Below are 57671 nucleotides of genomic sequence, written 5' to 3'. Positions count from 1 at the left end.
GCCGCCGCCCTTCCCGCTCCACCCGGATCAGCCCGGCCTCCACCAGTTCACGCACATGGTGGGATACCGTGGGGGCACCGATATTGAGACGCTGCATGAAGTCCCCGAAGGCACAACCCGCCGGCACTTTCGCCAGATCCGCATGACCATGGGCCCGGCAATGCTCCAGAATCACCTGGTAGATTCGCAAGCGGTTAGGATTGGACAGGGCCCGAAAGGCCGCTGCCAACTGCTCCGCCGAGCTCTCCGATATGTCTTTCCGTGCCAAAACCGGCACCTCCCCACAAAACAGTTTGACGGGTATAAAACTAACTTATAGTTTGACCATCATCAAACTATATAGCTGCTGACCTGCACAGGTCGCTGGAGGACAATCGTGAGCCACGCGGACACTCTCGGGCAATCACTGGCCCTGCCCTGCGGAATAACGCTGAAGAATCGCTTCGCCAAATCTGCCATGAGCGAAGCGCTGGGCACCATCGATAATCATGTCACCCCGGCGCTGGAGCGGCTCTACGGTCGCTGGGCCCAGGGCGGCACCGGGCTGCTGATTACCGGCAACATCATGGTCGACCGCAACCACACCGGCGAGCCCCGTAATGTGGTACTGGAAGATGAACGCGATATGACCCTGCTGAAACGCTGGGCCGACGCCGGTAAAAGCCAGGGCAACGATATCTGGGTACAACTCAACCACCCGGGCAAACAGATCCCGCGCATGCTGGCCAGCGGTGACACCCTGGCGCCCTCCGCCGTCCCCTTCGGCAAGGAACTCAAAAGCGCCTTCAAGACGCCGCGTGCGCTCAGCGAAGACGAAATCTTCGACATCATCCGCCGTTTCGCTACCAGCTCCGCGCTGGCGAAGAAGGCCGGCTTCACCGGCGTGCAGATTCATGGCGCCCATGGCTACCTGGTCAGCCAGTTCCTGTCCGGCCACCATAACCGTCGCACTGACAAATGGGGCGGCTCCCTGGAAAACCGCATGCGTTTCCCGCTGGAAATCTATCGCGCCATCCGCGACGCCGTTGGCCCGGATTACCCGGTAAGCATCAAACTCAACTCTGCAGATTTCCAGCGTGGCGGTTTCACCGAAGAAGAATCCATGACCGTGGCGGAAACGCTGGCCAATGAAGGCCTGGATCTACTGGAGATTTCCGGGGGTAACTACGAAAACCCGGCCATGGCCGGCGCCAGGGGCGTACGCGAAAGCACGGTTAAACGGGAAGCCTATTTCCTGGATTACGCCCAGGCGATTCGCAAGCGGGTCTCCACGCCACTGATGGTCACCGGCGGCTTCCGCTCCGCCCAGGCCATGGCGCAGGCCGTGGAAAGCGGTGCCACCGACCTGGTCGGCATTGCCCGCCCCCTGGCCGTGGAACCGGATCTGGCCAACCGCATTCTCGCCGGCCAGGAAGGGGTCATCAGCCGGGTCACACCGCGCAAGACCGGCATCAAGATGATCGACGAAATGGCCATGATGGAAGTCTCCTGGTTTTCCCGGCAGCTGCATCGCATGGGCAAGGGGCAGGACCCGAAACCGGATGAGAGCGTCCTGCTGTCGTTGTTCAAGGTGATCACCGAGATGGGGATTGGCAGCTTCAAGACCCGGCGGTTGCGGGCAAACAGCTGAGAAGCAATTAATAGTTAACAGTGAATAGTTAATAGCGAAAAACAAAAAAAGCCCTTGCCGAGATTTGCCGGCAAGGGCTTTTTTGTAGAAGCGGCATTCCTTAAAGGGCGGCGGCTACCTCGGCGCCCTGGCGGATTGCACGTTTGGCGTCTAGCTCTGCGGCCAGGTCGGCGCCACCGATCAGGTGGAAGTTTTTCGCTTCTTCCTGATACAGCTCGCGCAGGGATTCCTGACCGGCACAGATCACCACGTGATCCACATCCAGCACCCGGCTTTCCTCGCCGATCTTGATATGCAGGCCGGCGTCATCGATTTTCTCGTAGCTGCAGCCTTTCAGCATGTCCACGTTGCGCGATTTCAGGGTGGCGCGGTGTACCCAGCCGGAGGTCTTGCCCAGGTCCTTGCCCAGCGGGGTCGGCTTGCGTTGCAGCAGCGTGATCTGCCGGGCGGGCTTTTCCACCTCCGGCTCCACCAGGCCACCGGGTGCATCGCTATCCATGTCCACGCCCCATTCCTTCATCCACTCCGGCAAAGGTTGCTCGCCGTCACGGGGGTGTTCAGCCAGGAATTCAGACACATCAAAACCGATACCGCCGGCACCGATTACCGCCACTTTTTCACCTACCTGGGCCTTGCCACGCAGTACATCCACATAGGACAGCACCTTGGGGTGATCAATGCCGGGAATACCCGGCGTGCGCGGCAGCACACCCGTAGCGATAACGATTTCATCAAAACCCTGGGCCTGCAGGTCTGCCACTGCCACCCGGGTATTGAGTTTCAGCGTCACGCCGGTGTTTTCGATACGCTTGTTGAAATAACGAATAGTGTTGTGGAATTCTTCCTTGCCCGGCACCACCTTGGCCATGTTGAACTGGCCACCGATCTCGCCGGCCTGATCAAACAGGGTCACATCGTGGCCCCGCTCTGCCGCCACAGTGGCACAGGACAGGCCCGCCGGGCCGGCGCCGACCACCGCCACCTTCTTCGGCTTGGCAGTGCGCAGATAAAGCAGTTCGGTTTCGTGACAGGCACGGGGATTAACCAGACAGGACGCCCGCTTGAGCTGGAAGGTGTGATCCAGACAGGCCTGGTTACAGGCGATGCAGGTGTTGATCTCGTCGGCCTTGCCCTGCTCGGTCTTTTTCACGAAGTCCGGGTCCGCCAGCAACTGACGGGCCATGGACACGGCATCCGCCTGACCGCTCTTGAGAATCTCTTCTGCTACATCCGGATCGTTGATGCGGTTGGAGGCCACCACCGGAATGGATACCACCTCTTTGACCTGACGGGTGGCTTCGGCAAAGGCTGCCCTGGGGACAGAGGTCACGATGGTAGGCACACGGGCCTCGTGCCAACCGATACCCGAATTCAGCAGGCTGCTACCGGCCGCTTCCAGGGCCTTGGCCAATTCCAGCACTTCTTCACGGGTGGAGCCTTCTGGCACCAGATCGATCACCGACATGCGAAACATGATGATGAAATCGTCGCCACAACGCTTGCGGGTTTCGCGAACGATTTCCACCGGAAAGCGACGACGGTTCTCGGCATTGCCGCCGTATTTGTCCTTTCGCTTGTTGGTACGCGGCGCGGTGAACTGGTTAATCAGATAACCTTCGGAACCCATGATTTCCACACCGTCATAGCCGGCTTTCTTGGCCAGGTAAGCGGTGTGGGCAAAATCCTTTACCGTCTGCTCCACTTCCTTGGTGGACATGGCCTTGGGCTTGAACGGGTTGATCGGGCTCTTGATCGCCGAGGCGGAACGGGAGAACGGGTGGTAGCTATAGCGGCCAGCATGAAGCACCTGCAGGGCAATCTTGCCCCCTTCCCGGTGCACCGCATCGGTGACCTTGCGGTGATTCATCACATCAAAGCGGCTGTTGAACAGCCCGGAAAACGGGTAGAACCACCCTTTCTTGTTCGGGTTGAAGCCACCGGTAACGATCAAGCCAACACCACCACGGGCACGCTCGGCAAAGTAAGCCGCGAGCTTGGGAAATTGCCAGAAACGGTCTTCCAGACCGGTGTGCATGGACCCCATGATCACCCGGTTCTTGAGCTGGGTATGGCCCAGATCCAGGGGGGAAAGCAGGTTGGAATAGCGGTCGGCTGTCATGGTGTGTGCTCCGTATCGTCACCAGAGATGGCTACGCGTTAATTATCTGGACGGCGTCAAGTTAATGGCTTATTTTGACACTGTCAAGATTATTGCTGAAACTACCCTGGCAAGTTACAAGTTGAAAGTGTCAACGCGGCATCTGTGTGGCAATAATCTGCACCACCCTTCCCGCGCCCAAACCAGCTTGTTCGCGTAACCGGCGGCTCGTCTGCTGCCTGCTTTGCAGCGCGTTGTAACTTGCCACTTTCAACTTGCAACTGGATTTACCATGTCACGACCCGCGCGCTATCACCACGGTGACCTGCATTCCACCCTGCTCCGGGAGGCCAACCGGCTGCTGGACGAAGACGGGATTGACGGCCTGTCCCTGCGCAAGCTGGCGGAACGGGCCGGCGTCTCTCGTACCGCACCCTACCACCATTTCCGTGACAAGAATGTCCTGCTCTGCGCCCTGGCGACCCAGGCGTTCAGCCAACTGGATGAAATGATCGGGCGGCAATTACAGGGGGAAGGTTCGAAAGAACGGATTCAGCACTTTGTCCGCGAGTATCTTCGCTTTGCCACCGAGCACCCGGAACAGTACGAGCTGATGTTCGGGCGCACCATCTGGAAAAGTGGGGAACCCACCGAGGAACTGAAGGCGGTGGCCTACCGCAGCTTCCGTAACTATGCCGAACGGCTGGGGAGCCAGCTGCAGGGCCGACTTCCTGCCGATACTGATCCCCTGCGTGTGGCTCAGGCCAGTTGGGCCACCGTCCATGGCCTGTGCCGCCTGCTGATCGATGGTATCTACGTGAACCGGGAAGACATAGAGGCCGTCAGCGAACAGTCAGTAGCGCTGATCATGGCCGCCCTGGCCCCTTCAACATGATCGGCTAACGACTTTGTTGCAGAAATGTCCGTAGCGCCGCCATATAGCGATCAAAGGCTTCGAACTGGGGTACATGGCCAATACCCTCCAGTTCCACCAGGGTGGCATCGGGTATGCGCTGCACGGTTTTCTGGCCCAGCTGGTCGTAGCGGCCCAGAGTCTCACGAATTTCCTCGGGAGCCCGGTTTCGTCCCAGGGCAGTACGATCACGGGTACCTATAACAAGCAGCGTGGGCACCGTAAGGCGGTCAAAATCCTGCACCACTGGTTGGCTGAAAATCATCTCGTAGTGCAACGCCGAATTCCAGGCAATACGGGGGTAATCCGGGCCACGCATCCAGCCCTGTTGCAGGGTCAGCAGCGGGTCATAGGCCTCCTTCCACTGACCATCAAAATAGCTGGCGGTCATATAGGCTTTGACCGTCTCCGGGGTCTTGTTCAACTCCCCCTGATACCAGGCCTCCACGGACTGCCACGGCACCTGCTTGTGCTGCCAGTCTTCCAGGCCGATGGGATTGACCAGCACCAGTGAGCGAGTGCGCTCAGGAAACATCAAGGCGAAGCGGGTGGCCAGCATGCCACCCATGGAGTGCCCCACTACAGTGACATCATCCACCTTCAGGCTATCCAGCAACCGTCGGGTCTGATCTGCCAGCATCTGAAAGGAATACTGTAGATGGTCCGGCTTGGAGGACTTGCCGAAACCGATCTGGTCCGGCACCACCACGCGGTAGCCATCGGCCAGCAATTCGGTGATGGTTCGCTCCCAGTAGGCGCCGGAAAAATTCTTGCCGTGTAACAACAGAACCGTCTGCCCGTTACTCTGTTTCGGCGCCACATCCATGTAGGCCATGTCCAGCGATTGGCGTTGTGCATCAATGGCCAGAACCTGTACCGGAAACGGGTACTCATACTGCTCAAGGCGGGCATCCAGAGCCAACTCATCGGCCCATAGCGACCCTGACAACGTAATGCTCAGCGCACCGATCAACCACACAAACAATCGCTTCATCCCTTCTCTCCCGCATAGTGTTCACAGTATGTGAACTTGGGAGGGGCAAGGAGTTCCTGGCACCCTGCTACTCAGCACGGACCACTCACGCCCATTGCCGGCAATGAACAGGCATAAAAAAACCGGCCCGAAGGCCGGTTTTCTAGGTCATGCCAGCGATTACTTCTCGAGAATCGCTACCACGCCCTGGCCGCCAGCAGCACACACAGAGATCAGTGCACGGCCGGAGCCTTTTTCGTTCAGCAGCTTGGCGGCGTTGGCGATGATACGGCCACCGGTGGCAGCGAACGGGTGACCGGCTGCCAGAGAGGAGCCCTTCACGTTCAACTTGCTGCGATCGATGCTGCCCAGCGCTTTCTTGCGGCCCAGTTTTTCCTTGCAGAAGGTCTCGTCTTCCCAGGCTTTCAGGGTAGACAGTACCTGGGACGCGAAGGCTTCGTGGATTTCGTAGAAATCGAAGTCCTGCAGGGTCAGGTCCAGCTTGTCCAGCATGCTCGGTACGGCGTAGGCCGGTGCCATCAGCAGGCCTTCTTTCTTGCCGATGAAGTCCACGGCAGCAGCTTCGCCGATGGTCAGGTAGGCCAGTACCGGCAGGCCACGCTCTTTGGCCCACTCTTCGGTGGCCAGCAGTACCGTGGAGGCACCGTCGGTCAGCGGGGTGGAGTTGGCCGGGGTCATGGTGCCGTCCGGGCCGCCGAAGCAAGGCTTCAGGGTAGCCAGTTTTTCCAGGGTGGAATCACCGCGCATGTTGTTGTCGCGTTCCAGACCCTTGAAAGGAGTGATCAGGTCATCCTGCCAGCCATCTTCATAGGACTTGGCCAGGTTCTGGTGGGATTTCCATGCCAGCTCGTCCTGGTCTTCGCGGGCAATGCCCCACTCTTTGGCGGTCAGCGCCTGGTGCTCACCCATGGACAGGCCGGTGCGCGGCTCGCCGTTCTTGGGGATGTCGGGCATCAGGGATTTCGGGTTGAGCAGCTTCAGGCCCAGCTTGGCGCGCTCGCCGTTGGTCTTGGCACGGTTGAGAGCCATGAAGACCTTGCGGGCGTCTTCGTTCACACCCAGAGGCGCGTCAGAGGTGGTGTCGACACCGCCAGCGATAGCGCAATCGATTTGCCCCAGGGCGATCTTGTTGGCCACCAGGATGGCCGCTTCCAGGCCGGTACCGCAGGCTTGCTGCAGGTCATAGGCCGGGGTTTCCGGAGCCAGCTTGGAACCCAGTACGGATTCACGCACCAGGTTGAAGTCGCGGGCGTGCTTCATCACAGCACCGGCAGCCACTTCGTCGATTTTCTCGCCGTGCAGCTTGAAACGATCCACCAGACCGTCGATGGCAGCAGTCAGCATGTCCTGGTTGCTGGTATCGATATAAGCGGAGTTGGAACGGGCAAACGGGATACGGTTACCGCCGATAATGGCAACCTTACGTACGGCTTTACCTGCCAGCATAGTCATGTCCTCTAAAGATGGCGGTGAGCAACGACAGCGTGAAAACGCTACAGTATTCACTCGAATGGGCGCAGTCTACCCGCAACCGGCACGGCCTCATTGGCTCAAACGCCTGTTTGACTACCGGCGCCGGTCAATACACCTGCCACATTGCAGTGATTCAATACGCGCCAGTGTGCGACAGGGCTGATCCTCATGCCCTACGAAAGAAGTCTGATTTTGACGCTTCATTCCGCGGCACCACTTTAAACCCGCTCTGGTTGCACTAATGTAGCCAGACACATTCATCTTCTGATGGCAAAGGACAGGATCATGAGCGATACCTATCAGGCGATTGCCAATTCCTCTATGGGCAAGGCGCTGTTTGGCGCAATCAACCTCCCTATTCCGGTCATTCTCGAGCGCTGGCAGCCGGGCCAGGCTTCCTTCATCAAGGGCCGCGTGCTGGTGGGTGCCGCCAACGGTTCCACCGGTATCGATACCGTCCTGGCAACGCTGAAAGATGCGCCCGAAGCACAGGTAGCGGTACTGGCCAACACCGGCAACGCCACCGAGCTGCAGAAGAAAGCCGGCAAGCTGGGCGTGAGCGCGGACAACTACACCGCCAACCGCGAAGACGATGCCAAGTTCAAGGGCCTGGTATTCGATGCCACCGGCATCCAGAACCCGGACGAGCTGAAAGCCCTGTGGGAATTCTTCCACCCGGTGATCCGCAAGCTGGAAAAATGTGCTCGTGTGGTAGTCATCGGCCGCACGCCGGAAAAACAGACTGGCGCCGCCCGTGTGGCCCAGCGTGCCCTGGAAGGTTTCACCCGCTCCGTGGGCAAGGAAATCAAGAAAGGCGCCACCGCCCAGCTGGTGTATGTGGACGAAGGCGCAGAAGCGCAACTGGCGTCCCCCCTGCACTTCTTCCTGTCACCGAAATCTGCCTACGTATCCGGCCAGGTGGTTCGCGCCACCGAAGCGGGCTTCAAGGCTGCCAAGTTCGACTGGGACAAGCCACTGGCCGGCAAGAAGGCCCTGGTCACCGGTGGCTCCCGTGGTATCGGTGCCGCCATCGCCGAAGTACTGGCCCGTGACGGCGCCACCGTGACCGTGCTGGATATCCCGCCCATGGCCGACGACCTGAACCAGGTGGCCGAGCAGATCGGTGGCGATACCCTGGAACTGGACATCACCGCAGACGACGCCCCGGCCACCATCGCCGCCAAGGCCAAGGACATCGGCGGCTACGACGTGGTCGTGCACAATGCTGGTGTCACCCGCGACAAGATGCTGGGCAACATGCCGGAGAAATTCTGGGACATGGTGCTGAACATCAACATCGCCAGCCAGCTGCGTATCAACGAGAAACTGCTGGCTGACGGCGGCATGGGCAAAGGTGGCCGTATTATCTCCATCAGCTCCATCGCCGGTATCGCCGGTAACCTGGGCCAGACCAACTACGGTGCCTCCAAGGCAGCCGTGATCGGCATGATCGACGCCTACAAGGACGAGTACGCCGAGAAGGGCATCACCATCAATGCCGTGGCGCCGGGCTTCATCGAAACCCAGATGACTGCCGCCATCCCCTTCACCATCCGTGAAGCGGGCCGTCGCATGAACGCCATGAACCAGGGCGGTCAGCCGGTGGACGTGGCCGAAACCATCGCCTTCTTTGCCAGCCCGGCCTCTCAGGGCCTGACCGGTAACGTGGTGCGTGTGTGTGGTCAGATGCTGCTGGGTGCGTAACAGCCGCAAGCTGCAAGCCTCAAGCTGCAACACGGTTTGAGGCTTTCGCCACACGATCGACAAAAGAGCCGCGCCGCAAGGTGCGGCTTTTTTGTTTGTCTCATCGCTTAACGTAGGGTGAATTAGCCGCAGGCGTAATCCACCATCATATTGCGCAGAACGGCAAAGCGCGGTGGATGACGCCTGCGGCTGATCCACCCTACGCAAGACACTGACAGCAACGAAAAAGCCCCACCAGGCTATTACCCGGCAGGGCGTAAAGATCCCGTGCTCTCCCGCAACGAGACGCTACAACATCAGCGCGAGGTTCTCAGGCCGCTTTCGGTAATTTGTCTTCGCTCTTCTTTTTCGCTTTCGCCGCCCCACCGGGCATGTATTGGCGCACATCCCAGAAGAAATAACGCTTGAGTACACTGCTGGCCTCGTCATCCTTCTGACGCCAGCCGTAGGTCTGCGGCTTTTCCTTTTCGATGGCCAGGGTGCCGAAAATCAGCCAGTCATAGATGGCTAGCGTGGACGTCACGTTCTTGGCGGAATTGGGGCCGCGCGAATGGTGATGGTGATGCTGGGTCGGGAAGGTCAGTACATGGGCCAGCGCCCACATGGTTTTGCGTACCCAGGCCCACTTGTGATTATGGAAGTAGAGATCCCAGTTCCAGTTCACATGGGTCTGAGCCGCCCAGATACCCTTGATGGCCGTGCCCACCAGGAACACCTCCACCAGGCCCAGATACAGACACACCAGCTGGAAGGTGTAATTCGGCATAATCAGCCACCAGGCCCAACCATTCACAAAGGTCTGGGTCACCGACAGTTGCCCCTTGTTGTCCTGGCCGCCCGCCAGATGGTGGGGGCGATGGCTCATCTTGTAGAACGCCTGCACCCATTGCAGGAGTCGGTTCTTCGGTCGACGGCTATGGGCGAACAGGTGAAACGCACCATGAATGAATTCTTCAATACAGAAAAAGGCGATCAGCGTCGGCAGAAAATACTGCTCCTCCAGCCAGGCCAGCGAACCGGCACTGCCGGGAAACAGGCCAGATAAGCCCAGGGTGAGCAGCAGCAGCACCAGCGGGCGCTGCACTACCACCATCATCAAGGTAGCCAGGAAGGCGATTTTCCAGTCCTGCCGGGTCTTCTTGCCGTCCCGGGTGCGGCCGGCTACCACTTCCCAGATCGCTGTCAGAATAATGAACGCCGTGACAAAGGCGGTAAGTTGCTGATCCATTGTTATTCTCCGGTTTGAGCGTGTTTTGCGCACACCCCAGAAAATAGACAGTGCGTACTCCTTTTCCTAATTGATATTTGATATAAGTAATATCCATGAAACTGAATTTACGCAGTATCGACCTGAACCTGCTGCCGGTCTTTGATGCCATCATGGAGGCTGGGCAGCTGTCCCGGGCCGCAGACCAGCTGGGGATGAGCCAGCCCGCCATCAGTGCGGCACTGCAGCGCCTGCGCCACACCCTGGACGACGATCTCTTCGTGCGCACCCGCCAGGGCATGGTGCCTACCCCCCGGGCCCGCGAGCTGCACCAGCTGCTTGCCCCCCAGCTGACATCCCTGCGGGACTCGCTGGACCCGGGCAACCGCTTTGATCCAGCCAGCAGCCGACGCCAGTTCCGCCTGCTCAGCCTGGACTACTTCGAGATGGTGCTGCTGCCACCGCTGCTGCAGCGGATCCGCCGTCAGGCACCGGATGTGATGCTGGAGATAGCCCCTGCCGGCGATGGCATGGCCGACGCCCTGCACAAGGCCCATGCCGACCTGGCCGTGGATTCGTTCGTCCCCGAAGACAGCCGGCTGCACCGCAAGGTGCTGCTGGAGGAGACGCTGGTGGTAGTGGCGCGACGGGGACACCCACAGATACAGGGCCGCTGCAGCAAGTCGCGCTTTCTGAAAGCGGAACATGTGGTGCTGCCGGAGCGTAACCGGCGCCTGCCCCTGGACCTGATTCTCAATGCCCCCGGCTGGCAACGACGCGCCGGCGCCCGGGTCACCCAGTTTGCCAGCATGCTCGCCGTCAGCGCCCGTTCGGACATGATTGCCACCGTGCCGGAGCGCCTGGCCCATCAGTACGCCGACGCCCTGGAGCTGCAGGTCCTGCCCTTCCCGGTCACCGTGCCACCGGTGCCCGTTTACATGCTCTGGCCCGCCGCCCTGGACAGAGACCCCGCCCATCGCTGGCTTCGCCAGCAACTGACCGATTCCGCGGCCACTGAACCTGCCCCTTGAATCCCTGTCTGACTATCACCATCTTAGTAGGCATATACGCTAAAACAGGACGCCCCATGGGTTTCGGTCGCATTTTCTTCTTCATCTTCGCTTTTGCCCTGCTGGAAGTACTGGTACTGGCGAAAGTCGCCGGCCTGATCGGCTGGCCCATCACCATCATCGCTACCGTGGTCACTGCCCTGCTGGGTAGCTACCTGTTCCGCCGCCAGGGACTGGAAACCTGGGTGCGATTGAATCAGCGCATGCAACAGGGCGATATGCCCGGCCAGGAAATGGTGGAAGGCATCATGCTGCTGCTCGGCGGCGCCCTGCTGATCACCCCCGGCTTCATCACCGATGCGGTGGGCTTTGCCCTGCTGCTGCCGGGCTCGCGCCGAGCCATGGCTCGCAAGGTCATTGAGAAAGGCACCCTGCAGGGTTTTACCACCATGCAAGGCGGTGGCTTCACCTACACCAGCCACACCGGACAGGGCCCCAACCCGTTCCAGCAGCCACCCCGCCGGAACGACGATGGCAATGTGACCATTGAGGGGGAGTCACGCAGAGAGTGAAAGCAGTTAACAGTGAATAGTTAACAGCGGCGCGGGATCGCTTCGAGGGAGTTCAAATCGCTGGAGGACGCAACCAGAAGTTGGGCGCAGGCTCTAGCGGTCCAGATACCACCAAGCGTGTTCGCGCAACTATTCACTATTAACTGTTAACTATTCACTGCCTTTCACCGCTGCGACACTTTGCCGCATTGGCCGCGCCCCCGATTTTGCCAATAATGCCCCCGCCATAATCAGGGGGTTATATGCGTCGCCGTCTTCTCGCCAGTATTCTGCTCAGCAGTTTTTCCTCATTGCACGCCAACGAACTGGAAACGATTTCCGTCAGCCAGTCCGGCTCCGCGCTGGACAGTGAGCCTGTGGGGCTGAGCATTCAGATCACCGCTGACGAGGTGGCGGACATCAACACTGCCGACAGCGAAGACGTGATCAAGTACCAGCCCAACCTGATGGTACGGAAACGCTTTATCGGCGACCGCAACGGCCTGCTTACCTTCCGCGATATGCACAACTTCCAGACCCCGCGCGCACTGGTTTACAGCGACGGTCTGCTGCTCAGTAATTTTCTCGGTGCCAACTTTGGCACGGCTCCCCGCTGGGATGTGGTACAGCCCCGGGAAATCGACCGGGTGGAGATTCTCTACGGTCCCTACTCTGCCCGTTACAGCGGCAACAGCCTGGGCGGTGTCACCGTGTTCCACACAACGATGCCCAGCCAGCCGATGGCCCATCTCAGTGCCGGTACCTTTTTGCAGGAATTCGACGACTACGGCACCGACGAGTCATATCTGGGCCATCGGCTGAACGCCGTGGTCGGCAATCGCAAAGGGGACTGGAGCCTGCTGCTGGCCGCCAGCCGACTGGAAAACGAAAGCCATCCGCAGAGCTTTGGCCTCACCCGTGGACCCGGCGCCAGTCCCGGCACACCGGTTACCGGCGCTTTCCCCTATTCCCAGGGCGGCTATCTCTACAATGCGGCCAGTGGCAGTGAGGTGACCGAACAGAATCTGAAGCTGAAACTGGGCTACGATCTGACCCGTGACCTGCAGGCCCGCCTCACCCTGGCCTGGCTGGACCGTCGCGATGAAACCCTGAAGCCCCAGACCTACCTGCGCGATGCCAATGGCAGCCTGATCTACAATGGCGATGTGACCATCAATGGTGAGGATTTTGCCGTCACCAGCCAGCGCCTGGGCCTGAGCCAAAGCCAGGATCTGATCACTGGTCTGGAACTGGATGGCAAGCTGGGTAATGGCTGGGACATCCAGACCGGAGTATCCGACTACCGGGTACTGGACGACACCAGCCGTCGCTCCGGCACCGATTTCGCGGTGGCCAAGGCAGGCGGCCCCGGCACCTTCAGTGACGACCAGGGCACCGGCTGGCAGACCTTCGACCTGAATCTGGGCCATCGCCACGACGGCGGCTGGCTGGGGCAGCGAGTGGCCTTCGGTTACCACATCGACCGCTACCGCCTTGACGAGATCAACTACGACACCAACGAGTGGCGCACCACCCAGGGCCGCACCCTGAAAAGCGCCTCCCAGGGCGAAACCCGCACCCAGGCCCTGTTTATCGAAAACCAATGGGCACTCAACGACAAACTGGACCTCACCCTGGGTGGCCGGCAGGAGTGGTGGCAGGCCAGCGACGGTCGCCTGGTCCAGAACGGTGTCTCCGCGGCCTATCCGCAACGCAACGAACAGGCCTTTTCTCCCAAGGCCAGCCTGAGCTATCGGCCCACCGACGACTGGCTCACCAGCCTGTCCCTGGGCAAGGCCCATCGCTTCGCCACCGTGGGTGAACTTTACCAGGGCAGTCTGGATAATAATGGTGACTTCAACGCGGCCTTCGACCCGAACCTGAAAACCGAGGTGGGTCTGAGCAAGAATCTGATGGTGAAGCACTTCTTCCCAGCGGCGACGGTGACCGTGAACCTGTGGGAAAACGATGTGGACGATGCCATCTTCCGGCAGACCAACGTTTTCACCGGGGTGAACAACTTCCAGAATATCGACCGGGTACGCTCACGAGGTATCGAGTTCATCGCCAACTGGCCGGACCTGCTAATGGACGGCCTGACCGTGGACTTCAACGTCTCCTACACCCGCGCCATTATCGAAGACAACGCCGCCCAGCCGGCCTCTGAAGGCAAGCAGTTCCCCCGCGTTCCCCGCTGGCGTGCCAACCTGCTGGCCCGCTACCAGGCCACACAAAAACTGAACCTGAGCAGTGGCCTGCGCTACGCCAGTGATCCCTACGACAGCCTGGATAACAGCGACGGCGATGCGGAAGGCTTCGGCTTTACCGACGACTATCTGGTGCTGGATGTACGCGGGCGCTACCAACTGGATAATCACATCAGCGTGGCGCTGGGCATGGATAATGTCACCGACCATCGCTACTACGTATTCCACCCCTACCCGGGCCGCACCTTGTTTGCCGAAGTTAACTGGGATTACTGATGTCGTATCGAGCACTCGCCTACCTGACGCTGACACTGCTGGCCATGTTGAGCGCAGTGTCAGCGCATTCTGCCCACAGTCACAACACCAACGTGGACTGCGAGAACCGCATTGCCCCCGCCTGCGGCCAGGCTCCGACCCCGGCCTTCGACCGTGATGGCAAGCTCTGGTGGGTCTGGTATCAGCAAGATCATATTCGCGTGCAACAGCAAGGCGGCCAACCGAGGATCGTCAACCCGGAACCGGAAGCGGTAGACGATCAGGGCGAAGACCGCCCGCAAATCGCCTTCGGCCCGGACAACCAGATTTACCTGCTGTGGACCCAAAAACCGGACAAACCCTGGACCGGGCATATCCGTTTCAGTCGCTCCCTGGATGGCGGCAACAGCTTCAGCGAACCGGTGACCATCAACGACGATCGCCGCACCATCGCCCACCGTTTTCCAGCCATGGTCGTCAACGACAACGGCGAACTGTTCCTGGTGTGGGTGGACAAGCGCGACCAACAGAACGCCAAGGTCGCGGGCCAGGACTATGTCGGCGCCGCGCTTTACTACACCCACTCCAAAGACCATGGCGCCAGCTTTGCCCGCAACCTGCGCCTGGCCGCCCATTCCTGCGAATGCTGCCGTCTGGCAATGAGCATCGATGAGCGCGGTCTGCCAGTGATTCTCTATCGGCAGGTGTTCACCGGCGGCATCCGCGACCACGCCCTGATCCGCTTTCAGGATGCCACCACCCCGCAGCCCGTCGAACGGGCCAGCGATGATCAATGGCAACTCAACGGCTGCCCTCATCATGGTCCGGCCCTGGCCATGGACGGCAACCGCCGTCATCAGCTCTGGTTCACCGCTGGGAAAAAACGTCAGGGGCTGTTTTATCAGCGCAGCGATGATGCGCCAATAAAGCTGGGCGGTGCCGCCGCCGCCCACGGCCAGGTGGCGGTGCTGGGCGATACCGTGGCACTGGTGTGGAAGGATCTGGACGATGGGGACCGCAGCTTTATCCGCTTGAAGCTGTCCCGGGATGGCGGTGCGCACTGGGCGGATGTACGCACCCTGCTGCACACCCGAAATGGTTCCGATCACCCCTTGTTGATCAGCAATGGCGAACAGATCTTTCTCGCCTGGCGCACCGACGATGAAGGCAACCAGCTGGTAGCGATTAGCGGAGAACACCAATGAAAAACCGTGCGCTTTGCATAGCGCTGCTGACGGTATCCTGCTTCGCCACGGCACTGGAGCCGCTGCACCGGGGGGACTATCAGCAGGTTCTTGACCAGCAACCACGGCCCTTGCTGGTGGTACTCTGGTCGGTGGACTGCCCGCCCTGTTATGACGAACTGGCCGCGCTGGGCCGCCTTTATCAGGACGGTGAGGCGTTGCCCGTCGTGCTGGTCAACACAGACACCCTGCGCAGCAGCGATGACGTAGCCGCCACCCTGCAGCGACATAATACTGACGCCCTGCCCAACTACCAGTTCGCCGACCCGATCCCCGCCCGCCAGCGCCGGGAAATCGACCCGAACTGGTACGGCGAACTACCGCGCAGCTATCTGATTGAAGAGGACAGCACCCAGGGGCACAGCGGTGCCCTCACCGAAGAGCGCCTGCGGCAGTGGCTGCAAAGCCTGCCTGACGATAAAAGCCAACATAGCTTCTGAAGCTATTAAGCCTATCTTTTCGTAGGAGCGTCGCTCGCGGCGCGATTCTAACGTCGCCAATCGCGCCGCGAGCGACGCTCCTACAGCCTTTCTGACTGCCGGCTTAATAACCGATCGCTGGCAGGGCAAGCGGTTCGCCATGCAAGCATAGCTCCTACATCTTTTACAGCGGCGACACGGCACATTGCGGGTTAGCAAGCCCTCCCCCACCCCTGCTAAACTCCGCGCCTGCAACCCGACCCAGCCCGCCCGGCGGAGGTGCCATGAGCCCGTTACTCAACCCCATCGTCTGGTCCGTGATTCTGCTCATGGGCCTGAGCATTGCGCGCATGAATGTGGTGCTGGCGCTGTTGTGTGCGGCTCTGGTGGCGGGTGTTGGTAGCGGGCTGGATCTGGAAAGTACCCTGGCGGCCTTTGGCGATGGTCTGGGTGGCGGCGCCAATATCGCCCTGAGCTATGCCCTGCTTGGCGCCTTTGCGGTGGCCATCGCCCGCTCCGGCATCACCGAATGGCTGGCCGCACGGATCATCGCCCGGCTGGGCCGTACTCCGGCCCCGCACCAGCTGCGCCTGATTCGCACCCTGCTGCTTACCGTACTGCTTGCCGCCGCCATCATGAGCCAGAACCTGGTGCCCATTCATATCGCCTTTATCCCGATACTGGTGCCACCGTTGCTGGAAGTGATGCACCAATTGCGCCTGGATCGGCGACTCGCCGCCTGCGTTCTCACCTTCGGGCTGATCACGCCCTACATGGTGTTGCCGGTGGGCTTCGGCAGTATTTTTCTGCATACCCAGCTCGGCCCCAGCCTGGCTAAAGCGGGCCTTGAAATACCCAAAGGGGAACTGCCACTGGCCATGTTGCTGCCCGCTGCCGGCATGGTCGTGGGGCTGATTCTGGCGTTTATCCGCTATCGCAAGCCCCGCGACTACCGGCCAGTGGAACTGCCCGGCGAAGAGCAACACGCGCCGCTCTCGCCGCGTAACGCGGTTGTCGCCGCCATCGCCTTGGCCGCAGCCCTGGCACTCCAGCTTTACAGCGACTCTATTATTCTCGGGGCATTGATCGGGTTTCTGGTGTTTACAGCAGGGGGTGTGGTGCCCTGGCGGGAATCCCAGGATGCCTTTACCAAGGGCGTGAAAATGATGTCCCTGATCGGCTTTATCATGATTGCCGCCAACGGCTATGCCGCGGTGGTAGACGCCAGCGGACAGGTGCCAGTGCTGGTGGAAAGCGTGACCAGTGGCCTGCAAAGTCCACCATTGGCAGCAGCACTGTTATTGCTGCTCGGTCTGTTTGTGACGCTGGGGATTGGCTCGTCGTTCTCCACCATCCCCATCATCACCACCCTGTATGTGCCGCTTTGCCTGGCACTGGGTTTCTCCCCGCTGGCCACCGCCGCCCTGGTCGGCAGCGCTGCCGCGCTGGGAGATGCGGGCTCCCCGGCCTCGGACTCCACGCTGGGGCCCACCGCCGGCCTGAATGCCGATGGTCAGCACGACCATATCCGCGACACGGTGATTCCCACTTTTATTCATTACAACCTGCCCCTGATCGCCACAGGTTGGCTGGCCGCCATGGTGCTCTGAATAAAGCGTCCGCTAGCTTGACCGTTGGAGCCTTTTTCACAAGGCTTCAACGAACCAACAAACGCTACAGCTCCGAATTACTTACTCTTCCACATCCGGGCCACCGCCTTGTCACTGCCCAACAGGCCCACCACTTCACACACCAGACCCACCGCCAGGAAAACAGCCACCGGAATCAGCCCGCCATACAGCTTCGCCACCAGCGTTGCCGCCAGGGCCCCGGTGGCAAGCACCAGAAACAAGGTACCGACCACAATCAGAATTTTTCGATGCGAGGGGCGATAGGCATAGCTGTCATCACCAGACTCAAAAGGGGTGAGAATGGGAGAGAAAACTTTGCGCAGAGACTCTTTCACTGGTTAACACCGACTAAACGTTTTGATGGATGCCCCACCACCCGGTGAGGCGAAGAATAACGGCACCCTTGCATGGTGACGCCTGAAAATATTTCTACGATAAATCGCAAAAAGGCGCCACTGGCGCCTTTCTTTTGCTTTCACCTTTCAACTCGCAACGCTCAACGGTTCTCCGCCGCGTCTTCTTCCGCCTTCAACTTGCGGTACTCAATCGGGGTCATGCCGACCCAGCGTTTGAAAGCCCGGTAGAACGTAGACGGTTCCGAGAAGCCGGTGAGATAGACGATTTCATCAATGGATTCTTCGGTACCGGCAAGAAGACGTTTGGCCAAACGGCAACGATAGTCAGCGACCAGCTGGTTGAAGTTAGTGCCGGCATCCGCAAGGCGAGTGCGTAACTGACGGGCCTTGATACCCAGGCGTTCGGCCACTTCTTCCAGATTGGCATGGCCGGATTCCAACAGCTCACCGATCAACCGGTTGACCTGGGCCACCAGGTCCTGCTTTTCCAGCCGCGCCACCTGCTCACTGGCGAGCTGTTCGTGCAGGTGCAGCAGTTCCGGCTCGTGGTGGGCAGACGGCAGATTCATGACCCGGGCATCGAAGTACATACCAATGCTCGGCATGTCGAATTTCACCGGGCAATCGAACAGACGCTCGTATTCCTGTTTGTCCGCATGGCGGGTATGACCAAAATGCACTTCCAGCGGCTCAAAAGCCCCGTCGGTAACAAAGCGGAAAAATTTGATCACGCCCATCATCATGCATTCGTTGAGATGGCTGAGGCGTTTGCTCCAGATCATCTGCTTGAGGAAGACACGATCCCCTTCTTCAAACAATTCCCCTTGGGCGGCATCGGACAGCAGGCGCTGGTAATCCAGAGCTCGCTTGAGGCCTTCGCCAAAGGTGGGGCTGGAGAGGAACAGGTATTCGAGCACCTGGCCCTTATAGACCGGAATATGCTCGCCCAGATGCAGGCCGATGTGTTCATCACCGGACACCTTCTCCAGGGCCTGCCAGAACCATTCCTGGGCGTCATGGGGGGTACGCAGGTCCGGTACCTGAAGGATGGATTTGTCGAGACCGACTTCTGCCAACACGGCATCGGCATCAATACCGGCGTTAATCATGGCCTTATAGGCCATTCGCAACAGCACACCGGAATCTGTCATTTCTGCCATGCGTTCTGCCTTGTCCCCAAATAAAAAAAGCTACTCTCAGATCGACTGAGAGTAGCATAAGGATGGCAGGGCCGGAACCAGCGCAGCACCGGCCCGAACCAGGAGATCAGACCGCTTTGAAGCGATCAGGCAGCCTTGCGGGTTTCTGACTGCGGTTCACGGGTCAGAGACACCACTTTGGCGCGCAGACCATTGAGCGGGCCCTTGCCACTGTCATCCTTGCTCTTGTTGGGCAAAGACAGTTTGAAGATCCGCTTCCAGACACTCAGGGACTGCTTCACGAAAGAGCCGGTGTTGTACGGCAGGCCATGTTTTTCGCAGATGGCACGGACTTCAGGCGCAATGCGGGCGTAACGGTGAGCCGGCAGATCAGGGAACAGGTGATGCTCGATCTGGAAGCTCAGGTTGCCGCTCATCACGTGCATCAGACGGCCGCCTTCAAAGTTGGCAGAGCCCAGCAGCTGGCGCACATACCACTGACCACGGGTCTCGTTCTCGATCACGGACTCGGGGAACTGCTCCACCTCTTCCGGGAAGTGACCGTTATAGATCACCTGGGAAGACCACAAGTTACGCGCCACATTGGCTGCCATATTGCCGGCGAACACGAAGGGGGCGAACGGACCCGCCAGGGCCGGGAACAGCAGGTAGTCCTTGACCAACTGCTTGCGCATCTTCTTCCAGGTCGGCTTGAATTCGGCCTTCACCTCTTCCTTGGTCTTGGTCTTGTAGATCAGGTAGTCCTCCAGCTTGAGGCTCTGTACCGCCACAAAGTGCTGGAAGAAGGTGGCCAGGATGCCTGCCAGGATCGGGTTGAAAATGAAGCGGGGTTCCCACTCCTGGTCTTCCGACATGCGCAGAATGCCGTAACCAATGTCATGGTCCTTGTCGAGCACGTTGGTGAAAGTGTGGTGCTCGAAATTGTGGGTCTGTTTCCAGGCCGTATTGGTGCAGGTGTTATCCCAGTCAAAAACCTTGGAGTTGATGGCCGGGTCACCCATCCAGTCGTACTGGCCGTGCATCACGTTATGGCCGATTTCCATGTTGTCCAGAATCTTGGACGCAGACAGACAGGCCACACCGGCCAGCCATGCCGGCGGCAGGAAACCCGCCATCAGCAGGCCGCGACCGGCGATTTCCAGGCGACGCTGACGCTTGATCAGAGTGCGGATGTAGGTGGCATCTTCTTCGCCCAGGTCCGCCATTTCACGATTACGGATGGCATCCAGTTCCTGGCCAATGGTCTCGAATTGTTCGGCGGTCAAGTTGCTGAAAATACTCATGTGCTTTCTCCTTAAACCCGGTTTGAAGATTCGTCTCGGGACGCTTCGGTTTGGGTGAATCCGTTTAGATGTCGAGGGTCACCGTGCCCACCGGCACGCTGATGCAAATTTGAATGTCTTCTTCACCACTGGTGATCTCACCGGTGCGGATATCGCGCACTTCACCGGCCGTCTTGCGGCAGGTACAGGCGTGGCAGATACCCATGCGGCAACCGGATTCCGGGGTAAGACCGGCGGACTCGGCCTGCTCCAGCAGGGTGGCGCCATTGTTGATGGCCATTTTTTCGCTCTGTACGAAGCGCACTTCGCCTTCAGCGCTGTCGCTTTCGATCTGTGGCGCCGCCAGGGTGAACTGCTCCTTGTGCAGACGCTCTGCCAGGCCGTCCTCTTCCCAGACTTTTTCCACCGCAGCCATCATCGGCGGCGGGCCACAGAGAAAAGTGGTTGCCTGTGCAAATTCCGGCGCAGCGATGTACAGGTGTTCACGGGAAAACAGACCGGAAAGTTCGCCCTGTTCACCCTCGTTATTGAAGCAGCGCACCAGGGTCACGTTGTCATGAGCCCGCGCAATCTCTTCCAGCTCGCTGGCGTAGATCATGTCGGCGGCGCTGTTGGCGTAATGCAAGAAGGTGATCGGGCCGCTGAAGCCCTCGTCACACAGGGTGCGCAGCATGGACATCACCGGGGTGATACCACTGCCGCCACTGATCAGCAGCACCTGCTCAGGACGCTGTGCCGGCAGGGCAAACTCACCGTCAGCCTGGGACAGCAGCACCACATCGCCAACACTCAGCTGTTCACGCAAATGGCGGGAAACAAAGCCGTTGGCGTGCACTTTCGCGGTCAACTCGATGCAGCCGTCAGCGCGGTGCAGGGAGTTGGCCGGTGAATAGCAGCGAGTCTGACGCTTGCCATCAATGGTGACGGAAAGCTGGACAAACTGACCGGGAATAAAGCCTTCCCAGTTATGATTGGGACGCAGGGTCAGGGTCACGCTGTCGTTGGTCAGGTAGCGCACATCTTCAACCTTGGCGCGCACCTCATTAACGGACCACAGCGGATTGAACACTTCCAGATAACGGTCAACACCGTGGGGATAGGAAAGAATATCCGCCACACGGGACTGCAGCAGGCGGGTCAGGCCTTGCTGGAAACGGCTGGAGGTCTGTGTCATTGCGTTCATTGGGTTCATCCCTGTAAGTGAACAGTTGTACGCATTATTCATAGACCCACGATTCAAGTCAACACCTGTACACTTAATTTTGTAAATACCTGCATTATCATGCAGTTACACATGTTTTTTGCGCACCAGTTGCATCACGGCCCCACAACGAGGAGAATTTACAGCGTATTTTCAGGGTCTGTTGGTGTCTTAAGCCTGCCACCACCCCGGCACATTCCTGCCCGGCCAGCCGGAAACAGGTGGAAAAACTGCCGGCCAGGCCTGACCAGCGACCTGAACCCCAATGCAGAGGCGATCGGTAATGACCAAGGAAACCACCAGCAGAGCCCGCAAGCCGAAACGGGGCCAGACCCGTGAGGCTCTGATGGCGGCGGCGCTGGATCTGGTCGTCAAGAAAGCCCCCTTCTCCAGCCTCAGTCTGCGCGAAGTCACCAAGCGTGCCGGCGTGGTACCCACTGCCTTCTACCGGCATTTCCCGGACATGAGCGCCCTGGGCCTGACTCTGCTGGATGAATCTTTCCGCACCCTGCGCCATATGATGCGCCAGGTCCGCCAGGAAGAGCTGCCCAACGAGCGCATGCTGCGCGGCTCCCTGGAGGTGTACTTCAACTATGTCCGCAACAACCGCGCTCACTTCCTGTTCGTCTCCAAGGAACTGGCCGGTGGCACCCCCACCATGCGCAACGCCATTCGCCGGGAAATCCGCATGTTCACCAACGAGCTGGCCATGGACATGGCACGCTTTCCGTTTCTGAATCATGTCAACGCGGAAGACCTGCAGATGATGGCCGGGCTGGTGGTCAACAATGTGACGGCCCTGACCCAGGAAATGCTGGAACTGGAAGAAGACGACGAATTCGGTCAGAACCAGGTGCTCGGCACGGCGGAAAAACAGCTCCGGCTTATCTATTTCGGCGTCGGCTTCTGGAAGTCCAAAGCGGATCAATGATCCCCGGGCTTGCGGCCCTTTCCTCCCGACAGCAAACCTCCATCACAGTTTTCTTTTCGTGTGCTTTAGTCCCTATACAGCTTGTCTGCACGGCCAATAGCGTGCCGGCTACCCTGCTCTATACTCCTTCCGTGTCGTCGTTCCATGATCTTTGCGCCTCTGCCTGTCACAACGCAGGGACATAAAGATCATGGGTCTGAGACCACCACACGACCAACGGGAAAGGATCGAGTAATGAGTGAGGTAAAATTCCGCGAACTGCGAAATGCGCCCCCCATGGTGATCAACTTCGCCAAGGCGGTCCTGCGCGCCACCGTGAAGCCGGGCAGCAACCCCACCCTGCCGGAAATCGGCCTGCGTCTGAACGACGTGGCACTGGATGAAAAACACCTGGCGGCCTACCGCAAGGTGTGTGGCTTTGCCGCCGACGGCAAGCTGCCGGTCACCTACCCGCACATGCACGCCTTTCCGCTGCATATGGCCCTGATCCTCAGCGACGGCTTCCCGTTCCCGGCCATGGGCCTGGTGCACGTGCGCAACAGCATCACCCAGTACCGTCCGATCAGCGAGCGCGAGCAGCTGAACGTGAAGTGTTTCCTTGGCAACCTGACCAAGGTGGAAAAGGGCTACGAGTTCTCCATCTTCACCAGCATCAGCACCGGCGGTGAACGGGTCTGGGAAAGCGAATCGGTGAACTTTTTCCGCAGCGGCGGCGGTGGCAGCAGCAAGAAGAAGGATGCGCCCAAACCGCAACCGGCCACCGATACCGTGGAGTGGAAAGTGCCCGGTGATACCGGCCGTCGCTACGGCGCTGTCTCCGGCGACCGCAACCCGATTCACCTGTATCCGCTGTCCGCCAAGTTGTTCGGCTTCAAACGCCAGATCGCCCACGGCATGTGGTCCAAGGCCCGCTGCCTGGCCGAGCTGCAGAACCAGCTGCCGGAAGAAGCTTTCACCGTGGATGTGCAGTTCAAACTGCCCATGTTTATCCCTGCCACCGTGAAGTTCGAGAACAAAGCCGCTGACGGCGGCAGCGACTTCCGCCTGCTCGCCAAGGACGGCATCAAGCCGCACCTGGCCGGCCAGATCCGCCCGGCGGAGTAAAAACAGCTACACGCGTCAAGCTGCAACGCGGGCAGGGCCGTGCGAATCGCACAGCGCCCTGCCCGCGTTTTTTGTGGGTGGGGACTGTAGGAACGTCGCTGGCGGCGCGATTCGAACCTTGGCGAAGATTGTTGATGTAGGAGCACCTCTTGAGGTGCGAACCGAGCGTAGCGAGGCGGCAAAGATCAAGGTCCGTCCGCCATTCTTTCTGGAACCTGTCGAGTTTTGAGATTCCTGATCGTCCTACGGACGATTCCCGCGCAAGCGCGGTTCGCGCCTCAAGAGGCGCTCCTACAGCGGCTTCGTTGAAATGGCGGGAGCCCGGGAACTTTTTGGCCTTTCTCTATCCAACCAGCGCAGCTTGCAGCTTGCAGCTTGCAGCTTGCAGCTTGCAGCTTGCAGCTTGCAGCTTGCAGCTTGCAGCTTGCAGCTTGCAGCTTGCAGCTTGCAGCTTGCAGCTTGCAGCTTGCAGCTTGCAGCTTGCAGCTTGCAGCTTGTAGCTTGTAGCTTGTAGCTGCACTAAACTCGCTTCCCATGCGCGACGATACCCGTGATTACCTGTCCCTGTTTCTGAACGACACGCCTCTGCTGGACGTGCGTGCCCCTGTGGAATTTGCCAAGGGCGCCTTCCCCGGCACCACCAATATCGCTCTGATCAACGACGACGAGCGCCACCAGATCGGCATCTGTTACAAGCAGCATGGCCAGCAGGCGGCCATTGACCTCGGTAACCAGCTAGTCAGCGGCGAGGAACGGGAACAGCGCATGCAGGCCTGGCAGCAATGGTGGCAGGCCAACCCGAACGGTTATCTGTATTGCTTTCGGGGCGGGCTGCGCAGCCAGACCACCCAGGCCTGGCTACGGGAAGCCGGGATCGATGCGCCGTTGGTTACCGGTGGCTACAAGGCCATGCGCCGCTTCCTGCTCGACGAGATGGAAGCCAGCATTGCCACCCTGCCCTTCGAGATCCTCTGCGGCCGCACCGGTTGCGCCAAGACCCGGGTCATCGAAAGCCAGACCAATGCCGTGGATCTGGAAGGCCTGGCCCATCATCGTGGCTCCTCGTTCGGCCGACGCCCCGGCGGCCAGCCTACCCAGATCGATTTCGACAATGCCCTGGCCATCGCCATGCTCAAGCAGCGGGCGCAGAACCCGGCCCAGGTATTACTGGAAGACGAAAGCAAGCTGATCGGCCGCTGCCACCTGCCCTTTTCCCTGCAGGACAAGATCAAGGCCTGCCCGCGCATCATCATCAACGAGACGCTGGAATCACGGGTGCAGGTGACCCTGGAAGATTATGTGGTGGGGCCGCTGGAAGAATACCGCCAGCACTTCGGCGAAAAACAGGCTCTCCACTATCTGGGGGAAGAGCTACTCGCCGCCATGGACCGCATCCGCCGCCGGCTGGGCGGGCTGCGTCACCAGCAGCTCCGCCAGCAACTGTCCGAAGCCCTGGCCGTTCAGGGCATCAGCGGAGACACCGTGCTCCACGAAGACTGGATCCGCACTCTGCTCAGCGACTACTACGACCCCATGTACGACTACATGCTTTCCCGCCGGGAAGGGGACATCGTCTTTGAGGGTAGCCGCGACGAGGTCATGGCGTTTCTGGAAGAACGCCTGACACCTGAAGCCTGAAGCCTGAAGCGACTGTTGGAGCCTTGCTCGCAAAGCTCCAACGGATATTTCTCTTTCGGCAAGGTTCCTGGCTGGCATCCCCGGCTAAGCGCTCTATAATCCCCTTGTCGTGTCTGGCCGGGCCCGCGATGAGATGTTCACTTTGTCCGGTAAGCCTCCCTATTGAACGGAGTCAACAATGCGCTTCAAGCTTCTTGCCGCCCTGTTTGCAGCACTGCTGCTTTCTGCCTGTAACGAACCCCATACCGGGACCTTCGTTTTCACCGCCATCCCTGATCAGGATGAATCGCAACTGGAAAAACGCTTCGGCGTGGTTGCCCTCTATCTGGAAGAGCAACTGGGCGTGCCGGTGAAATATGTGCCGGTGAAATCCTATGCCGCCGCCGTCACGGCCTTCCGCAATAACGAAGTGCAGATGGCCTGGTTCGGCGGTCTGTCCGGTGTCCAGGCCCGTCGTCTGGTGCGCGGGTCCCAGGCCATCGCCCAGGGCCTGGAAGACCCTGACTTCAAGTCCTACTTCATCGCCAACACCAGCACTGGCCTGAGCCCGTCCGAGACGCTCACCGACGCCTTTGTCGAGCAGACGTCCTTTACTTTTGGTTCCAAGGGCAGCACCTCCGGGCGCTTGATGCCGGAGTTCTACCTGCGCGAGGCCTTCAACGAGTCCCCGGACCAGCTGTTCGAGAAAGTCGGCTTCTCCGGTGATCACAGCGCCACCATTGCCCTGGTGCAAAGCGGCGCCTACGCCACCGGCGCAGTGAACTACAAGGTATGGGAGCGGGAACTGGAAGAAGGCAAGATCGACACCGACAAGGTGCAGGTCATCTGGGAAACCCCTGGCTATCCGGACTATCACTGGACCGTGCGCGGCGACCTGAATGACAAGTTCGGCGACGGCTTCACCCAGCGCGTCACCGACGCCCTGCTGGCTATTGATGATCCGGTTCTGCTGAATGCGTTCCCGCGGGAAAAATTCATTCCTGCCAGCAATGACGACTTTGCGCCCATCGAGGACACCGCCGAAGCCATCGGCCTGCTGGACGCGCAGTAACAGGATCGGATTTTGACATTCCATCTTGAGAACGCACGGCTTGGCCATCCCGGCCAGGTCGTGTTTGCGTCCCTGTCGCTGACCATTGCCGACGGCGAGAAGGTGGCGTTGCTGGGTCCTTCCGGTGCCGGCAAATCCACATTGCTGGCCGCCCTGCGCCAGCAGCAGGAAGCCCGCTGTGCCTGGTGCCCCCAGGCCGGTGACTTGGTACCCATGCTCAGCGTCTTCCACAACCTCTACATGGGCGCCCTGCCCCGTAACCCGACGCTGACCAACCTGCGCAACCTGATCTGGCCCAGCGCCAGGGAAAAGTCCAGCGTGGGAGAACTGGCCCGGGAACTGGGGTTACAGGACAAGCTGTTCACCAGCGTGGACCAGCTATCCGGCGGTCAGGCGCAACGGGTTGCCCTGGGCCGGGCGCTCTATACGCAGCGCGCGGTGCTGCTGGCCGACGAACCGGTCTCCAGTCTGGACGAACATCAGGGGCTTGATCTGCTGCAACGGTCGCTGGCCCGCCACCAAACCGCCGTGGTCGCCCTGCATGATCGTGAGCTGGCGCTGCAATGCTGCGACCGCATCATCGGTCTGGGCGACGGCAAGATTCTGCTCGATGCCCCCGCCAGCACCCTGAACCTGGGTGATCTGGACACGCTCTACCAATGAGCTCCGCCGTCCGGCAGCGCGTCAACACCACCGCCGCCCGGTGGCGTCGGGCCAGCTTCTGGCTGGCCGTGGCCGGGCTGATCGCCCTGGCGGCGGCCGACCTGGACATCACCCGCTCCTCCCCCGGTAGCGAACTACTGCGCATGGGCCAGGGCTTTCTGGTACCGGATTTTTTCTCCACCGATAACCTTTGGCGGGCCCTGGCCAACACCCTGGCCTTCGCCTGGCAAGGCACCGCCCTGGCCGCCCTGTTTGGCTTTCTCATGGCCATGGCCTGGCATCACCGTTGGGTGCGGGGCGTTGCCGCCAGCATCCGCGCCGTCCACGAACTGTTCTGGGGCCTGCTGCTGTTGCAGGTAGCCGGGCTGAGCACCGTCACCGGGGTACTGGCCATCGCCATTCCCTACGCGGGCATCTTCGCCAAGGTCTTCGGTGAATTTCTGGAAGAGGCGGACCCGGCTCCCGCCGGCGCCCTGCCTGCCAGCGGCCAGCGCCTGAGCGTGTTCTTCTATGCCCGCCTGCCGCTGGTCTGGCAGGCCTTCAAGGCCTACGGCGGCTACCGGCTGGAATGCGCCATCCGCGCCTCCGCCATCCTCGGTTTTATCGGCCTGCCCACCCTGGGCTTTCACCTGGAAACCGCCTTTCGGGAAGGCAGCTACGACCAGGGCGCTGCCCTGTTGTACCTGTTCTTTGCCATCATCTTTACCCTGCGCTGGTGGCTGCGCCCGGCCTTGATCCCCGTGTACCTGCTGGCCGCCATCGCCTGGGCACCGCCGTTGTTCACCGGCCGGCTCGATAATCTGGTGCGCTTCGTCACCGTGGACTTGGTGCCACTACCGTTACGCCAGGGCGGTGGGCTCATGGAACTGTGGCACTGGTTCGCCATGCTCTGGCAACAACAACTGTGGCCGGGGCTCTGGCAGACTCTGGTACTGGGCCTCGGCGCCCTGCTGCTCACCGGCTTGTTGTCGCTGCTGCTGTTCCCGCTGATCTCACCATTGTTCGGCAACCGGGCCAGTCGCACCGCCGGGCATGGCCTGCTGGTGGTCATGCGCACCACCCCGGAATTCTTTCTCGCCTTCTTTTTCCTGATTCTGCTCGGCCCGTCCATGCTGCCCGGCATTCTGGCTCTCGCCCTGCACACCGGCGCTATCGTCGCCCACCTCACCGGCCGATTCAGCGAAAGCCTGAAACTGCGCGCGGACGCTCCTACCGGCATCAACCGCTACGCCTGGGAAGTGCTGCCCCGGGTCACTCCCAATCTGCTGGCCTTCCTGCTCTATCGATGGGAAGTGATCATGCGCGAAACGGCGGTGCTGGGGATTCTTGGCATCCATACCCTGGGTTTCTATATTGATTCCAGCGTGGCGGAATTCCGCTTCGACCGGACCCTGCTATTGATCCTGGCCACGGTCATGCTCAATCTGGCGGTGGATGCGCTGTCGCGGGGGTTGCGCAAGCGGCTGCGGCTGAAGCCGGGGTTGGGATTATGAAACCAATGAAACGAACACGTTATTTTCAAGGCAGCTCATGAAACTCTATCAAGTCGATGCCTTCACCTCTTCCCTGTTTGCCGGCAATCCGGCAGCGGTGGTGCCGCTGGAACGCTGGCCGGACGATGTCCTGCTGCAGAACATCGCCATGGAGAACAACCTGTCGGAGACGGCCTTTCTGGTGCCGGACGACACCGGCTACACGCTGCGCTGGTTTACCCCCAGTGTGGAAGTGGATCTGTGTGGCCATGCCACCCTGGCCGCTGCCTGGGTGGTGTTCAATGCGCTGGGCTTTCCCGGTGAGCGGATTCGTTTCAACACCGCCTCCGGCGCGCTCTATATAGACCGTAGTGGCCAGACCTTCAGTCTGGATTTTCCTGCTCGCCCCGGGCACCCGGTCAGCCAGCACGAGCCCTTCGAGCAGGCGCTGGGCATTCCTCTCAAGGACGTGCTACAGGCCCGTGACACCCTGGTGGTGCTGGACAGCGCCGACCAGGTGCGCGACTTTCAGCCGGATTTCACCGCCATCGGCAAGCTGGATACCTTTGCGATCATGATCACCGCCCCCGGTGACGACTGCGATTTTGTCAGCCGCTTTTTCGCCCCCGCCAAGGGGGTGCCGGAAGATCCGGTAACCGGTTCCGCCCATTGCACCCTGGTCCCCTACTGGGCCGAGCGGCTGGGCAAAACGTCTTTGCACGCCCGCCAGCTTTCCGCCCGGGGTGGAGAGCTGCACTGCACCCTACAGGGTGACCGGGTCACCCTGAGTGGCCAGGCTCGCTGCTTTCTGAAAGGCGATATCCTGCTGTGATGACTCCGTCGGCCAATCACGATCTGGTACTGGTGGGCGGCGGCCACAGCCATGCGCTGGCCCTGCGCATGCTGGCCATGAAACCGGTACCCGGTGTGCGAATCACCCTGGTGTCTCCGGATGCCCTCAGTGCCTACTCCGGCATGTTGCCTGGCCTGATTGCCGGCCACTACAGCCTCACCGATACCCATGTGGACCTGTACCGGCTGTGCATCGCCACCGGCACCCGCTTTATCCGCGCCGCGGTGACAACGATCTGCAGCGCCGAGCGCCGCCTCACTCTGGACGATGGCAGCACCCTGGAATACGACTGGCTGAGCCTGGATGTGGGCGCCACCCCGAACCTGCAACCGGTGGGCGAAGACCACCCGGATATCGTGCCAGTAAAACCGGTGGCCAGTTTCCATCAACGCTGGCAACAATGGCGCGATGGCGACAGCCCTCTGGCGGTGGTCGGGGCCGGTGCCGGCGGCACCGAAATGGCCCTGGCCATCGCCGAGTCTCAACGCCGTGAGGGACGCCATACACCCTTGTCACTGATCAGCGGCGGCATCCTTCTGCCCAGCTACCCGGAGTCGGTGCGTCGTCGCATGCGACGGTATCTGGATGACTACGGTATCCAGCTGCGCGAGCACACGCGAGTGGAAAAACGCGATGGCACCCTTTACGCCAACGACGCCCCCCTGAACGCCTCGCGAGTGCTCTGGTGCACCGGCGTGCGTGGCACCCGAGTCATCGCCAACAGCGATCTGGACTTTGACGAAAAAGGCTTTGTGCATGTACAAGCCACCCTGCAAAGCCGCAGCGACAACCGCGTGTTTGCCGCCGGTGATTGTGCCGCCTTTCCTGACAGTCTGCCCAAGGCCGGCGTCTACGCGGTGCGTCAGGCCAAGGTGCTGGCCCATAACCTGCGCGCCGCCATCACCGGTCAGCCATTGCAGGTCTATCATCCACAAAAACATTTTCTCTCGCTGCTCTCCGCCGGGGGCAAACAGGCGGTGGCCAGCCGTGGCGGCGCCCTGTCCGCCGCCGGGCACTGGGTGTGGCGCTGGAAAGACCGTATCGACCGGGCCTTTATGAACAAGTTCGGCGATCAGTTACCCACGATGACGCCACCACCGGCGGACCCGGATACCCTGCACTGTGCCGGTTGTGGCGCCAAGGTAGGCAGTGGTGCGCTCCATGATGCGTTGCGGGATCTACAGCCTCATATCCGTGAAGGCATCGAGGCCGGGGTGGATGCCGCCGATGACGCGGCAATCATTCGCTGGGCCGACAACCAACGTCTCGTGCAGAGCCTGGATTTTTTTCCGGCCTTTATCGACGAACCGTTTTTGTTCGGCCGGGTAGCGGCGCTGCACAGCCTCAGCGATCTGTACGCCATGAACGCCACGCCCCACTCCGCCCTCGCCAACGTGACCCTGCCCTGGCATCACCCGAAATTGCAGGGCCGGGATCTGCAACGGTTGATGGCCGGTGCGGTGAAAGAACTGAACGCCGCCGGCTGCACCCTGGTGGGCGGCCACACCATCGAAGGCCCGCAGATGGCCGCCGGCCTTACCGTCAACGGTCAGGCGGACCCGCAACAACTCTGGCACAAGCGCGGTGCCCGGGAGGGCGACCGCCTGCTGCTCACCAAACCCCTGGGTAGCGGCGTACAGCTGGCCGCCATGATGCAGAAAGACAAACTGCACGGCCCCTGGCTGGATGCCACTCTGGACCACTTGTTGATCAGCAATCGCATCGCCCAACAGGTCATGCAGGATTTTCCCGTGCATGCCTGCACCGATGTCACCGGCTTTGGTCTACTCGGCCACCTCCATGAAATTTGTCAGCAAAGTCATGTGGCCATGGCCATCGATACCGACAGCATTCCCTTGCTGCCCGGCACCCTGTCGCTGATTGAACAGGGGGTGAGCAGCACCCTCAACGAGGCCAACCGGAACGTGTTGATGCACTGCGATACGCAGCAGGTTGCAGAGCCGCTACTGACTACCCTGTGCGACCCACAGACCGCCGGCGGCCTGCTATTCAGCATTCCCGAAGAGGCCCTGCCCCGGGCCCTGACGCAATTGCGTGAAGCCGCAGTGAACGCATCAGAAATTGGTAAAGTCCTTGTAAAAAATAACGAGTCTTCGAGAGATATTCTTCTGCATTAGGGTCAAGATGTTAGTGTTGAATTAATCGAGCTGAATGGAGATATCCCATGACCAAGCGTATTACCGGTATTCTCAGTGCATCATTGCTGCTTTTCATGCAGTTGATGATTGTGCCGGCCGCCCAGGCCGCCATGATCGGTAACGATACGGTCATTCAACAACAGGACCGCGCGGCCATGAAGGCGCAGGTAATGGAGCTGATGGACCACAAGGTCGCCGCCAAGGCATTGGGTGATTACGGTGTCAGCAAGGACCAGGTGAGCCAGCGTCTCGACCGTCTTACGGATCAGGAGTTGCAGCAGCTGGCCCAGAAAGCGGAAGAGTTGCCCGCCGGTCAGGGCGTAGTTGGCGTAATCCTCGCCATCATCCTGATTTTGATCCTGCTCGACCTGCTCGGCGCGACCAACGTTTTTCCGGCCATCGATCCCATTAACTGATCCATGGCTGTCCCCTACGGCGAGGAGCCCATCGCTCCTCGCCTTTCACGCCCAACGTTTACACGCCCTTTTAACCTGGCATGCCTTGTCAGCCTGCTGGCTCTGCTTTCGTTGAGTGGATGCCAAAGTGTCCCGCCTCCGCAAAGTGCCCAGGTGGAGACCGAGCAGCAGCTGGTGGTGCCCTTTGTCCCCCAGGAAAAATACCAATGCGGCCCCGCCGCTCTGGCCATGATGCTGCAATGGGCCGGCAAGCCGGTAAGCGCCGACAGCCTGGTAGACGAGGTGTGGTTACCGGAACGGGAAGGCAGCCTGGGCATTGAGTTGCGTGCCGCCGCCCGCAGCCGCGGTCTGATGGCTTATCCGGTGGAAAATAGCGAGGCGTTGTTCCGCGAACTGCAGGCAGGCCGACCAGTGCTGGTATTACAGAACCTGGCCCTGCGTCGCTGGCCCCAGTGGCATTTTGCCGTCGTCACCGGCTATCAGGAGCAGGGCAACACCATGGTGTTGCACAGTGGCACCGACGCCGGCAAGACCAGCCACTGGAACCGCTTTATCCGCACCTGGGCCCGCGCCGATCAATGGGGCTTCACTCTGGTCGAGCCGGGTAAACTGCCTGCCAGTGCGGAACCGGACACCCTGTTCCGGGCGATTTCCGCCCTGCCCAATGCCGAGGCCTTCTGGCCGGCGGCGGTAGAGGCGTTCCCGAGCAGCGGAAAACTCTGGTTCGGCCATGGCAACAGCCTGTGGAACCAGGGCCGACAACAACCGGCGCTCGACGCCTTCCAACGCGCTACCCGCCAGGCGCCGGACTTTGCCGCCGCCTGGAACAACCTGGCTTACGCCCAGCAGGCACTGGGCGATGCGGAGGGAGCCAGCGACAGCATCTGCCGTGCCCATGCCCTTTCCCCGCAGGACAAAGCCATCCGCGAGAGCGTCGTGGAGCTGACCGGTCAATCCTGTTCCGACGAGGCCTCGTCGGCCGGTTCTACCTGTAGTGCCGATAACTGATCACGCTGTTCACGCAACTTGGCCAGCTTGGCTTCGCCTTCCGCCAGTTGCGCCTCGCTGATGCCGCTGGCGCGGCCTTTGGCAATCATCGCTTCCAGTTCCGGAATACGCTGATCAACGGCGTTGGCAAACGAGGCATACACGCTCTGTTGCTGGCGCTGCTCGTACTGTTGATACAGCGCCGGGTCGGCCAGCTCGGCAGCGCTGGGCGGCTCACGCAGATTCGTGCGCGGGGCCAACGGCGGCTTACGCGGATCACCATGGCGCATGCTTTCACGCAGGGCCGTTACCGCTTGTGGCGAGGGCACCGGCCCGGCGGCAGGATCGGCCACGCGGGAAGCGCGCGATGGCCGCTGACGTTCCGCCACTGTGTCGGTCATGGGCAAAGGCGTGGCCGTTTTTTCCTGCTCTTTGTGCGTTGCGATCCCTTCGACCGCCGAGCCGTCATCGGTCACCCCCGGTAGCGGCGCCTGTGCTGCACTCGGCAACCACCTGGCCATCACCGCGACCACCGCGCCCAGCAACAGGGCAACCAGCAGCGCCTTCATCACAGCACCTCCTGATTGATTCGCAGCGATGCCTGCTCAGTGACCTGCGCCAGCAGGTTCTGGAAGCGTTGTTGCAACAGTTGCTGAGCCACCGCCCGACCCGCACGGTAGCGGACCGATTCGCTCTCCAGGCTCTGGTAGGCCGTCACTTTTTCTTCCACCAGAAACAGCTCCCAGTAGGGAGCGGCATCAGCACCGGGGCTGCGAAACGGAGGCGACACTACGCCTTCAGGCTGCACAAACGCCAGTGCCCGAGTCCAGTGATCCTGCCGGGATTGCCGATCAATCCAGCCCAGCTCGCCGCCCTGATCCCGGTCCGGTGCTACGGAGTAATCCGCTACTGCCTGGTCAAACGACAGGCCATCGTGGATCAGCTCATGCACCCGGTCCGCCTGCTGCTGGCTATTCACTCGCAGATGCCGCGCGCGCACCCGCTCCACACGGGTGAATTGTTCCTTGTTTGCCGCGTAGTAGTCGGCAAGCTGCACATCGCTCACCTGGGCAGCCAACTCTCGCAGTTCAGGGTTGTCGTCGTGGATGTCCTGCATCAGCCCCATGTCATGCATCAGGGTATCCCGTTGCAGGGCATCGTCGATGCTGCGATCCACAGCGGCGATGGCCGCTCGTGACAGACCGGCCTGTTGCTCAAACCAGTAAAACACATAGGCCATGATCAGCTGCTGTTTCACTGCTTCACGAATAAAACCCAGGTTGAGGTTATGCATCTGCACCTTCAACTGGATGTTCTGCCGCCGGTAAAGATCCCACAGGGTCAGCGTTTGTTCCGGCTGGTCGTCGGCAAAGCGATAGCGGGCCAGTACATAGTGGCTGGCCGCTTGTTGCTGGGCGTCAGTCATGGTGCTGTACAGTGCCTGCTCCAGGGTCAACATGGGCGCCAGCGCCTCGCGGGACAGGGCCAGCGGTGTGGTCAGGCTGTCCAGGCTGTTCTGCATGCCATGTTCGGTGACTGCTGCGCGTAGTTCCTCTGCATAGGCCGTGCGAATCAGTTTGAAACGTTGCTGCTCGTGTCGGGTGGCACTGTCATAACCCACCCGTTCAGGGTGAGCGTCATGGTCATGCTGCGCCTTCGCCACCGCCGCCAGCAGACGGTTTTCCACCAGCCCCTTGAGCACGCTTTCCCGGCTGATGTCCGGATCACTGCGACGAGCGGCAGCCACGAACACGTCCAGGGTTGCGGCGGGAATGGCATCACCATCCACACGGGCGGCCACGCTGTCGGGCAGCGGCCCCCACTGCTGCCAGCCGGCATAGCCAGCTACTGCAAACAGCGCCAACACCATCGCCAACATCCATCGGTGCATTGCCATGGAAGTTTTCCTCCATCCTCTCTTATCGCTCGTTCATTACCGTAGGGTGGATTAGCCGAAGGCGTAATCCACCAAAGCCACCACCCCGGACGTCGGATCATATAATGGTGGATTACGGCCTTCGGCCTAATCCACCCTACGCGAACTGCACCGATCTGGCGTTTGCATGGTGCAGTTCGCCTTAGGCTCAGTGCACCCTACGGGGAAACACCGGCCCGGTTATGAGCCGGTTACCGGTATCAGGGATTAACCTGGTGCGCGGCGTGGTTGAGCAGATGCACCACCATGGCGATGGCGTTGGGGATCACCGTCTGCCCTACCTGCACCCGGTCTACATGGTCGGTGCTGGACAACACGATACCGCCATTGCCATAGGCCAGGGCGCCACCCTCGGTGAGCAGCGGGCGGATATCCGTGCCAGTGGGCGACAGCGGGGTGAAGTTCTGCAGGGCCTGATCCACCAGGGCGGTGTCGTTCAGGTTTTCGCTGTCGTAGTAATCCGCCACCCAGGACTCCCAGCCGCTGTGATTCAGGGCCGAGGTGGTCCACACATGGTGGGGCTGCAGCAAGTCAGTGGTGTGCAACACAAACCCCAGGGTCTGGGCGGTGGGCTGGCTGAGGAACTGGCTGTACCAGTACTGCCCCAGGTTATCGATAGGCTGGAACGGCATTTCCTCGAAGTCGTCGTACATGGACTTGCTGGAATAGCTACCCTGCCGATAATTGGCTTCGGTAATACCGTAGGTGTTGTACTGCGGATCATCCGACCACCACCAGCCGGTCATGCCACCGGGGCCATCATCCAGGTAATCGCCATACAGCCAGGACGCGGCAATATTGTCGATATCGCCCCAGACCGTGAGCAGATCGTAGTTGTACCCGCCCAAGTCATTACCGTGCACATCGGAACTGCGGGTGTGATTCTGGAAGTGCCAGTAGGAGGTGTAGTTCACCAGCGACGCACCGGCGTTGAATACCGGCGCATAGACGCAATCACCGGAGACCGCCCCACACAGGTAGGTATCCTGGAAATCATCCACGTCATAGGCGCCCTGCCCGATCACTTCGGCGAACTGCTCCATGCTGTAACCGGCGGCGTTGACCCAGGCCTTGAGGCGGTTGTACTCGGTGCTACCCGGGTGATTCTTCATGTAGTCCACCGCATCGATAGCAATGCGCTTGTGGGTGATCTGCTGAAACGCCTGGGCAGGCGCAGTGACGATAGCGGCGGCCAGCAGGCCGCAGAGTGCGAGCTTGTTCATGGGTCCCCTCCCAATTCTTATGAAGTTTGTTGTGTTTATTGGTTAAACAATAAACACACTTACCCCTTCGCCCTAGGACGTAGCCGGACAAAAAATGGACATTTTCTGCCAGGGGCAGCAGAGCTCCTGTTTACAATGGCAACACTCACCCTGCCCAAAAGGGATGACAAAACAGGGACACCATCGTTTGTCCGATAACAGATGCCGGCACAGGCGGAACAACTGCTGCGCCCCTTGCAACGCCTTGGTAAGCTTGCACAGACTTGGGCGTAAAAAATCGTCTCTGCAGGGCGCGCCGACCTTCCCCTGCAAAACACATTGATAGCCCCCCTTACCCACTGGAGCTTTCTGGTTATGGATCGACGTCTGGCCCTTTTCCTGCTGATTTTTCTCCCCGTCATGGCACAGGCACAGATCGGTGGCTTTTCCCTGCCCGGCGTCGGCGACCTGGAAAAACAGATCTCCGGCAGCGACGACACCAGCAGCGGTGACAACGCCAATCCTGACAAGAAAATCCTGCAACAGACCCTGGAACTACGCCGCGAGATCGACAGCAACCAGCAAACCATCAAGGATCTGGAAACCTTCGCACGCCAGGCATCCACCCAGCGGGCGCGCCTCAACGCCGAGCTGGCCAAGGCCCGGCAACAGCAGGACAAGGACTGGGCCGAGCAGTACAAGAGCCTGGCGCTGCAGGCACTGATCGAGAGGCTGACCAGCCGTCTGGATGCGCTGGAAAAGAACCAGAGCCGCCTGGCTGAGGTCAATGGTGAGCTGACCCGCGCCCAGACCCTGCCCGAGCAAGCCCAGAATGTAATCAGCAAGGCCATGGAGCGCATGGATACCATCCGCTCGCGGCTCAATGAAGGTACCGACGAAAACGGTGAGCCGCTCAACGACAAACAGGAGCAGGGGCTCAATACCGAACTGCGTGCCCTGGAAACCCGTATCGAGCGCTACAACCAGGAACTCACCGTCGTCGACAAGAAACAGGATGTGGCCCGCCTGGAACAACAGTTACTGCGTACCGAGCAAGCCACCCTGGAAGCGCAGCTTGATGCCGTGCAGCCCCTGATCCAGAAACGCCGTATCAATCAGCTGGAAGAGATGGCCAACTCGCCGGAATCATCACTGCCGGAGACCGTGCTCGAAAACAAGCGAATCCAGAATGCCAGGGCGGAAAACCAGGCCCTGCGTGAGCAACTCGCCCGCACCAGCCAGGCCGTCAACAGTCTGCTGCGCCGCGCCATCGACACCAAGACGCAACTGGACAAGGCCCGCGCCCTGTCCAGCACCGTCAACGATCAGATCCGCCTGCTGGATGGCAGCCTGCTACTGTCACGGGTGCTGTACCAGCAACAGAAACGGCTGCCGCAAAGCCAGTCGGACATGAACCTGCAAAAGCGCATTTCCGACGCCCGCCTGGAGCAATTCGAGCTGGAGCAAAAGATCCAGTCGCTGGATAACTCGCCCCTGCCAGAACAGGAAAAACTCAAAGGGGAGCTCTCTGCGGATCTGGAGCAGGCCTTTACTATCCTGCATCGGGAGCGGCGTGAGCTGTACGACCAGCTCAATCAGGAATTGGGTCGGCAACTGGCCATCCTCACGCGTACCCAGCTCAACAAGGAGCAACTGGACAAGGTGTCGCGCAGCCTGCACAGCATTATTTCCGAGCAAACCTTCTGGATGCCCAGCACTCAGCCAGTGAGCCTGGAATGGCTCGGCAAGCTGCCCGGGCACATTACCCAGCAACTGCGCGACATGCCCTGGAAAGCCCTCTGGCAGGGCACCCGTGACCTGCTTACCGGAAAATGGGGCTGGCTGGTGCTGGCCGCCATCCCCGCCATTATTCTCGTGCTGCTGCGCCCACGACTGAAAAAACGCATCGACACCATGAACAAGGATGTGGGCTTCCTGCGCCGTGACAGCCAGCTGCACACGCCGTTGAGCTTGATCTATACCGTGCTGATCTCCTCTCCCGCACCCATCGCCCTGGCCGTGATTGCCGCCGGACTATGGCGTCAGCCCAGCACCATCACCAGCGTACTGGGGGCCGCCCTGGCACAACTCGCCCTGCTCTGGCTGGTGTTCGAAATGCTTTACCGGCTGCTAAAGAGCGGCGGTATCGCCCAGCGCCATTTCCGCTGGGACAGCGAGCATAATCAGCATATGCGTCGCCGCCTGGCGCTCACCGGCCTGGCCATAATCCCCATGACCTTCATCATCGCCTTCGGCGACCAGTGGCCCGCCCAGCTGAGCAACGACCGCCTGGGCCTGGTCATCATGGTCTTCAGCCTGGTGGTGGTGATGATCAGCTTGCCCTCGGTGGCGCAGAGTTACCCGGGGCGCCATTACAGTCGCACCATGAAAGGCCTGTCCACCGGCCTGTGCGCCGCCGCCCCGCTGATCCTCACCGTGCTGATCGGCATCGGTTATTACTACACCTCAGTGCGTCTGACCGGCCACATGATCTACAGCCTCTATCTGGTGGTGCTGTGGATTCTGCTCGACGCCGTGGCCGTGCGCGGCCTGGCCGTGGCCGCCCAGCGGCTGGCCTACCGGCGCGCAGTGGCCCAGCGGGAAGCCGACCAGAAGGGCTCTGACACCTCCTCGGCTGCATCAGAAGCCGTAGAAGTGGAAGAACCGCAGCTGGACCTGAAACAGGTCAACCAGCAATCCCTACGCCTGATACGCCTGGCACTGATCGCCGGTATCGGCCTGCTGGTCTATTGGGTCTGGGCAGATGTGTTCCACGCCTTCTCCTACACCGAAAACATCGTGCTCTGGGAAACCGCCGACGCTGCCGGCCAGGCCAGTGGCACCTCACCCATCAGCCTGGGCGATGTGATGACCGCCCTTATCATCGGCGCGGTCACCTTCCTGCTGGCCAGCAACCTGCCCGGCCTGTTGGAAGTGCTGGTGCTGTCACGCATGGACCTGCGCCAGGGCACCAGCTACGCCACCACCACCCTGCTCTCCTATGTGATCGTGGCCAGCGGCGTGATCATCACGTTCGGTGCTCTGGGGCTGAGCTGGGACAAGATGCAGTGGCTGGTGGCTGCCCTGGGTGTAGGCCTGGGCTTTGGCCTGCAGGAAATCTTTGCCAACTTTATCTCCGGCATCATCCTGTTGTTCGAGCGCCCCATCCGCATCGGCGACGTGATCACCATTAACAACCTGGATGGCACCGTCAGCCGCATTCGCATCCGCGCCACCACCTTGATCGATTTCGACCGCAAGGAAATCCTGGTGCCCAACAAGGTGTTCGTCACCGAGCGACTGATCAACTGGTCCCTCTCCGACACCGTCACCCGCATTATCATCAAGGTGGGCTTCGCCTACGGCTCCGACCTGCAGAAATGCCGCGACATCCTTATGCAGGCCGCCCGCGAAAACAAACGGGTGCTACGTGATCCGGAACCGGTGGTGTTCTTCCTCACCTTCGGCGCCAGCACCCTAGACCACGAACTACGCGTCCACGTGAACGACATCGGTGACCGCCTGGCCGCCACCGACGAACTCAATCGCCACATCGATGCCCTGTGTAAGGAACACGACATCGAAATTGCCTTCAGCCAGCTGGATATTCACATCCGCAATGGCGATGGCGACAAGCTGTGCATTGAGGGGGAAAAACAGGAAAAAACCGGACAGCAAAACGGCAATAAGCAGGCGCCCAAAGCCAACGATGGCGAACACAACGAAAGTAACGACCCCCGCTAAACCCGCAGGGCGGAAATACCGACCGGGTATCTCCGCCCTGCGCCCGGCTCTCCAGAAGCCACACGACCGAAATAACTACTTCCAGCCCTGCTTCCAGTTCGATTCATCTCTTAGTGCTTTCCAGTCAATAGAATCTGAACGGTTTGATATCACCGCCTCTATCAGGCAGTGAATAACCTCACCCTCTTCATCAAACTCGACCTCTGTCACCAGAAAATGTTTTTCTTTCTTCACTGGCTTGACCGCAGTCCACTTGCTGTTAAGCAACTTTTGGGGATTGATTTTATTCATTGCTAGCCTTCAATTGTCACTTAATAACGCCTGAACTCAGGTACGTTTGAGGCGACGCCTGCTTTTGCGGTAGCAAGAACGGGAGCGGGGTCAGGTCAAACGTCACCTGCAGCGATTTGTTAGAGTTTACGGTTGATATTTGACCTCTGGCCATATTTCGTTGATCTCATCAGCTTGGTGTTGTGCGGCGAATCGTTCCCACACAATGCCGTTTACGTCAGAGTCCTGTGAAAACTCTGTAGCCGAAGGATCTTCCCAACCCAAATGCCGCAGAGACCCCGGAGCACAAGAGGAATCTTGGCGCACGGAAACATTAAGAGACTCGGTTCTCCAAAGAGCATATTCGCCTGGAATGGAGGAGCAGGGCCGCACGCCTAACCGCTCTGAATAATCCTCGATGGTTTCATCGATTCTGTCAGTTGAGATTGCAATATGCAGTTTTCTCATTGTTTTACCTTTGAACTCTAACGCAGCGGCTTTGCGACGCACCGGAGCGCCAGCGTAGGGGCGTCGCAAAGCCGATTATTAAGAAGCCGGCCCTTGGATTTGAAGCCAACCTCGACGTTCGCAGTAATTGGCGAAATCTTGGTAGTTTTCATTGATCCACATTTCATTGGGATGATCATGAAAACCCACGATTCCAACATCCCGATCCCGAATCTCGAAATTGTTGAAGTTACGAATTCCCTTTTGGGTGAGTTTACCCCGCTCGGAGAAATCAGTAATAACATCATTATTTACTACCACGCAGGGATCGGACGCGATCTCTATAGCATGTAGGCAAATACTTCGATAGTTCGTGGGGAGCACAGGAATTAGCCTGAATGATCCTTTCCGCTTCCAGAACATGATGCCTCTTAGCGCCCAGCACAGCCGCCGCAGGTCGGCCTGCTGCTTATTGTTAAGTGCCTATACATCAGGCACCTGACCTTTGAATTAACTCCACACAGCACAGACTAGTGAACATATAGCTGCCAGGGATAGACTTCCTTTCGACAATCACATCCGATCCTTCCAATACTTTCTCTGAAACGACCCATTCCAGAAAGTCTGGCTCAATCTCCAAGCGGGAATAATCTTCACCAATCATAACCACCTTGGCGGAAGTGTATTGATCGGGGCCAGAATCAAATCTGACCATATCCCCTAACAGCACCTTCTCACCTGATTCGTATTTCATGAGCACTTAACGCCAGCCATCATGCGCTTGTCGCATGCATGGCATTGTTAAACGCTCACTCCCCTTGGCTGACAAAATTGAGAGCACCATTATTGTTTTCCCAAACGTAGGCGATTTGCTGGATCTCAGGTTCAACCCTGCCAAAACCAATCATAATTGAACCCACATCTGGGCGAACTTCTAAAGCAGCATTGGCAATTCTAAGGGCCAATTCCTGCCTCTTAGAAGCACTCATGTCAAAGGCGTTTTGGTCATTCACATTCACAACCATTTTCCCAAAACTGTAAACTGCCACCACTTGCTCGTTATCTACAACCGTCGCAACAGCGGCTTTAACCTCTGCATCCTCAGCAGTTCCCAGCGAGCACCCAGCAAGAAACAAAAATATAGACATTAATATTAAGTTCAGAGCCCTCAAGTTCACCTCTTCCGTTTAACGCCGCGCTCTGCCGCTTGTCGGCAGCAGTGCCTTGTTATGACTTACCCTAACAGAAGCTATTGCCGCCATCTGAGAAAGGACAAAAAACCACATAACTCACCAACAACACCGGAACTGCCACGGTCCAAACGACCACACCTCCGATAAAATCACCCGCTTTTTTGATGGCACCAGGTTCAGAAGTATTTCCCGATTTTTCTTCTGGTGGAGCCACCTCACAATTATCTTGGCAGGAAATTTGCTCACCAACTTTCTCTCTCGGTAAATCCTGATCCGGATTTCCTGCACACCCATAGACGGCGATGGTCATACAAATCAAAAGGAAAGCTTTCATCGATAACTCGTCATAACGCTGCGGACACGCGCTTGTCGCGTGCTCCGCCTTGTTAAACGCCACTGGCTTTCGCCTCAAGAAGCGCTATTTTCACGATTAATTTCTGAATCAGCTGGGCCGCGTCAGACTGATACTTCTGGAATACCGCTGAAAGCTGAGATTCCAGCTCTTTATGCTGAGCCTCGTTCAAGGCGGACGTAATGGGAAAGCTGATATTTCCGCCAAGAACAGACTTCGACTCTTTAAACAGAGGCATGGCAATGGCAATGGCTGCCTCCACCGCTTCTCCAGAGAACCCCTTACCAGTCAAGCCCTCGCGTATGCCTCTCTCGATTTCAGCATCGTTTCTCGTGGACGCACCTGGAAAATCTAGAATATTGCTCATTGCTCTTTCCGTTTAACGCCTGCCTCAGCCGCCGAAGGTCGGCTTGCAGGCTCTTGTTAGACGACGCCTAAATTCGCGAACATTTCCCAATAACCGAGTAATAATTGGCTCCTTTCTGCCCCTTAGGGTCCCCGCTTAAACTCATAACAACAAAAGAGCCATCATTATCCATCATAAAAACCCCACCCCAACTATCACCCGGCATTTCGCACCAAACTGGCCTTCCTGATTCGTCATAATTGCACTGTGAAAGCCAGTCAGCATCTACACCAAAATCCCGAAGGCCAGTCTGCTTTCCAACGATATATTTATTATCAGCATCACCAGAAAATGCTCCGAACCCACCCGCGCTCTTTTCTGTAACTGCCGCACCTTTCTCTGCAATGCACAAATATGCCGCACCTTGATCCGCTGCGGCGACCAAACCTGACAGAAAAACAAGCACTATTAGTATTGCCTGCTTGTACATACACCCCCCTGGGTCTAATGCGTCTAACGCCGTGCTCTGCGGAAATTTAGGAGCCCTAGCGAGTAAAGTTTCCGCAGCAGCACCTTGTTATGCTTCTCACCCAACAATTTCAAACGCTATATAAGCCGCCACCAACAGGACAATAAAGCCGAATATCCCTATAAGCAGCTCATCTCTCTCCGCCTGGCTGGAATTGGGATATTTACCCAATGTAATCACCAGAAGAACCATCCGACCCAGCCAAACGCTAAAGACCTGAAATCCAATCTCGTAAAAAAAATCGACTAGCACCCATGAAATTAATCTGGCAACTGGCCTGAGAAAGTCTGAATCATCTATCGCCAAACCCTACCCCCTATAGAATCCCTTCTGCATAACGCTGCCATCACGCGCTTGTCGCGTGCATGGCCTTGTTAAGTGAAACCGCGTGTTTTTTCTTTACCGATGAACTGATTCCGCAGCAACCCAGTAAACAGTGCCCGATGAGCGAACCCGAACCTTTGCCTTTCCAGAAAGCAACTTGATATCAGATATTGCAACGCTCAAACTCTTATTTGTAACACCGCACCCATACGCATATTTATTTATCCCTTGAGCCAGCATTTCAAATTGCTCATCGAAGCGGCTCTCAGACAGACAATAAAGAGTACCCTTATCAATCCATGCGCCCGCCGTGCTTGGGCGTGATGATGGATTACTCTTATTGTTGATTGCGGCAATCACAAGAAATACACCAAGACCAATCCATATCCATTTTTGGGCTTTTGGCACGATATATCTCTTCACAAGGCCATAAATCCCAACCGGATAAAAAATAATTAGCCAGAACCATAGCCATCCAGTCTCATACCAGCGTGGAGACTCTTGAACTTCCGATTCATTCTCTTCGCCATGAATAGCAGGAACCTGCTCAATTTCGCCTTCAGGTAATAAGTCCTGATCGGCTTCGTTGGCTTTGTCGGCGACATCAGTATCAGATCTCGTAGGCGCACCACATTCAGGGCAGAATTTGTAATCTTCAACAACCTCCGCATCACACTCAACACATTTCATATTAACACCCCCCCCCTTTTATACTTTCCCAAACAGCCTCAATATTACCTTTAGAGCATTAACTTCGATCACAAAGCCACTTAACAGCGTATTCAATTGCAGATGCGATATATCACTTTGCAATATATCCCCGTCTCCAGCTTTCTCTGAATCTACCCGAAAAGCCAAGGCAATCAGTCTTTTAACCGCGACTCAGGAACCATTCTCAGCTGACTTTTCTTGCATTTGCGTGTTGAACGGGAATTTTTTACCCGGACTTTTCTTGCAGCCAAAAATCTGAAAAATCACTTTATCTCAGCCACTTACAAAAATATGTAAGCCATATCCTACATATTCAACTTGCGCGCGGGTGAAAAAAGGAGGGCAATATCGTCTAACGCCTCGACAGGAGGCGTTACGACAAGTCACTACTTCCCTTCCCTCATCACCTATGGCGCACCCCAGGCCTTCGCTTTGCGAGCAAAGCGCCAAAGAGGGGGTTACAATCGTCGGCTGCGTCATCTTAGCCAGGAGTAATATGCGTACTTTCGTCCTCCGCGCCCGCGCCGCCCCCACCGACAGCCAAGCTCTGCTGGCCAATGTGGGTGGTGATGCCCATACGGAAATTCTCGCCCATACGCTGATGAACAGCCTGTTTGTGGCCCAGTCTCACCGGGATGATGTGGTGGTGCATCTGGTGCTGGAAAGCACCCAGGATTACTCCCGCACCATCAGCTTCACCGGGGCGGAGATGCAGAATATTGGCGGCTTCCATGAGAAAGCGTTGCTGGCCAAGGTGGCCAACGCGCTGGATGTGTCACAGGGGCTGGGCAAGGAGCAGGAACGGGCCGTGGAACCGGGCATCCGGGTGCGGACGCTGAGTTTTGAGCGGCTGGTGAAGGATCTGGCGGAGGATCATCAGCTGTATGTGATGGACAAGAAGGGGGACAGCATTCGTGAGGTGGATTTCGGGGAGAACCCCTGCTTTCTGCTCACCGACCATATCCCCATGCCAAAGAAGACCTTCAACAGCCTGAAGCGCCTGGGGGCGGAGAAGATCAGCCTGGGGCCGCGGATGCTGTTCGCGTCGCAGTGTGTGGTGTTGATTCAGAATGAGCTGGATTTGGCGGGGATGTAGGAGGAACGGTTCTACAGGGCCGCTCCTACAGCGGCTTCGTCCAAAGCGTCATTCGCGCCTCAAGAGGCGCTCCTACAGCGGCTCCGTCAGAGGTCATGCCGCGGTTTTCGCTATTAACTATTCACTGTTAACTATTAACTGCTCTTAATCAGCTTTCCAGCCACACCTCACGTGCCCACTGCCAGATAGAACTCCAATCCTCGTCCTCGTTGACGCCCTCCCCCGGTACCCAGAAGACGATCTGGCCGTCCTGGCCGATGGCGTAAACGCCTTCTTCGGCCTGGCAGACAGGAATCAGCGAACGGGGCATGCCCTGGCTCCAGGCCTGGGCGGCCAGCTCGGGGAGGAAGTTGTGGGCGTAGTCGTCGGTGACGGTGGCCGGTTCCAGGCTGCCGCAAATAATGTCGCCGGTGGTGAGCAGGAATTCCTTGTACTCCCCCGGCAGGGAAATGAGCAGCTGTTCTTCGATCTCCACCAGGCGGTCTTCGTCCGGCAGCTCCAGGGCTACCAGTGCGCCTTGGTGGCGTTCGCGCAGCAGGTCGATCAGGTCATCCATTTACAGCGTTCCGGTTGGCATATTCGTTGACGATATTTTGTAGGAGCTATGCTTGCATGGCGATCCCGAAGCCGGAGTTCGCCATGCAAGCATAGCTCCTACAGGAAAATGTTATTCCTGGCGGTGATCCCGACGGAACGGGAACAGGAACTGGTCGACCACGCCTTCCGGCACCTTGGTGCTGGCCCGAGTGCCGTACTCGGCAGCCAGCCGGTTGGGCATGATCAGGGTGCCGAACAGTTTATCGTAGATGGGCAGAAACGCGGCGTAATTTTTGTCCACGGCCTGGTCTTCCGAGGAGTGATGCCAGTGGTGGAATTCCGGGGTGGCGATGAGCCAGCGGATGCCCGGAAAGCGGAAGCGCACATTGGCGTGGATAAAGATGGCGTGGAAGGACACGAACACCAGGTAGGCGTACACCGCCGACGGCGAAAAGCCCAGAATGAAGATGGGCAGGTAGCCGATAAAGCGGTTGGCGATGATTTCCACCACATGCAGGCGTGAGGAGGCCAGCCAGTCCATCTGGGTAGTGGAATGATGCACGGCATGGAATTTCCACAGCCATGGCACTTCGTGGAAGGCCCGATGAATCCAGTAGCTGCCCAGATCGATGACGATGAGGATCTCAATGAACTGCAACCACAGGGGCTGGCTGGCGATGGCCTGTTGGAAGCCGATGTCCACCTTGTCGTGGAGCACCACCTGGATGGGAATGATGGTGAAGAAGCTGATCAGCTGCAGGCCCACATGGCTGAACAGGAAGTATTTGATATCCGTGACCCAGCCCCCGCGCAGGGTTTTCTGGTCCGGGTCTTTGGGGAAGGCCCGTTCCAGGGGGATAAACACCAGCGCCAGTACCAACAGGGTAAGGATGAAATAGTCGAGCCCGGCATAGAGGCTGCGACCTTCCACCGGCGGCACATCCAGCCGCCCGGAGCCGATCAGCGCGGCCATGCAGGCCAGCACCATGCCGATGATGCCGTAGCGCTTTTCCTGATGACGCAGCACACTGAAAAAGCCACAGACAAAGCCGATACCGATGCCGATGAACAGGGCAATGCGTAGCACCTCGGCGTTGTAGAAGGCACGGAATTCCGGGGTGGTTAGCAGCTCCGGGTAGAGGAAACAGAAACTACCCATCAGCGCCAGAACCCCCAATCCAATGGACACGGTGGCGGTGATCTTGCCCTGGCCCGGGGTCAGATCCACCTCTTCGTAACGTTCCCGCAAAAAGTCTGTCATCTGTTGTTCTCCTTCTGGGCCAAGGCTGCCCGATGATCCGTTCAGACACCACTACACGCCCGTAACAAGCTGCTACACTGCGCGTTCAAGAAACATAGCTGCAAGCTACAAGCCGCAAGCTGCAACGCGATCAAGCAATGGGGTTACGGAACAGCATTGAGCCCGCGACCACCCTGCGATAATCGCGGTCGGAGAGCTCACAGTATTCTGCCTGCCTGACCCGCGTTGTAGCTTGCAGCTTGTAGCTTGAAACTGCTCCGCCCCATTATTCACATATTTGGTTATCCATAAAGTATGCCTCTCATTACCCTCCGCGACATTCAGCTCAGTTATGGGCAGCAGCCGCTGCTGGATCACGTCACCCTGTCCATCGACCCGGGGGAGCGGCTTTGTTTGATTGGTCGTAATGGCGCCGGCAAATCCACCCTGATGAAGGTGATTGCCGAAGAGATCCATGCGGATGACGGCCAGATCGAGAAGACCCAGGGGCTGACCGTGGCCCGCCTGGAGCAGGAAGTGCCGGACGACCAGGACCACAGCGTCCACTTCATGGTGGCCGAAGGGCTGGGCGAGCACGGTGCCCTGCTCAGCGAGCACGCCGAGCTGGTCCACCACCTTGGCGATGCTGACGACAAGATGCTGGCCCGGTTTGAACAATTGAGTAGTGAAATCGAAGCCTGTGGTGCCTGGCAGCTATCCCAGCGCGTGGACACGGTGCTGTCCAAACTGAAACTGGATGGCGATCAGGCCTTTGCCGGCCTCTCCGGGGGGATGAAGCGCCGGGTGTTGCTGGCCCGGGCGCTGGTACAGGAGCCGGATATCCTGCTGCTGGACGAGCCTACCAACCACCTGGACATGGATTCCATCCAGTGGCTGGAAGAATTTCTCAAGAGCTACGGCGCCACCCTGGTGTTCATTTCCCACGACCGGGCCTTTATCCGTTCGCTGGCCACTCGCATCATCGAGCTGGACCGGGGCAAGCTGACCAGCTGGCCGGGCAGCTATGAGAAGTATCTGAGCGGCAAGCAGGCGGCGCTCGACGCCGAGGAACGTGCCAACGCCGAGTTCGACAAGAAACTCAGCCAGGAAGAAAAGTGGATTCGCCAGGGCATCAAGGCCCGCCGTACCCGTAACGAAGGCCGGGTACGTGCGCTCAAGGCCATGCGTGATGAATTCGCCCAGCGCCGCAACCGCACCGGCACCGCCAGCCTGACCATCCAGAGCGGCGACAACTCGGGCAAGGTGGTGGTGGAAGCCGAGCACCTGAATTACACCGTGGACGGCAAGACCATTGTGGAGGATTTCTCGGTCAATCTGCTGCGCGGCGACCGGGTCGGTATCCTTGGCCCCAATGGCTGCGGTAAATCCACCGTGATTCGCCTGCTGCTGGGTCGGCTGGCACCGGATAGCGGCAACGTGAAGCTGGGCACCCAGCTACAGGTGGCCTATTTCGATCAACTGCGCGATACCCTCAACGAGGAAAAGAGCGTGATCGACAACGTGGCCGAAGGCTCCGATGTGGTCACCATCAACGGCCAGAACAAGCATGTGATCGGCTATTTGCAGGATTTCCTGTTCGACCCGAGCCGGGTGCGCCAGCCGGTGAAGTCCCTGTCTGGCGGCGAGCGTAACCGGCTACTGCTGGCCAAGCTGTTCACCAACCCCTTCAACCTGCTGGTCCTGGATGAGCCCACCAACGACCTGGACGCGGAAACCCTGGAGCTGCTGGAAGAGCAGCTGATGAACTACCAGGGCACCCTGCTTTTGGTCAGCCACGACCGGGAGTTCATCGACAATGTGGTGACCTCGACCCTGGTGTTCGAAAACGGCGAGCTCAACAGCTATGTGGGCGGTTATCAGGACTGGTTGCGGCAGCGTCCGGAACCTGTGAAGGGAAAAACCGTCAAATCCGCCAAGCCAGTGCTCGAACCTGCCCCGACGGCACCCAAAGCCAAAAAACTGTCCTACAAGGATCAGCGGGAGCTGGAGCAATTACCGGAACGGATCGAGCAACTGGAAGCGGCACTGGAAGCGGTGCAGGCTCGTATGTCGGACCCGGCTTTCTTCAAGGGTGATCCGGCCGAGATCAGCGCCGCCCAACAGCAACAAACCGAGCTACAGGCGGAACTGGAAACCACCTTCGCTCGCTGGGACGAGCTGGATCAGCTTGGCTGAATCAAGGAGTTTTTGTGTATAAAACATGGTCCTCATTCGCTATCACGGCAATGTTTGTCCTGTTCGGCCTGGCGGCAACGCCAGGCTGGGCCAATGAAGTGGAAGACGAGGAACGGGCCGTGGAACGCCAGCAGGAAAGCGATGGCCAGGCCACTGCCGGTGACGGCAATACGGACACGGACAAGGCCGACAGCGCCGTAGCGGATGACCCGGCCCAACCGGCTCCACTGCCCTTGCCCCTGCTGGGACGGCAAGTGGAACCGGGCAGCTTTGCCACCCTGCACTGGACCCCGGATCAATCGTTCGCCTCCATCGCCACCCCGGTGCCCGTGCTGGTCGCCCATGGCGACAAGCCCGGGCCACGGCTGTGTCTCACTGCGGCCATTCATGGCGATGAACTGAACGGCATCGAGATGGTGCGCCGGCTCATGTACGAGCTGGAACCGGACCAGCTGGCCGGCACCGTGATCGGCGTGCCCATCGTCAATCTGGATGGCTTTCGCAATGGCTCACGCTACCTGAGTGACCGCCGGGATCTGAACCGCTACTTCCCCGGCAACAAGAAAGGCAGTGCCGCCAGTCGCGTGGCTCACTCCCTGTTCAGTAATATCGTGCGCCACTGTGATTACCTGGTGGATTTGCACACCGGCTCCCAGAAACGGGTCAACCAGCCGCAACTTCGCGCCGACCTGGACAACCCGGATGTGGTCGCCTTTGCCAAGCACTTCGGCGGCATGACCGTACTGCACAGCCCCGGTGTCACCGGCATGCTGCGCGACGCGGCGGTGAAAAAAGACATTGTCGCGGTGACCATGGAAGCCGGCGGCCCCAACCGGCTGGAAACCGAGGCCGTCAGCTACGGCGTACAGGCCATCGACACCCTGCTGGAAAACCTGGGTATGCGTAAGGCCAGCCGTTTCTGGAGTGCGCCGCAACCGGTGTTCTATGAGTCGGAATGGATTCGTGCCACCCAGGGCGGCATTCTGCTTGCCGAGGTAGAGCTGAACCAGAAAGTGAAGAAGGGCCAGGTGCTCGGCACCGTCACCGACCCGATCAGCAATACCGGCAGTGCCATTATTGCCCCTTATAACGGCCGGGTTCTGGGAATGGCGGTGAACCAGGTGGTCCACGCCGGCTTTGCCGCCTTCCGTATCGGCGAGGAAAAAACCACCGAGGAAGTGGAAGCAAAGGCAGAAAAAGCCACCCGGGAAAAAGAACAGAAAACTCAGCCATCCGAGGGCAGTCCCGCCCACGACTCACCGGCGCCGGACCCTGAAGCAGACCGGGCCGATGACCTGAGCCAGGCGGAAGAAGAGGAAAGTCATTCGGAAGAGTGAGAAAAGCAACAAGAGACACAACGCAAAAGGCCTCCGATGGAGGCCTTTTTTGTGGTGCTTTAAAACAGCTTGAAGGCTTCTTCACGAAGCGAAGATATTTTCGACCTCTTCGCTTTGCAAGCAAAGCGCAAGCGGAGAAGCCTTACTGCACGACCAGGCTGTCGCGCATCTTGGCCAGGGTCTTTTCACCGATGCCCTTGATGGCCAACAGTTGATCCACATTGGTAAAGGGCCCCTGGCTGTCACGCCACTTCACGATGGCTTGCGCCGTTTTCGGCCCCACACCCTTGAGTTCCTGCAGCTGGGTAACGTCTGCCGTGTTCAGGTCGATACGGTTTTCAACTTGGGTGTTGGCTGCATCCTTGACCGCGTCCACTTCCACGGCCAGAGCCGGCAGGCTCAATGCCAGCAGCAGGGACATCACAACCGCTTTCAATGCTTTCATGTTGATCTCCATTTTTATCAGTTGGAGACCACACCATAGAAAGCCGAGCGAGGAGACGTTATCAGTCGAGCGTGACAGATTGCGTAAGTGGCTCAGGCAAGACTTTGTAGTATCTCGTCCACTACCGCTGTAGGTTCCGCAGCCTGGGTAATCGGACGGCCGATCACCATATAGTCCACACCCGCATCCCGTGCCTGCACCGGCGTCAACACGCGACGTTGGTCTCCGGCATCAGCGCCTGCAGGGCGGATACCCGGAGTAACCAGCTCGAATTGCTGACCGCAAGCCGCCTTGAGCATGCTCGCCTCCTGGGCGGAGCACACCACCCCATCCATGCCAGAGCGCTTGGCCAGCTCGGCAAGGCGCTGCACCTGCACCCGGGGCTCGTCTGTGACCCCGACCTGCTCCAGATCTGCCGCTTCCATGCTGGTCAGCACGGTCACTGCAATCAGGTGGGGGCGACTGGCGTGGTTGGCGATGGCATTGGCAGCGGCTTCCATCATGCGCTGACCACCGCTGGCGTGCACATTGACCATCCACACCCCCATATCCGCCGCGGCGGACACGGCGCCGGCCACGGTGTTGGGAATGTCGTGGAATTTCAGATCCAGGAACAGCTCGAAGCCTTTCTTGTGCAGGCCTTCGACAATGGCCGGGCCACTGCGGGTGAAGATTTCCTTGCCGACTTTAACGCGCACCCTGGCCGGGTCCAGCTGATCGGCCATGGCCAGCGCCCGGGCGGCATCGGGATAGTCCAGGGCGACGATAACAGGGCTGGAGATAGGCATGGGAGCGTCCTCGGGGGATTGGTGGCGGGTATGGTATGAGTTGCGAGGTAGCTGTTCAACCGGTGCCGCAAGCCAGCCTGAAAGAATAACTGTAGGAGCTATGCTTGCATGGCGAACTGGCGCGAGCCTTCGCCATGCGAGCATGGCTCCTACAAGGAGGAGGCGGCTAAACTTCCTTGACCACCGGCTTGATGGAGCCCCAGCGCTTGCAGCTTGGGCAGCGCCATTGCATCAAGGGGGTTTCGAAACCGCAGCGGCGGCATTTGTAGAGGCTCTTGTCGTTGAGCAGTTGCTCCGACAGTTGCTTGAGCACACCCAGGTGCTCGCGGGCCTCTCCTTCGGCGCTGCCGGCCAGGCTCATGTCGATGATCCGGTTGAGGCCACGTACCGAGGGGTTGGCTTTCATGTATTCAGCAATGAAGTCCGCGGCTTCCTTGTCGCCGTAGCGCTCCTTGAGCGTTTCGGCGAGCAGCAGGATACGGCTAGTGCTGGGTTTCTCGGCACTGTAGTCCGCCAGCATCTGGATAAATTCCTCGTCTTTCTCCTGCTGCTGGTAGCTGGTGCGCAGCTTGTCGAGCGCTTCATCGAAGAAGTCGCTGTCCTGCACCCAGATGCGCTGAAGGGCCTGGATGGCAGCGTCCCAGTTCTGCTCGCCCATTTCCAGCTCGCCTTCGGCAAAGCTGGCGCGGACACACTTCTCATCGAATGACAGCGCCCGTCTCAGCATGCGGCGAGCCGGATTGATGTCGCCGTCGCGGCACAGGTTTTCTGCCTGTTCGCAGCAATACTGGGCCAGTACCGGCCCCAGCGCCGGGCGGTTCTTGATCAACCGCTCGCCCATGCTGATGGCGTTGACCCAGTCGCGTTCCTGCTCGTACAGACCCATCAGCTGCTGGCAGACTTCATCCTTGGCCTGGCAATCCTGGTCCAGCATTTCCAGCAGGACCTGCTCGGCCAGATCGAAGATGCCGCTGGCCAGGTAATCCTGGGCCAGTTCCAGCTGAATTTCTTCCTGCACCGGGCGGCCATAGTCGCCGTGTTCCAGCAGATGGGTATGCAGCTGGGCAGCGCGATCAAACTCGCCGCGCTTGCGGAACAGCTTGCCCAGGGCAAGATGGGTATCGAGACCCTCTTCGCTCACGTCCAGACTCTTGAGCAGGGCTTCAATGCCCTTGTCCGGCTCTTCATTGAGGAAGAAGTTGATGCCGGCCACATAGTCCTTGGACAGGGAGGCCATGCGCCGACGCTGCCGACGTTTACTTTCACGCTTGCCGAGGAAAAACCCGGCGGCGATGGCAACAAAAAAGAACGGCAGCAGCCAGAACGATTCACTCATGAAAACAGGCTCTTCAGGCCGCGCAGCCCGATACCGGCCAGCAAGCCAAGAAACAGGCCAATAGCCAGTACACCGATCACCAGCACGCCCAGGGACACGTCCCAGTGCCATTGATAAAACAGCATATCCAGCGTCACCAGATCACGGTTACTGGTGACAAACAGGAAAGCGAAAAGAAAGACGGCCAGTACAGCCAGAATTACCAGAATCCGGTACAGGTTTCGCATCGTAAGGTTCCCTCTTTACTGGCCAGGTCTGTGCCGGGCGGTAACAACAAACGGGGTTTAGTTAACGGCAGCCTGATTGCCGCTTGCGCCATTATCAACACCTTCACCACTTTCTTCATGCAGTGAATCGTTAACGCGCTCGCGCAGCTCTTTACCGGGTTTGAAGTGGGGAACATATTTGCCGTGCAGCTCGACGCTGGCACCGGTCTTGGGGTTGCGTCCCACACGGGGCGCACGAAAATGGAGGGAAAAACTGCCGAAGCCGCGTATTTCGATACGACCTCCGCCGGCCAGGGAATCGGCCATCTGTTCGATAAGCGTTTTGACTGCCAGCTCCACATCCTTGGGCGACAATTGGTTTTGCCGATCGGCAATCCGCTCAATCAATTCCGACTTGGTTAACGCCATTACAGCTTTCTCCCTGGGCTCCCAGCCCAGTGGGACCGGCACGATGCCGGTCCCCGGGAGGAGCCGTATTATGACTCGTTGCTGCTTTCCATCTGTTTCTTGATCAGATCACCGATGGTCTTCGGCGCATTGGCATCCTGCTGTTCAGACAGTCCGTCAATGGCTTCACGCTCGTCGGCCTGGTCCTTGGACTTGATGGACAAGCTCAGAACACGGTTCTTGCGATCAACGTTGGTGATTTTCGCTTCCACTTCGTCACCGACGTTGAGCACTTCGGTCGCATCGTTAACGCGGTCGCGGCTGATTTCGCTGGCACGCAGGGTGCCTTCCACGTTCTCTGCCAGCTCCACGATGGCCGCTTTCGCGTCTACCGACTTGATTACGCCCTTAACGATTGCGCCCTTGTCATTAGCAGCAACATACTGAGCAAACGGATCGTCTGTCAACTGCTTGATACCCAAGGAAATTCTTTCGCGCTCTGCGTCGATGGACAGAACCACGGTTTCCAGCTCATCGCCCTTGTTGAAGTTACGCACGGCATCTTCGCCCTGCTCTTCCCAGGAAATGTCGGACAGGTGCACCAGACCGTCGATGCCGCCTTCCAGACCGATGAAGATACCGAAGTCAGTGATGGACTTGATCTTGCCGGAAATGCGCTCGCCTTTCTGGTATTTCTCTTCGAAGGCATCCCACGGGTTGGACTGGCACTGCTTGATACCCAGGGAAATACGACGACGGTCCTGATCGATGTCCAGGATCATCACTTCCACTTCGTCGCCGATCTCTACAACCTTGGACGGGTGGATGTTCTTGTTGGTCCAATCCATTTCGGATACGTGAACCAGACCCTCTACACCTTCTTCGATTTCGGCAAAGCAGCCGTAATCGGTCAGGTTGGTCACCTTCGCCTTGACGCGGGTGCCTTCCGGGTACTTGCCCACGATGTCGTGCCACGGATCTTCGCCCAGCTGCTTCAGACCCAGGGAAACACGCATCTTCTCGCGGTCGAACTTGAGTACCTTGACGTCGATTTCCTGACCCACTTCGACGATCTCGCTCGGATGCTTGATACGCTTCCAGGCCATGTCGGTGATGTGCAGCAGGCCGTCGATGCCACCCAGGTCCACAAACGCACCGTAGTCGGTCAGGTTCTTCACGATACCTTTGACTTCCATGCCTTCCTGGAGGGTTTCCAGCAGTGCTTCACGCTCCTGGGAGTGCTCGGCTTCCATCACTGCGCGACGGGAAACCACAACGTTGTTGCGCTTGGGATCCAGCTTGATGACCTTGAAGTCCAGCTCTTTGCCTTCCAGGTGCGCGACATCGCGAACCGGACGGATATCAACCAGGGAACCGGGCAGGAACGCGCGGATCGGGCCGATATCGACAGTGAAGCCACCCTTCACCTTGCCGGAAATCATACCTTTTACGATCTCGTCTTCGTCGAAAGCTTTTTCCAGCTCGCCCCAGACTTCGGCGCGCTTGGCTTTTTCACGGGACAGGCGGGTGAAGCCCATGCCATCGTCGATGGCATCTACGGCTACATCTACTTCGTCGCCTTCGGCGATTTCAAGTTCGCCTGCCTCGCTAAGGAATTCTTCACGGGCAATAATGCCTTCGGATTTCAGGCCTGCGTTAACGGTTACCCAGTCGCTATCGATGGATACAACAGTACCCTTGATGATAGAACCACGGGCAACGTCCAGGTCCTTAAGGCTTTCTTCAAAGAGATCAGCAAAAGATTCGGTCATGAAATTCACTCAGTGTTTTCGCACATGCCAACCAGCAGACATGGGTTAGTAAAAAAATGAGACCCGCCCTTCCCCAGCTGGCTTACTTTTTCAGGGTTGAGCAGATCGGCCGCTTGACACAGAATCACCCCTCGACAGTGCACTATCGAAGGGTTTCAACAACGTGTGCTACCTTCACACCAGTTGGCGTGCGGCAGCCTCTTCAAGGATCCGGTTAACCACTTCATCAACCGTCAGGGTGGTGGATTCGATTACCACGGCATCGTCTGCCGGGCGCAATGGCGCCACCTCACGGTTCATGTCACGGTCATCCCGGGTGCGGATGTCCTCGACGAGGGTCGCGAGGGTAGCATCAAAGCCCTTTTCCTTCAACTGCTCAAAGCGCCGTCTGGCGCGCTCTTCAGCGCTGGCGGTGAGGTAAATCTTGAGGGGGGCAGAGGTAAACACCACGGTACCCATATCGCGGCCATCCGCCACCAGGCCCGGGGCCTCGGCGAACACCCGCTGGCGGGCCAATAGCGCATCACGTACCGGCTGCAGCACGGCCACCTGGCTGGCCAGTTCACCAACGCTTTCCTGGCGGATGATGTTGGACACATCCTCACCATCCAGAATCACCGCGGTTTCGCCCTCCCGCTCAATAAATCTTACCGGCAAGGTTTTCGCCAGTTCCACCAGGGCGGGCTCATCATCCAGAGCAAGCCCCTGATTTCTCGCGTGATAACCCAGAACCCGATACAGGGCACCGGAATCCAGCAGGTGCCAGCCGAGACGGATTGCCACCAATCGGGCAACGGTGCCCTTACCGGAGGAAACCGGTCCGTCGATAGTCAATACCGCGGTGGACGGAGCAGTCATTTCACCTCCAGGTTCAAGCCCGCATGGGCGGCCAGCTGGGCAAAGCCCGGGAAGCTGGTGGCCACATTGGCGCAGTCATTAATGGTAATCGGGCCAGTGGCTCGCAGGGACGCCATGGCGAAGCTCATGGCGATACGGTGGTCACCGTGGGACTGGATCTCGCCGCCGCCGAAGGTGCCGCCGCTGATGCGGATGCCGTCCTCGAACACTTCATGATCCACGCCAAGCGCGGCCAGACCGTCCGCCATCACCTGGATACGGTCGGATTCCTTCACCCGCAGCTCTTCGGCGCCGCGCAACACGGTGTCGCCTTCGGCGCAGGCAGCCGCAATGAAGATGGCCGGGAATTCGTCAATGGCCAGGGGCACCAGCGCCTGGGGAATCTCGATGCCTTTCAGGGGCGCCGCTTTCACCACCAGGTCCGCCACCGGCTCACCACCGGCATCGCGCTGATTTTCCAGGCGAATATCCGCCCCCATCAGCTTGAGGATGTCGATGACGCCGGTACGGGTGGGGTTAATGCCCACGTGGGGCAGGGTCAGCTCGCTGTCGGCGGCGATGGAGGCACCAACCAGGAAGAAGGCCGCCGAGGAGATATCCGCCGGCACTTCCAACTTGCAGGCGGTAAGTGTACCGCCGCCGCTCAGCGCACTGGTGGCACCCTCACGGCGCACGTCGTAGCCAAAGCCACCCAGCATCCGTTCGGTATGATCGCGGGTCGGGGCCGGCTCGGTCACCGAGGTGTCGCCTTCAGCGTACAGGCCGCCCAGCAGCACGGCGGACTTCACCTGGGCAGAGGCCATGGGCAGATCGTAATGAATGCCCTTGAGCGGCTGACCACCGCGGATGCGCACCGGCGGGCGACCTTCGTTACCGGTGGAAATCTGGGCACCCATGTCGCGCAGGGGGCTGGCCACCCGCTCCATGGGACGCTTGGACAGGGACGCATCACCGGTGAGCTCCACATCGAAGGCCTGGCCGGCCAGCAAGCCGGTGAGCAGACGCATGGAGGTGCCGGAGTTGCCCATATAAAGCGGCTTCCCCGGGGCCTTGAGGCCATGCAGGCCGACACCGTGAATGGTCACCTGACCATTGTGGGGGCCTTCGATGACCACCCCCATATCGCGGAATGCCTGCAGCGTTGCCAGAGCGTCCTCGCCTTCCAGGAAGCCTTCTACCTGGGTCACGCCTTCGGCCAGGGAGCCGAGCATGATGGAACGGTGGGACATGGATTTGTCGCCGGGTACCCGTACCCGGCCGGTGAGTCGGCCACCCGGGGTCACCACAAAGGTGGGGTTGCTGTTGCTGCTGTCTGTCATGGTTGTGTCGTCACCTGAATGGTGGGCGCGGGTATAGGACGTGCGCCCGTTCATGGCCATAAAATGGGCCCGGGCCGTATTGGCCCGGGTCATGATGCCCATCAGGGCATCGGAATCATCGTCACTCACCGCCTGGCGGAAGCGCGCGATACCGTCGCTGAACAGGTCCAGGGACTGCAGCAGCGCGGCCTTGTTCTCGCGGAAAATGTCATGCCACATCACCGGATCGGAGCTGGCGATACGGGTGAAGTCGCGAAAACCGCCGGCAGCATAGCGGAAGATCTCCGTGGAGTCGCCCTGCCGGGCCAGAGTATCCACCAGCGAAAAGGCCAGCAGATGGGGCAGATGGCTGGTTTCCGCCAGTACCTGATCGTGGTAATCCGGCGCCATCTGCAACACTTCCGCGCCCATGGCGGTCCAGATCGCGCGCACCCGGGCGGTGGCAGCCGGATCTGTGGCCTCGTTGGGC

General features: G+C 59.1%; 54 protein-coding genes (2 of these 54 cut by a window edge). 23 read left to right on the top strand and 31 right to left on the bottom strand.

Annotation, left to right across the window (positions count from 1 at the left end; all coding sequences use genetic code 11):
• Positions 1-277, bottom strand: the 5' portion of a protein-coding gene (locus ACMG4N_RS08515; RefSeq protein WP_297766538.1) for an ArsR/SmtB family transcription factor. The gene continues 59 nt to the left of window position 1, outside the view; the window shows 277 of its 336 coding nt (coding positions 1-277); it begins with the start codon at positions 275-277; its stop codon lies off the left edge, out of view.
• Between the two features lie 99 nt (positions 278-376).
• Here ACMG4N_RS08515 and ACMG4N_RS08510 point away from each other — a divergent pair, with 99 nt between their 5' ends.
• On the top strand, positions 377-1630 hold the full coding sequence (locus tag ACMG4N_RS08510) for an NADH:flavin oxidoreductase/NADH oxidase family protein (protein ID WP_297766536.1): 1254 nt from the start codon (positions 377-379) through the stop codon (positions 1628-1630).
• Between the two features lie 100 nt (positions 1631-1730).
• On the opposite strand, the gene ACMG4N_RS08505 is transcribed toward ACMG4N_RS08510, so the two are convergent.
• Complete coding sequence (locus tag ACMG4N_RS08505) at positions 1731-3749, bottom strand: NADPH-dependent 2,4-dienoyl-CoA reductase (protein ID WP_297766534.1); 2019 nt, start codon at positions 3747-3749, stop codon at positions 1731-1733.
• Positions 3750-4020: 271 nt separating this feature from the next.
• On the opposite strand from ACMG4N_RS08505, the gene ACMG4N_RS08500 reads away from it, so the two are divergent.
• Positions 4021-4623, top strand: a complete 603-nt coding sequence (locus ACMG4N_RS08500; RefSeq protein WP_297766532.1) for a TetR/AcrR family transcriptional regulator — start codon at positions 4021-4023, stop codon at positions 4621-4623.
• A 4-nt stretch (positions 4624-4627) separates the two neighbouring features.
• Here the strand turns inward: ACMG4N_RS08500 and ACMG4N_RS08495 are convergent, their stop codons facing one another.
• Together ACMG4N_RS08495 and ACMG4N_RS08490 are read right to left on the bottom strand one after the other, a co-directional pair.
• Positions 4628-5635: an alpha/beta fold hydrolase gene (locus tag ACMG4N_RS08495; RefSeq protein WP_414431252.1), complete on the bottom strand. Its 1008-nt coding sequence runs from the start codon at positions 5633-5635 to the stop codon at positions 4628-4630.
• 159 nt (positions 5636-5794) lie between these two features.
• The gene (locus tag ACMG4N_RS08490; RefSeq protein ID WP_414431251.1) at positions 5795-7081 is read right to left on the bottom strand and encodes an acetyl-CoA C-acetyltransferase; all 1287 of its coding nucleotides are present in this window, start codon (positions 7079-7081) and stop codon (positions 5795-5797) included.
• A 312-nt stretch (positions 7082-7393) separates the two neighbouring features.
• On the opposite strand from ACMG4N_RS08490, the gene ACMG4N_RS08485 reads away from it, so the two are divergent.
• Positions 7394-8812, top strand: coding sequence for a 3-oxoacyl-ACP reductase (locus ACMG4N_RS08485; RefSeq protein ID WP_414431250.1), 1419 nt, complete (start codon positions 7394-7396; stop codon positions 8810-8812).
• Positions 8813-9122: 310 nt separating this feature from the next.
• Here the strand turns inward: ACMG4N_RS08485 and ACMG4N_RS08480 are convergent, their stop codons facing one another.
• A complete protein-coding gene (locus tag ACMG4N_RS08480) occupies positions 9123-10040 on the bottom strand; it encodes a sterol desaturase family protein (protein WP_414431248.1) in 918 nt (305 codons plus the stop codon).
• A 95-nt stretch (positions 10041-10135) separates the two neighbouring features.
• On the opposite strand from ACMG4N_RS08480, the gene ACMG4N_RS08475 reads away from it, so the two are divergent.
• The 6 genes from ACMG4N_RS08475 (at position 10136) to ACMG4N_RS08450 (ending at position 17315) form a co-directional block, all read left to right on the top strand.
• Positions 10136-11050 (top strand): LysR substrate-binding domain-containing protein, encoded by a 915-nt coding sequence (locus tag ACMG4N_RS08475; RefSeq protein WP_297766518.1) that lies wholly within the window; start codon positions 10136-10138, stop codon positions 11048-11050.
• A gap of 56 nt (positions 11051-11106) precedes the next feature.
• Positions 11107-11601, top strand: coding sequence for an FxsA family protein (locus ACMG4N_RS08470; RefSeq protein ID WP_297766515.1), 495 nt, complete (start codon positions 11107-11109; stop codon positions 11599-11601).
• Positions 11602-11843: 242 nt separating this feature from the next.
• The gene (locus tag ACMG4N_RS08465; protein WP_414431246.1) at positions 11844-14063 is read left to right on the top strand and encodes a TonB-dependent receptor; all 2220 of its coding nucleotides are present in this window, start codon (positions 11844-11846) and stop codon (positions 14061-14063) included.
• The gene (locus ACMG4N_RS08460; protein WP_414431245.1) at positions 14063-15247 is read left to right on the top strand and encodes a sialidase family protein; all 1185 of its coding nucleotides are present in this window, start codon (positions 14063-14065) and stop codon (positions 15245-15247) included. Before ACMG4N_RS08465 ends, ACMG4N_RS08460 begins: the two co-directional genes overlap by 1 nt.
• A complete protein-coding gene (locus tag ACMG4N_RS08455; protein ID WP_297766507.1) occupies positions 15244-15726 on the top strand; it encodes a redoxin domain-containing protein in 483 nt (160 codons plus the stop codon). Before ACMG4N_RS08460 ends, ACMG4N_RS08455 begins: the two co-directional genes overlap by 4 nt.
• Positions 15727-15989: 263 nt before the next feature.
• Positions 15990-17315 (top strand): Na+/H+ antiporter family protein, encoded by a 1326-nt coding sequence (locus ACMG4N_RS08450; RefSeq protein ID WP_414431244.1) that lies wholly within the window; start codon positions 15990-15992, stop codon positions 17313-17315.
• A gap of 77 nt (positions 17316-17392) precedes the next feature.
• Here ACMG4N_RS08450 and ACMG4N_RS08445 read toward each other — a convergent pair whose 3' ends face one another.
• From ACMG4N_RS08445 to ACMG4N_RS08430, 4 genes are all read right to left on the bottom strand, one after another.
• Positions 17393-17671: a hypothetical protein gene (locus ACMG4N_RS08445; RefSeq protein ID WP_297766501.1), complete on the bottom strand. Its 279-nt coding sequence runs from the start codon at positions 17669-17671 to the stop codon at positions 17393-17395.
• Positions 17672-17832: 161 nt separating this feature from the next.
• Positions 17833-18852 (bottom strand): AraC family transcriptional regulator, encoded by a 1020-nt coding sequence (locus ACMG4N_RS08440; protein WP_297766499.1) that lies wholly within the window; start codon positions 18850-18852, stop codon positions 17833-17835.
• A 125-nt stretch (positions 18853-18977) separates the two neighbouring features.
• Entirely contained in the window at positions 18978-20135 is a 1158-nt protein-coding gene (locus ACMG4N_RS08435; RefSeq protein WP_297766497.1) for a fatty acid desaturase family protein, read from the bottom strand.
• Between the two features lie 64 nt (positions 20136-20199).
• On the bottom strand, positions 20200-21318 hold the full coding sequence (locus tag ACMG4N_RS08430) for a ferredoxin reductase (protein WP_297766494.1): 1119 nt from the start codon (positions 21316-21318) through the stop codon (positions 20200-20202).
• 301 nt (positions 21319-21619) lie between these two features.
• On the opposite strand from ACMG4N_RS08430, the gene ACMG4N_RS08425 reads away from it, so the two are divergent.
• The 10 genes from ACMG4N_RS08425 to ACMG4N_RS08380 all read left to right on the top strand — a co-directional run bounded on the left by ACMG4N_RS08425 (position 21620) and on the right by ACMG4N_RS08380 (position 32631).
• Positions 21620-22267, top strand: a complete 648-nt coding sequence (locus ACMG4N_RS08425) for a TetR family transcriptional regulator (RefSeq protein ID WP_035246611.1) — start codon at positions 21620-21622, stop codon at positions 22265-22267.
• A 234-nt stretch (positions 22268-22501) separates the two neighbouring features.
• A complete protein-coding gene (locus ACMG4N_RS08420) occupies positions 22502-23371 on the top strand; it encodes a MaoC family dehydratase (RefSeq protein WP_297766487.1) in 870 nt (289 codons plus the stop codon).
• Between the two features lie 534 nt (positions 23372-23905).
• Positions 23906-25009 carry a tRNA 2-selenouridine(34) synthase MnmH gene (gene mnmH, locus ACMG4N_RS08415; protein WP_414431243.1) on the top strand — a complete coding sequence of 368 codons (1104 nt, stop codon included), beginning with the start codon at positions 23906-23908 and terminating at the stop codon, positions 25007-25009.
• Positions 25010-25187: 178 nt separating this feature from the next.
• On the top strand, positions 25188-26060 hold the full coding sequence (locus ACMG4N_RS08410; RefSeq protein WP_297766481.1) for a putative selenate ABC transporter substrate-binding protein: 873 nt from the start codon (positions 25188-25190) through the stop codon (positions 26058-26060).
• A gap of 12 nt (positions 26061-26072) precedes the next feature.
• The gene (locus tag ACMG4N_RS08405) at positions 26073-26723 is read left to right on the top strand and encodes an ATP-binding cassette domain-containing protein (protein ID WP_297766478.1); all 651 of its coding nucleotides are present in this window, start codon (positions 26073-26075) and stop codon (positions 26721-26723) included.
• Positions 26720-28216 carry a PhnE/PtxC family ABC transporter permease gene (locus ACMG4N_RS08400; protein WP_297766475.1) on the top strand — a complete coding sequence of 499 codons (1497 nt, stop codon included), beginning with the start codon at positions 26720-26722 and terminating at the stop codon, positions 28214-28216. The genes ACMG4N_RS08405 and ACMG4N_RS08400 overlap by 4 nt, the downstream gene beginning before the upstream one ends.
• Positions 28217-28253: 37 nt before the next feature.
• Positions 28254-29027 (top strand): PhzF family phenazine biosynthesis protein, encoded by a 774-nt coding sequence (locus tag ACMG4N_RS08395; RefSeq protein ID WP_297766472.1) that lies wholly within the window; start codon positions 28254-28256, stop codon positions 29025-29027.
• The gene (gene selD, locus ACMG4N_RS08390; protein ID WP_297766719.1) at positions 29027-31186 is read left to right on the top strand and encodes a selenide, water dikinase SelD; all 2160 of its coding nucleotides are present in this window, start codon (positions 29027-29029) and stop codon (positions 31184-31186) included. Before ACMG4N_RS08395 ends, selD begins: the two co-directional genes overlap by 1 nt.
• A gap of 47 nt (positions 31187-31233) precedes the next feature.
• Entirely contained in the window at positions 31234-31623 is a 390-nt protein-coding gene (locus ACMG4N_RS08385) for a PA2779 family protein (RefSeq protein ID WP_297766469.1), read from the top strand.
• A 153-nt stretch (positions 31624-31776) separates the two neighbouring features.
• Positions 31777-32631, top strand: a complete 855-nt coding sequence (locus ACMG4N_RS08380) for a PA2778 family cysteine peptidase (protein ID WP_297766466.1) — start codon at positions 31777-31779, stop codon at positions 32629-32631.
• On the opposite strand, the gene ACMG4N_RS08375 is transcribed toward ACMG4N_RS08380, so the two are convergent.
• The 3 genes from ACMG4N_RS08375 to ACMG4N_RS08365 form a co-directional block, all read right to left on the bottom strand.
• Entirely contained in the window at positions 32574-33182 is a 609-nt protein-coding gene (locus tag ACMG4N_RS08375) for a hypothetical protein (protein WP_297766463.1), read from the bottom strand. The two genes, ACMG4N_RS08380 and ACMG4N_RS08375, sit on opposite strands and share 58 nt — an antisense overlap.
• A complete protein-coding gene (locus ACMG4N_RS08370; protein WP_414433289.1) occupies positions 33179-34507 on the bottom strand; it encodes a peptidylprolyl isomerase in 1329 nt (442 codons plus the stop codon). Before ACMG4N_RS08370 ends, ACMG4N_RS08375 begins: the two co-directional genes overlap by 4 nt.
• Before the next feature lie 239 nt (positions 34508-34746).
• The gene (locus ACMG4N_RS08365; RefSeq protein WP_297766456.1) at positions 34747-35769 is read right to left on the bottom strand and encodes a phospholipase; all 1023 of its coding nucleotides are present in this window, start codon (positions 35767-35769) and stop codon (positions 34747-34749) included.
• Between the two features lie 354 nt (positions 35770-36123).
• Here ACMG4N_RS08365 and mscK point away from each other — a divergent pair, with 354 nt between their 5' ends.
• Positions 36124-39492, top strand: coding sequence for a mechanosensitive channel MscK (gene mscK / locus ACMG4N_RS08360; RefSeq protein WP_414433288.1), 3369 nt, complete (start codon positions 36124-36126; stop codon positions 39490-39492).
• A 75-nt stretch (positions 39493-39567) separates the two neighbouring features.
• On the opposite strand, the gene ACMG4N_RS08355 is transcribed toward mscK, so the two are convergent.
• The 9 genes from ACMG4N_RS08355 to ACMG4N_RS08315 all read right to left on the bottom strand — a co-directional run bounded on the left by ACMG4N_RS08355 (position 39568) and on the right by ACMG4N_RS08315 (position 43643).
• Positions 39568-39783 (bottom strand): TIGR02450 family Trp-rich protein, encoded by a 216-nt coding sequence (locus tag ACMG4N_RS08355; RefSeq protein WP_297766449.1) that lies wholly within the window; start codon positions 39781-39783, stop codon positions 39568-39570.
• 126 nt (positions 39784-39909) lie between these two features.
• Entirely contained in the window at positions 39910-40230 is a 321-nt protein-coding gene (locus ACMG4N_RS08350; RefSeq protein WP_297766447.1) for a hypothetical protein, read from the bottom strand.
• A gap of 469 nt (positions 40231-40699) precedes the next feature.
• Entirely contained in the window at positions 40700-40963 is a 264-nt protein-coding gene (locus ACMG4N_RS08345) for a hypothetical protein (RefSeq protein ID WP_323772655.1), read from the bottom strand.
• A 55-nt stretch (positions 40964-41018) separates the two neighbouring features.
• Positions 41019-41357 carry a hypothetical protein gene (locus tag ACMG4N_RS08340; protein WP_414433287.1) on the bottom strand — a complete coding sequence of 113 codons (339 nt, stop codon included), beginning with the start codon at positions 41355-41357 and terminating at the stop codon, positions 41019-41021.
• 91 nt (positions 41358-41448) lie between these two features.
• Entirely contained in the window at positions 41449-41736 is a 288-nt protein-coding gene (locus ACMG4N_RS08335) for a hypothetical protein (RefSeq protein WP_414433286.1), read from the bottom strand.
• Positions 41737-41788: 52 nt separating this feature from the next.
• Positions 41789-42121 (bottom strand): hypothetical protein, encoded by a 333-nt coding sequence (locus ACMG4N_RS08330; RefSeq protein WP_414433285.1) that lies wholly within the window; start codon positions 42119-42121, stop codon positions 41789-41791.
• A gap of 67 nt (positions 42122-42188) precedes the next feature.
• Positions 42189-42590, bottom strand: coding sequence for a hypothetical protein (locus ACMG4N_RS08325; RefSeq protein ID WP_414433284.1), 402 nt, complete (start codon positions 42588-42590; stop codon positions 42189-42191).
• Positions 42591-42686: 96 nt separating this feature from the next.
• Positions 42687-42935: a hypothetical protein gene (locus ACMG4N_RS08320; protein ID WP_414433283.1), complete on the bottom strand. Its 249-nt coding sequence runs from the start codon at positions 42933-42935 to the stop codon at positions 42687-42689.
• Positions 42936-43028: 93 nt separating this feature from the next.
• Positions 43029-43643 carry a zinc-ribbon domain-containing protein gene (locus ACMG4N_RS08315; protein WP_414433282.1) on the bottom strand — a complete coding sequence of 205 codons (615 nt, stop codon included), beginning with the start codon at positions 43641-43643 and terminating at the stop codon, positions 43029-43031.
• A 517-nt stretch (positions 43644-44160) separates the two neighbouring features.
• Here ACMG4N_RS08315 and trmY point away from each other — a divergent pair.
• The gene (gene trmY, locus ACMG4N_RS08310) at positions 44161-44760 is read left to right on the top strand and encodes a tRNA (pseudouridine(54)-N(1))-methyltransferase TrmY (RefSeq protein ID WP_272962256.1); all 600 of its coding nucleotides are present in this window, start codon (positions 44161-44163) and stop codon (positions 44758-44760) included.
• Between the two features lie 148 nt (positions 44761-44908).
• On the opposite strand, the gene ACMG4N_RS08305 is transcribed toward trmY, so the two are convergent.
• Both ACMG4N_RS08305 and ACMG4N_RS08300 read right to left on the bottom strand, forming a co-directional pair.
• Positions 44909-45316 (bottom strand): SMI1/KNR4 family protein, encoded by a 408-nt coding sequence (locus ACMG4N_RS08305; protein WP_035246574.1) that lies wholly within the window; start codon positions 45314-45316, stop codon positions 44909-44911.
• Positions 45317-45427: 111 nt separating this feature from the next.
• Positions 45428-46558, bottom strand: a complete 1131-nt coding sequence (locus ACMG4N_RS08300) for a sterol desaturase family protein (RefSeq protein WP_297766439.1) — start codon at positions 46556-46558, stop codon at positions 45428-45430.
• Between the two features lie 294 nt (positions 46559-46852).
• Here ACMG4N_RS08300 and ACMG4N_RS08295 point away from each other — a divergent pair, with 294 nt between their 5' ends.
• Both ACMG4N_RS08295 and ACMG4N_RS08290 read left to right on the top strand, forming a co-directional pair.
• Positions 46853-48733 (top strand): ATP-binding cassette domain-containing protein, encoded by a 1881-nt coding sequence (locus ACMG4N_RS08295; protein ID WP_414433281.1) that lies wholly within the window; start codon positions 46853-46855, stop codon positions 48731-48733.
• 14 nt (positions 48734-48747) lie between these two features.
• Entirely contained in the window at positions 48748-50070 is a 1323-nt protein-coding gene (locus tag ACMG4N_RS08290) for a succinylglutamate desuccinylase/aspartoacylase family protein (protein ID WP_414433280.1), read from the top strand.
• A gap of 142 nt (positions 50071-50212) precedes the next feature.
• Here the strand turns inward: ACMG4N_RS08290 and ACMG4N_RS08285 are convergent, their stop codons facing one another.
• From ACMG4N_RS08285 to ACMG4N_RS08250, 8 genes are all read right to left on the bottom strand, one after another.
• Entirely contained in the window at positions 50213-50515 is a 303-nt protein-coding gene (locus ACMG4N_RS08285) for a ComEA family DNA-binding protein (protein WP_414433279.1), read from the bottom strand.
• 92 nt (positions 50516-50607) lie between these two features.
• Positions 50608-51303: an orotidine-5'-phosphate decarboxylase gene (gene pyrF, locus ACMG4N_RS08280; RefSeq protein ID WP_335627951.1), complete on the bottom strand. Its 696-nt coding sequence runs from the start codon at positions 51301-51303 to the stop codon at positions 50608-50610.
• Between the two features lie 166 nt (positions 51304-51469).
• Entirely contained in the window at positions 51470-52639 is a 1170-nt protein-coding gene (gene lapB, locus ACMG4N_RS08275; protein WP_414433278.1) for a lipopolysaccharide assembly protein LapB, read from the bottom strand.
• Positions 52636-52866: a lipopolysaccharide assembly protein LapA domain-containing protein gene (locus tag ACMG4N_RS08270; RefSeq protein ID WP_297766424.1), complete on the bottom strand. Its 231-nt coding sequence runs from the start codon at positions 52864-52866 to the stop codon at positions 52636-52638. The genes lapB and ACMG4N_RS08270 overlap by 4 nt, the downstream gene beginning before the upstream one ends.
• A 57-nt stretch (positions 52867-52923) precedes the next feature.
• Complete coding sequence (gene ihfB / locus ACMG4N_RS08265; protein ID WP_290511045.1) at positions 52924-53274, bottom strand: integration host factor subunit beta; 351 nt, start codon at positions 53272-53274, stop codon at positions 52924-52926.
• 68 nt (positions 53275-53342) lie between these two features.
• A complete protein-coding gene (gene rpsA, locus ACMG4N_RS08260) occupies positions 53343-55025 on the bottom strand; it encodes a 30S ribosomal protein S1 (RefSeq protein WP_297766419.1) in 1683 nt (560 codons plus the stop codon).
• A 174-nt stretch (positions 55026-55199) separates the two neighbouring features.
• Positions 55200-55883, bottom strand: coding sequence for a (d)CMP kinase (cmk, locus tag ACMG4N_RS08255; RefSeq protein WP_297766416.1), 684 nt, complete (start codon positions 55881-55883; stop codon positions 55200-55202).
• A protein-coding gene (locus ACMG4N_RS08250; protein WP_414433277.1) for a bifunctional prephenate dehydrogenase/3-phosphoshikimate 1-carboxyvinyltransferase crosses the window boundary here: on the bottom strand, positions 55880-57671 show its 3' portion. It continues 452 nt past the right edge of the window; 1792 of the gene's 2244 nt are visible here — the last part of the coding sequence; the start codon falls outside the window, past its right edge; it ends in the stop codon at positions 55880-55882. The genes cmk and ACMG4N_RS08250 overlap by 4 nt, the downstream gene beginning before the upstream one ends.

The organism is Alcanivorax sp. IL2, from assembly GCF_047495475.1.
Classification (GTDB): Bacteria; Pseudomonadota; Gammaproteobacteria; order Pseudomonadales; family Alcanivoracaceae; genus Alcanivorax.
This window is presented reverse-complemented; position numbering and strand designations above follow the sequence as displayed.

Bases quoted from the DNA above. Each gene is read 5' to 3' on its own strand.
- ACMG4N_RS08340 (WP_414433287.1), bottom strand. From the start codon at position 41,357: ATGTCTATATTTTTGTTTCTTGCTGGGTGCTCGCTGGGAACTGCTGAG.
- cmk (WP_297766416.1), bottom strand. From the start codon at position 55,883: ATGACTGCTCCGTCCACCGCGGTATTGACTATCGACGGACCGGTTTCC.
- ACMG4N_RS08455 (WP_297766507.1), top strand. From the start codon at position 15,244: ATGAAAAACCGTGCGCTTTGCATAGCGCTGCTGACGGTATCCTGCTTC.
- ACMG4N_RS08330 (WP_414433285.1), bottom strand. From the start codon at position 42,121: ATGAGCAATATTCTAGATTTTCCAGGTGCGTCCACGAGAAACGATGCT.
- ACMG4N_RS08430 (WP_297766494.1), bottom strand. From the start codon at position 21,318: ATGAACGCAATGACACAGACCTCCAGCCGTTTCCAGCAAGGCCTGACC.
- trmY (WP_272962256.1), top strand. From the start codon at position 44,161: ATGCGTACTTTCGTCCTCCGCGCCCGCGCCGCCCCCACCGACAGCCAA.
- ACMG4N_RS08425 (WP_035246611.1), top strand. From the start codon at position 21,620: ATGACCAAGGAAACCACCAGCAGAGCCCGCAAGCCGAAACGGGGCCAG.
- mscK (WP_414433288.1), top strand. From the start codon at position 36,124: ATGGATCGACGTCTGGCCCTTTTCCTGCTGATTTTTCTCCCCGTCATG.
- ACMG4N_RS08480 (WP_414431248.1), bottom strand. From the start codon at position 10,040: ATGGATCAGCAACTTACCGCCTTTGTCACGGCGTTCATTATTCTGACA.
- ACMG4N_RS08485 (WP_414431250.1), top strand. From the start codon at position 7,394: ATGAGCGATACCTATCAGGCGATTGCCAATTCCTCTATGGGCAAGGCG.
- ACMG4N_RS08285 (WP_414433279.1), bottom strand. From the start codon at position 50,515: ATGAAAGCATTGAAAGCGGTTGTGATGTCCCTGCTGCTGGCATTGAGC.
- ACMG4N_RS08500 (WP_297766532.1), top strand. From the start codon at position 4,021: ATGTCACGACCCGCGCGCTATCACCACGGTGACCTGCATTCCACCCTG.
- ACMG4N_RS08395 (WP_297766472.1), top strand. From the start codon at position 28,254: ATGAAACTCTATCAAGTCGATGCCTTCACCTCTTCCCTGTTTGCCGGC.
- ACMG4N_RS08385 (WP_297766469.1), top strand. From the start codon at position 31,234: ATGACCAAGCGTATTACCGGTATTCTCAGTGCATCATTGCTGCTTTTC.
- ACMG4N_RS08270 (WP_297766424.1), bottom strand. From the start codon at position 52,866: ATGCGAAACCTGTACCGGATTCTGGTAATTCTGGCTGTACTGGCCGTC.
- ACMG4N_RS08410 (WP_297766481.1), top strand. From the start codon at position 25,188: ATGCGCTTCAAGCTTCTTGCCGCCCTGTTTGCAGCACTGCTGCTTTCT.
- ACMG4N_RS08420 (WP_297766487.1), top strand. From the start codon at position 22,502: ATGAGTGAGGTAAAATTCCGCGAACTGCGAAATGCGCCCCCCATGGTG.
- mnmH (WP_414431243.1), top strand. From the start codon at position 23,906: ATGCGCGACGATACCCGTGATTACCTGTCCCTGTTTCTGAACGACACG.
- ACMG4N_RS08505 (WP_297766534.1), bottom strand. From the start codon at position 3,749: ATGACAGCCGACCGCTATTCCAACCTGCTTTCCCCCCTGGATCTGGGC.
- pyrF (WP_335627951.1), bottom strand. From the start codon at position 51,303: ATGCCTATCTCCAGCCCTGTTATCGTCGCCCTGGACTATCCCGATGCC.
- ACMG4N_RS08355 (WP_297766449.1), bottom strand. From the start codon at position 39,783: ATGAATAAAATCAATCCCCAAAAGTTGCTTAACAGCAAGTGGACTGCG.
- ACMG4N_RS08400 (WP_297766475.1), top strand. From the start codon at position 26,720: ATGAGCTCCGCCGTCCGGCAGCGCGTCAACACCACCGCCGCCCGGTGG.
- rpsA (WP_297766419.1), bottom strand. From the start codon at position 55,025: ATGACCGAATCTTTTGCTGATCTCTTTGAAGAAAGCCTTAAGGACCTG.
- ACMG4N_RS08315 (WP_414433282.1), bottom strand. From the start codon at position 43,643: ATGAAATGTGTTGAGTGTGATGCGGAGGTTGTTGAAGATTACAAATTC.
- selD (WP_297766719.1), top strand. From the start codon at position 29,027: ATGACTCCGTCGGCCAATCACGATCTGGTACTGGTGGGCGGCGGCCAC.
- ACMG4N_RS08450 (WP_414431244.1), top strand. From the start codon at position 15,990: ATGAGCCCGTTACTCAACCCCATCGTCTGGTCCGTGATTCTGCTCATG.
- ACMG4N_RS08300 (WP_297766439.1), bottom strand. From the start codon at position 46,558: ATGACAGACTTTTTGCGGGAACGTTACGAAGAGGTGGATCTGACCCCG.
- ACMG4N_RS08460 (WP_414431245.1), top strand. From the start codon at position 14,063: ATGTCGTATCGAGCACTCGCCTACCTGACGCTGACACTGCTGGCCATG.
- ACMG4N_RS08335 (WP_414433286.1), bottom strand. From the start codon at position 41,736: ATGAAAGCTTTCCTTTTGATTTGTATGACCATCGCCGTCTATGGGTGT.
- ACMG4N_RS08305 (WP_035246574.1), bottom strand. From the start codon at position 45,316: ATGGATGACCTGATCGACCTGCTGCGCGAACGCCACCAAGGCGCACTG.
- ACMG4N_RS08490 (WP_414431251.1), bottom strand. From the start codon at position 7,081: ATGCTGGCAGGTAAAGCCGTACGTAAGGTTGCCATTATCGGCGGTAAC.
- ACMG4N_RS08295 (WP_414433281.1), top strand. From the start codon at position 46,853: ATGCCTCTCATTACCCTCCGCGACATTCAGCTCAGTTATGGGCAGCAG.
- ACMG4N_RS08470 (WP_297766515.1), top strand. From the start codon at position 11,107: ATGGGTTTCGGTCGCATTTTCTTCTTCATCTTCGCTTTTGCCCTGCTG.
- ACMG4N_RS08475 (WP_297766518.1), top strand. From the start codon at position 10,136: ATGAAACTGAATTTACGCAGTATCGACCTGAACCTGCTGCCGGTCTTT.
- ACMG4N_RS08495 (WP_414431252.1), bottom strand. From the start codon at position 5,635: ATGAAGCGATTGTTTGTGTGGTTGATCGGTGCGCTGAGCATTACGTTG.
- ACMG4N_RS08370 (WP_414433289.1), bottom strand. From the start codon at position 34,507: ATGGCAATGCACCGATGGATGTTGGCGATGGTGTTGGCGCTGTTTGCA.
- ACMG4N_RS08365 (WP_297766456.1), bottom strand. From the start codon at position 35,769: ATGAACAAGCTCGCACTCTGCGGCCTGCTGGCCGCCGCTATCGTCACT.
- lapB (WP_414433278.1), bottom strand. From the start codon at position 52,639: ATGAGTGAATCGTTCTGGCTGCTGCCGTTCTTTTTTGTTGCCATCGCC.
- ACMG4N_RS08435 (WP_297766497.1), bottom strand. From the start codon at position 20,135: ATGAGTATTTTCAGCAACTTGACCGCCGAACAATTCGAGACCATTGGC.
- ACMG4N_RS08325 (WP_414433284.1), bottom strand. From the start codon at position 42,590: ATGTACAAGCAGGCAATACTAATAGTGCTTGTTTTTCTGTCAGGTTTG.
- ihfB (WP_290511045.1), bottom strand. From the start codon at position 53,274: ATGGCGTTAACCAAGTCGGAATTGATTGAGCGGATTGCCGATCGGCAA.
- ACMG4N_RS08440 (WP_297766499.1), bottom strand. From the start codon at position 18,852: ATGGCAGAAATGACAGATTCCGGTGTGCTGTTGCGAATGGCCTATAAG.
- ACMG4N_RS08350 (WP_297766447.1), bottom strand. From the start codon at position 40,230: ATGAGAAAACTGCATATTGCAATCTCAACTGACAGAATCGATGAAACC.
- ACMG4N_RS08465 (WP_414431246.1), top strand. From the start codon at position 11,844: ATGCGTCGCCGTCTTCTCGCCAGTATTCTGCTCAGCAGTTTTTCCTCA.
- ACMG4N_RS08345 (WP_323772655.1), bottom strand. From the start codon at position 40,963: ATGAAATACGAATCAGGTGAGAAGGTGCTGTTAGGGGATATGGTCAGA.